We start from the raw sequence: 55,937 nt of genomic DNA on the forward strand, positions 1-55,937 counted from the left end.
CCGCTTCCGGCATGCCAGTCTATTTCTGCGATCCTCACTCGCCCTGGCAACGCGGCTCGAACGAGAACACCAACGGCTTGCTACGTCAATACTTTCCTAAAGGCACTGACCTCAGCTCACACAGCCCGCAGCACCTCGCCGCGGTGGCTGTCGAACTCAACGGCAGACCCCGCAAAACCCTTGGCTGGGACACCCCGGCTGAACGCCTCGCTACACTCCTGACCAGTAAATAAACCAAGAGTGTTGCAACCACTCCTAGAATCCGCCGTTCTTTTCGAGGTCTCAAATCGCCGCTTGGCGGGATTGGTCCGGGGTGCCCAGTCATTCGCCGGACATGGTGGAGTTTCGGCGCGACCATGCGGAGCGGCGACGGCGAGGTTTGAAACGACGTCATGCTGCGAAGTTGTGCCGGTTGCATGGCTGTTCGCGGTTGTGCGGTGAGGTGGGCTTGCACGATTCGTCCGAGCAAATACCGCCGTTGCTCTGGGACGACGAGGGCGCATGCGTGCGGCCGCCGGGCGCGGTCAGGCCCGCTGATCCCCCGGTAGCGGCACGCCGGCCGGAAGGCACGCCACAGGCTGCGTCCGTTCTTCGTGCGGAGACTCCGGCCGGACCCGCACCCCAAGTCGACGTGGCCGCGCCCACCGTAGAGACGCCCGCGCCCGCCGAGGCACCGGCCCAGGCAGACCCGACGGTCCGGGCCAACCCGACGGTCCGGCCCAACCCGACGGTCCGGCCCAACCCGACGGTCCGGGCCAACCCGGCGACCCAGGCCAGTCCAGCCGTCCACACCATGCCAGCGATCAACTCCACGTTCAACGAGCCGTACGAGGTGGCCCGGCAGTCCGCCAGCCTCGACCACCTCTCCGACGGCCGCGCCGCCTGGAACGTCGTGCCCACGTGGTTCGCCCCAGGCGGGGAGAACCTCCGCCGAGATGGCTTCCTGGCCAAACTGGAGCGGCACGGCCCAGGCCAGCCCGGCGGTCCAAGACGAGACCGCAACGCAAACCAGACCGGCCGGATAAGACCACATCGCAGTCCGAGCCAGACCGGCCGACCGACACCAGACCGCAGCCCGAGCCGGACCGGCAGATCAAAGCGAGTCCGCGGTTCGGGCCCACGTGATCATGCGGGCGAAGTCGGCGATCCGGGCCAAGGCTGCGGCGCGGGCGAAGGAAAAGGCGCGGGCCAAGGCGGTAGCGGGGGCAAGGGCGACGGCTGGGCCGGCAATTCGGGAGGAGACCTCCGCGAGCCGCGCCATTGGAGTATTCGCGGCCCGCCTTGTCGAGCGCGACCGTGGACGACGGGCACTCCATTCTGAATTGCGCACTCCGAAACCTTGCAGTTATATGACCTACTCCGGAATTGCCGAGTTGGCGACACCCCTGCGCCCTGAAACCGGTCGCAGGCGATGTTGCTGACTGCGCTATGCGAAGAATCGGGTTGGCCTGAGGGCGGCTGGGAGGTCGGCCGCCGGGGAGCTTGGTCAGGTGGGTGCGTGTCCATAAAACGCGGGGCGGGTTGTGGTGTTGCGGGGTCTGGGGGGCGTGCTACAGAGGAGGCATGGAGATTCATGTCGATCGGAAGAACCACAGTGATGTGGTTGCCCGGGACATGATGGCGGCCACGTTCGGGCTGGTGGCCGACGTGCCGGCCACCGTGACTACCGGGTGTGGGGTCGAGGTGCCTCTGGTGTCCACCTCGGCCGAGCCCTCTCACGTCACCTGTGGGCCCTGCCGGGAATTCGCTCACCGGCAGCATCTGGCTCTGGCCGAGCAGATCGAGCGGCTCGGGCGGGCGCCGGGCAGTGTCGTCGCGCCGGACAAGGTGGAGGCGGCGGCCGCCCTGCATCGGGAGCTGGCGGCTCGATACATCGATTGATTGCGATGGACTGACTTAGCCATTACGGTGTTCGCACAGGCGCGGTGCCGACGGGCACTGAGTGGGCGCGCTCTTCCGTCAGAGGTAGGTCATGAAGAGACTCGCCGCCGCGCTGGTGGCTGCCGCCGTGTCCGTGCTGTTCTTCGTCGCCCCCGCGTATGCCGCGGCCGGCCTGCACATCGTGGGCCGCAACATCGTCGAAGCCAACGGGCAGACGTTCGTCATGCGGGGCGTCAACCACGCCCACGCCTGGTATGCCAACCGGACCAACTCCATCGCCGACATCAAAGCCGCCGGCGCCAACACCGTGCGGGTGGTGCTCAGCGGCGGACGGTGGACCGCCAACACGGCCAGCGACGTCGCCAACATCATCTCCCTGTGCAAGGCGAACAAGCTGATCTGCGTGCTCGAGGACCATGACACCACCGGTTATGGGGAGGACGGCGCCGCGTACACCCTCGATCAGGCCGTCAACTACTGGATCAGCCTGAAGAGCGTCCTGCAGGGGCAGGAGGACTACGTCGTCATCAACATCGGCAACGAGCCGATCGGCAACACCAACCCGAGCCAGTGGACCGCCGCCACCGTCGCCGCCGTGCAGAAGATGCGCAGCAACGGCTTCCAGCACCTGCTCATGATCGACGCGCCCAACTGGGGCCAGGACTGGCAGTACGTCATGCGTGACAACGGGCAGACGATCCTCGACGCCGACACGCAGAAGAACACCATCCTGTCGATCCACATGTACGCCGTCTTCAACCAGCCGTCGGCCATCACCAGCTACCTCGACACGTTCGCGAGCAAGGGCTGGCCGCTTCTGATCGGCGAGTTCGGCTGGCAGTTCGCCAGCGGCGAGGTCAGCGACGAGACCGTGATGGCCGAGGCGGTCAAGCGCAACCTGGGCTACCTGGGCTGGTCGTGGTCGGGCAACACCGATCCGATCCTCGACATGACCACCAACTTCGACGCCAGCCAGCTCACCACCTGGGGCCAGCGCATCGTTAACGGCCCGAACGGCCTCAAGGCCACCGCCAAGCAGGCCAGCATCTACGGCGGAACGACACCGACGACGCCGCCCACCACTCCCCCGACGACACCGCCGACCACGCCGCCGACCACGCCCCCGGCTTCGGTGGGCTGCTCGGCCGCGTACGCCATCACCGGTCAATGGCAGAACGGCTTCCAGGGCGAGGTCAAGGTCACCGCGGGCAGCGCCGCCGTGAAGAGCTGGACCGTCACCTGGACGTACGCCAACGGCCAGGCCGTCACCCAGGCCTGGAACGCCACCGTCTCCAGCAGCGGCGCGGCCGTCACCGCGCGCAACGCCGGCTACAACGGCAGCATCGCCGCCGGCGGGAGCACGACCTTCGGCTTCCTCGGCTCCTGGTCGGGCTCCAACACCGTGCCCACGCTCGCCTGCTCAGCCACCTGATCGTGCCGGGTGCGCCGCCGATGGCGGCGCACCCTCAGGTCGCGGGTTTCGGTTCCCCCGGTTGTACGGGGTCATCGGGCAACTCAGGCTCAGGCTCGGGCTCCGTGGACGGCGCGGGCGGATGATCGCTGAGCTGCTCGCGGATGTACCCCCAGACGACCGCGATGACCGCCGCCACCGGCACCGCCAGCAGGCTGCCGACGATGCCGGCCAGGCTGCTGCCCAGCGTCACCACCAGCAGGATCACCGCCGCGTGCAGGCCCAGGCCGCGGCTCTGCACGATCGGCTGGAAGACGTTGCCCTCCAGCTGCTGCACGGCCAGGATGATCGCGAGCACGATGAGGGCGTCGGTCAGCCCGTTCGACACCAGCGCGATCAGCACCGCCACGAAGCCCGCGAAGACCGCGCCCACGATCGGCACGAAGGCCGACACGAACGTCAGCACGGCCAGCGGCAGCACGAGCGGCACGCCGACCGCCCACAGGCCGAGGCCGATGAAGACCGCGTCGAGCAGGCCCACGAACGCCTGCGACCGGACGAAGGCGCCCAGCGTGTCCCAGCCGCGCTGGGTGACCACCGGGATGTCCACGGCCAGCCGGCCCGGCAGCTGCCGGGACAGCCAGGGCAGGAACTTCGGGCCGTCCTTGAGGAAGAAGAACATCAGGAACAGCGCCAGCACCGTCGTGATCACGCCGTTGACGACGGTGGTGACCGTGCCCAGGGTGACGTTGACGATGCTGCCGGCCCGGCTCTGGATCTGGGCGATGGCCGCGTCGAAGGCCTTGGTGATGTCGTCGTCGCCGATGTTCAGCGGCGGGCCCGACGCCCAGTCGCGCAGCCGCTGGATGCCGTCGACGACCCCGTCCGCGAGCTGACCGGACTGCCCGGCCACCGGCACCGCGATCAGCACGATGATGCCGGCCGCGACGGCCAGGAACAGGATCGTGACCGTGGCCGCGGCCAGCGCCGGCGGGAACCGCAGCCGGTTGCGCAGCAGCTTCGTGACCGGCCAGGTCAGCGTGGTCAGCAGCAGCGCCACCACGACCGGCCAGATCACCGACCAGGCCTTGCCGAGCAGCCACAGGGCGACGTACGACGCCGCCAGCACGAGCAACGTCTGCGCCGACAGCAGCGCGCTCGTCCGCAGCGCGGACCGGGCTCTGTCGGCATTCAGCTTGGCAGGCATGCCGCTCACCTTAGAGATTCCCGCCCACCGCCGCCCGGGGGCCCGGAGAATCGTCGCCGACCGGCGACAATAGACGCCATGCGGTACGGGATTCTCGGCCCGGTCAGGGCCGAGCGTGACGACGGCACGCCGGTGCGTGCCGGCGGCGCCCGCCTGCGTGCCCTGCTCGCCCTGCTCCTGCTGGAGGCGGGCCGTCCGGTGCCGGTCGAGCGCCTGATCGACGCCCTGTGGGGCGGCGATCCTCCGGCGGGCGCGCTCAACGCCGTACAGTCAAATGTCTCCCGGCTCCGCCAGGACCTTCCGATCGAGTACGACGGCGCTGGTTACCGCCTGGCCATCGATCCGGACGAGGTGGACGCCCACCGCTTCGAGCGCCTGGCCACCGAGGGCCGTCAGGCGCTGACGAGCGGCGATCCCACCCGCGCGGCCGCCCTGCTCCGCGAAGCCCTGAGTCTGTGGAGAGGCGAAACCCCGATTGATGTACGGGGTTCAGCGGCCGACCGTCTGGTGGAGATGCGCCGCCGAGCCGTCGAGGACCGCGTCGACGCCGACCCGTCCCCCGCCGACGAGCACGAGCTGCGCGCCCTGATCGGGGCCGACCCGCTGCGCGAGCGCTCCTGGGCCCTGCTCATGCGGGTGCAGGCGCTGGCGGGCCGGGACGCCGAGGCCTTGTCCACGTACGAGAAGGCCCGCACCGTGCTGGCCGAGGAGCTCGGCACCGACCCGTCGGCCGAGCTGAAGGCCGCTCACCTTCGGGTGCTGCGAGGCGCCCCGCGGCGCGCCCTGCCCGCCCAGCTCACCACATTCGTCGGCCGCCAGGGGGAACTGAGCGACGTCGGCCGGGCGCTGCGCCGCGCCCGCCTGGTCACTTTGCTGGGCCCCGGCGGCGCCGGCAAGACCCGCCTGGCCGTCGAGGCCGCCACCCGCACGACCGGGGAGGTCCACTTCGTAGAACTGGCCGCCACCACGGGGCCGGACGTGCCCCGCACCGTCCTCGATGCTCTGGGCCTGCGGGACACGGGCCTGCGGGCGCGGGAAAGCGTGGCCCGTCCCGGGGCCGCCGATCGGCTCGTGGCGGCGCTGTCCACCCGCGACGTGCTGCTGGTGCTGGACAACTGTGAGCATGTCGTCGGGGCGGCGGCCGCGCTCGTGGGGCGGCTCCTCGCCGGCTGTGCCGGGGTGCGCGTGCTGGCCACGAGCCGGGAGCCGCTCGGGCTGACCGGGGAGGTGCTCTGCCCGGTCTCCGGGCTGGCGCCGGACGCGGCCGTCCGGCTGTTCGCCGATCGGGCCGGTGATGTGGTGGCCGGCTTCCGGGCCGGCCCGGCCGATCGGGACGCGGTGGAGAGGATCTGCCGTACGCTCGACGGCCTGCCGCTGGCGGTCGAGCTGGCCGCGGCCCGGCTCGCGGTGCTGCCGCTGGACGAGCTGGCCCGGCGGGTGGCCGACCGGTTCGCCGTCCTGTCGCGGGGCAGCCGCACGGCCGCCGAGCGGCACCGAACGTTACGCGCGGTCGTGGCCTGGAGCTGGGACCTGCTGACCGGGCCGGAGCGTATCCTCGCCCGCCGGCTCACGGTCTTCCGCGGCGGCTGGACCCTCGAGGCCGCCGAGCGTGTCTGCGGCGGCACCCTCGACCTGCTGCACGACCTGGTCGCCAAGTCCCTGGTGGAGCGCGACGGCGCCCGCTACCGCATGTTGGAGACCATCCGCGCCTTCTGCGCCGAGCAGGTCATCGAGACAGACCTCGGGCAGGCTCACGCCGCGTACTTCCTCGATCTGGCCCGGACCGCCGACGCCCACCTGCGCGGCGCCGACCAGCTGACCTGGCTGGCCCGCCTCGACGCCGACCGCGACAACCTGCACGCCGCCCTGCGCGACGGCGAACCCGCGACCGCGCTCCGGCTGGTGGCCGCTCTCACCTTCTACTGGTGGCTGCGCGGCTCCCGCGGCGAGGCGGCCGCCCTCTCCACCGAGCTCCTCGACAAGATCGGCCCCGAGCCGCCCGGAGGCCTGCGGGAGGAGTACGTCCTCGCCACCCTCAACGCCGAGCTGGCCGGTGCCCGCCCGCCGAGCGGCCACTCGCAGCGCTACCTGGCCGCGCTGACCGCGCCCCCACGCCAGCCGTTCCTGCTCTACCTCGCGGCCATCACCGCCGGTCCCCCGCCCGAGGCCACCGGCCGCGTCACCGAGCTACACGCCGAGCTGAGCAAACGGCTGATCGGCCACCCGTGGAGCGAGGCCTTGGCGGCGATAGGCGGCGGCTGGATGAAGATGCTGTTCGATCCGGAATCCGACCCGGCCGGCGCCGAGGCCGGCTTTCTCGGGGCGCTGGGTGGCTTTCGGGAGCTCGGTGACCGCTGGGGCATGATGTTGGCCCAGTCCGGACTGGCCGAGCTGGCCGCCTGGCGTGGCGATCACGCCGCGGCGCTGGCGCCCATGGACGCCGCGATGCGGCTCGCGGGTGAGCTGGGCTCGGTGCTCGACGAGGCCGAGGTGCTGCGCAGCCGGGCCGAGGCACACCTGCTGGCCGGCGACCTCGGCGCCGCCGCGGCGGACTTCGAGCGGTCGGCCGAGCGGGCCCGCGCCTGTGGCGCCCCCGAGCTGATCGCCGCCGCCCGGCTGGGCCTGGGCCGCATCGCCCTGCTCCACGGCGACCACGCGACCGCCCGCCGGCTCTGCGAGAGCGCCCTGCGGGACTGCCCCGCCGGCTGGTACACCGCCGACGGCGTCCGCATGACCATCCTCGTCACGCTGGGCCGCGTCGCGGCCACCGCCGGCGACAAGGCTGAGGCCGAACGATGGTTCCGCCAGGTCTCCACGATCGCCGCCGGCCCCGACGGCCTGCGCGCCATGGCCGACGCCCAGGCCGGGTTGGACGCGCTGGGCCGCTGAGCGAAGCCCGATCACGGTCGCCGGCCAAGACCGTCAACGCGGGCCGCCGAAATCCGCCGACCAGCGCCGCCGGCCCGGCCGGCGCCCAGGGCCGTCAACGCCATCGGCCCGGCCGATGAGCGAAGTCGCCGGGCCGGGCCGTGGGTGGAGACGTCAGTCCAGGTCGCGGCCGGCGCCGTTGGAGACGCTGTCGAGCTCCTGGAGCTGCTGCTGGACGTGCTGGCCCAGGGCCTGCTGGTACGTGCGGGCGAGCTGGCCCAGGCGGTCGATCTCGTCGAGCAGGGCGTCGCGCTTCTCGTCGATGCTGGCCAGGGCGTCGCTGTGGTTGCGGCGGGCGTCGGCCTGAATGTTGTCGGCGGCCAGCAGCGCGTCGCCGGTGATCTGCTCCGACTGGGTGCGGGCGTTGCCCAGCAGCGAGTCGGCCTCCTGCTGCGCGTCGCGCATGTGGTCGTCCGCCGTGCGCTGGGCCATCATCAGCACGGCCGACAGGCGGTCGTCCTTCTCGGCCGGCGGCGGCGTGGCCGGGCGCTCCGTGCGGGCGCGCTCGAGCTGCGACTGCACGCTGCGCGCGTTCTGCTCGGCGCGGGCCCGGGCCTCCTGCATGCGGCCCAGCTGCGTGGTCAGGGCCTGCAGCTCGGCCTCCATGGCGCGGTTGCCGGCCGACGGGCCGGACGGGCCGGGGCCCATGCCGCCACCGTTGCGCTGCGCCTGGTCGGCCAGGGCGCGGTTCTCCTCGATGAGGCGGATGAGCTCCTGCTCGACCTCGTCGAGGAACGCGTCGACGTCCTCCTCGTCGTACCCCCGCTTGCCGATCGCAGGCTTCTTGAACGCCATGTTGTGGATGTCGGCTGGAGTGAGTGGCATCGTTTCCCTCGGATCCCTGCGGCAAGACCGTGCGGGGACGAATCCTACGCATGAACTTTGGGAGACTGTCGGCGGTGGCACGTTGTTGTGTCATCTCGGGCAGAAAGGAATCCCTGTCGTGGCGACCGCCGACGATGTCCGCCGCCTGGCGCTGTCCCTGCCGCATGTCGTCGAGATCGACAGCGACGGCTTCGACTTCCGCGTGGCGAACAGGGGCTTCGTCTGGTCGTACCCGGAGCGGGAACCGGGAAAGTCACGCGTGATCCGCACCGATGTGGCCGTCCTGTACGTGGGCGACGAGGCCGAGAAACAGGCTCTCCTGCTGGGCGAGCCCGACCTGTTCTTCACGACCCCGGGCTACGACGGCCTTCCATTGGTGATGCTCCGGTTACCGATTGTTGATGTGGCGCGGCTCACTGAACTCGTCACCGACGCTTGGCGCATGCGCGCGCCGTCCGAGATCGAGTCGGAGCTCGGCTGAGTCGAAGTCACCCACCCCTACCGATTCGGAGATTCCTCAAGGAAGCGGCGCCGGACCCGATACCTGGAGCAACAGTCCGGCCGGCGGCGGTTCCTTCTTCCCGCCCTGCTGGCCGTGCTGGCCGTTGTCGTCGGCCCGCCCGGGTACTACGTCTACCAGGAACACGAGAAGGACGTCGATCGTCCCGCGCGTGCACAGGCGGCCGTGCTCGCGGGCTGTCACCGGACTCTCGGATATTCGCTCAAGGCTCCCGCGACGGCGCAGTACTCCGATGAGACCATCTTGTTCGGTAAGGACCGACCCGATTCGTTCATGGTGTTCGGCTCTGTCGACTCACAGAACAGCTACGGCGCGCTTGTTCGTAACGGCTACATCTGCGGCGGCATCCTCACCGCGGACCAGGAAGACGTCAAGTTCAATATTCAGGCTGAGATCAACGACATCGCCGCTGTCGAAGGGATCGCGAGAGTCTCGGACGACATGGGGCCCTACCAAGAAGGCCGTCTTCCGGTTTGCGGCTTGAACTTCCTTCAAGCGTGCTTCGACTGAACGCCGTTTTCTCCCGGTCGCGCGCGACACCGTCGGCCGACCGGCTAGGTGCGGGCGTGCAGGGCGGTGACGGCGGCGCGGGCCGAGACGAAGGCGCCGTGCTGCCAGGCGACCGTGTGACTGAGCCAGTCGCCGGCGAAATGGACGCGGCCGGCCGGCTCGCGCAGGAGGGCGAAGGCCGGGCTGCCGTACGGCGGTGTCGCCCAGGCGCCTTCCACATGCGGCACGCGGCTCCAGCTCACCGAGAAGGACGACGCCAATTCCGTACGGTAATTCGCGCCGTGGATCCGCTCGCCGAGGGAGACGGCCCGCTCTGTGCGGTCGTGAGGGGCCATTGCGGCGTACGTCTCCGCGTCCGGCCCGAAGTTGTAATAGCCGACCAGCAGACCGCGCGGGGCGTGGAAGCCGGACGACGGATACCAGACCTGCCGCAGGTCGAGGTCGGTGTCGGTGGCGCCGCCGTAGATGCCCAGGTCGATCTCCCACCAGCGGCGGCGGTACTCCAGGCCGATCTTGCCGGCGGCGAACGGGGTGAACGCGCCCAGCGCCGTCGCCACGTCGTCGCCGAGGTTGTGCGGCAGGCGGGCCATCAGGTGCGGCGGCAGCGTGGCCACGCAGTAGTCGGCCGTGACGGCCGGTCGCGGCCATCCTGCCGGTAGCGCACCTCGACGCCGTCGGGCCTGTTCAGGACGGAGGTGACCTCGGCCCCGAGCCTGATCCGGTCCGGGCCGATCGCCCGGGCCAGCGCCATCGGGATGCGGTCCATGCCGCCCACCGGCTGGAACATCGGCATGGCCTGGTCGAAACCGAGGTCGAAGCCGAGGTACGCCCCGGCGCCGCCGCGCAGCACCTCGGACAGCGAGGCCGGGCCGTCGAGCGGGACCCCGCCGTCCGCTCCGGGATAGGTGGCGAAGCCGCGGTCGGGGCCGCCCTGATATTCGCCGTCGTCGGTGAGCCGCCCGAAGTCGCGCAGGAACGCCAGCAGCTCGTCGCGGCCACCCCCGGCCAGCTCGGCGTCGAGAGCGCCGGCACGGGTCACCCGGGTGAGCAGCTGCGAGACGTACCCGTAAAGATCGGCCCGGGCCGTGCGGAACCGGACCGGAGGCCCGCCCGTACTGGTGTGGATGAAGGCGTCGGCATTGGAGTTGACGAAGACCTCGACGGGAACGCCCAGCTCACGGCAGTAGTCGAGGGTGACCATCCACGGGGCGATGCGCGCCGCGCCGGCGTTGAAATACGTGCCGTACCCGAAGGAAGCCCGTTGGGTGTGCCCGTCGAGATCGGTCTCGGTGTCGCCGTCGCGGATGGTCAGCACCCGGCCGCCCGGCTTGGACCGGGCCTCCAGGACGGTGCAGCGGTGACCGGCCTTGCCCAGCTCGTAGGCGCTGGTGAGCCCGGCGATGCCGCCGCCGAGGACGACCACCGACCGGGCGGCGCGACCGTCGCGCGACGGCGGCGTGTAGGCCGAGCCCTCGGCCGCGGCGAGCGCGGCCAGCAGGGCGCCGGTCCCGCCGGCCTGCAGGAGACGCCGCCTGGTCAGTCCGTCCACCCGGCCAGTGTGTCGGTCCGTCGCTACCGGCTCAACCGCCGGTAACTCCGTACCGCCAAAGGCCCGAAGATCGCGATCAGCGCGAGCGGCCAGAGGATGGCGAGCTCGATCGCGTGGGTCGCGGCCCAGGAGTCGCCGCCGACGCCCGGATTGCCGAAGAGCTCGCGGCAGGCGGCCACGGTCGCCGACAGCGGATTCCAGGCGCTGATGGCGCCCAGCCAGTGCGGCAGGAGCTCGGGGGCGACGTAGATGTTGGAGAGGGCGGTCAGCGGGAACGCGAACGGGAAGACGATCAGCGAGACGGTGTCCGGGTTGGGGACGACCGTGCCCAGATAGACGCCGACGCAGCTGAGCGCCAGCCGCAGCAGCAGGAGCAGCCCGACGGCGGCCAGCGCGTATCCGGCGCCACGATGCCATTGCCAGCCGACGAGCAGGCCGCAGACGACCAGCACGGTCATCTCCATCAGGGCGCGGGTCAGGTCGGCGGTGCCGCGCCCGATCATCAGCGCGGACCGGGCGGCCGGCATCGACCGGAAGCGGTCGACGACACCCTTGCCGATGTCGGTGGAGATCGCGATGGCGGTGGCGCCCAGCCCGTACAACTGGGTCATGGCGAAGACGCCGGGAAGAAGGAACTCGCGGTACGCGGTGCCGCCGACCGCCATGCCGGCCCCGAACACGTAGCCGAAAACGAGCACGAACATGATCGGCAACGTGAAGAAGATGATGATCTGCTCGGGCGCCCGGACCACGTGCCGCAGATGGCGGCCGGTCATCACCCAGCCGTCGGCGATCATCCTTTGCCGCCCGTCAGCTGGAGGAACGCCTCGTCCAGGGTGGGCCGCCGGATCCCGATGTCGTCGACGGCGATGCCCGCTTCCTCGAGCTTCCTCAGGGCTTCGGTCATCGCGGCCACCCGATCGGTGACCACCACCCGGACGCGCCGGGTGTCGACGTCCGCTGTACCCGACAGCAATGCAGCTGTTTGGGTGAGTTGTCCGGCATCGTGAACCACCACTTCGAGGCGGTCGACCCCCTTCAGCTCGTCCGGGGTGCCCTCCGCGATGACGCGCCCGGCGTCCACCACGGAGATCCGGTCGGCCAGCTGATCCGCCTCGTCCAGATATTGCGTGGTCAGCAACACTGTCGTGCCCTCGGCGACCAGCTTGCGGACGGCGCCCCACACCTGCGTACGGCTGGCCGGATCGAGCCCGGTCGTCGGCTCGTCCAGAAAGAGCACCTCCGGCCGCCGGATCAGGCTGGCCGCGAGGTCGAGCCGCCGCCGCATCCCACCCGAGTACTCGACCGCCGACCGCCCGGCCGCGTCGGCCAGCCCGAACTCCCCGAGCAGCTCGTCCGCCCGCCGCTTCGCCTCCCGCTTACCGAGGTGACTCAGCCGCCCGAACATCACCAGGTTCTGCCACCCGCTGAGCACCTCGTCGACCGCCGCGTACTGCCCGGTCAGCGAGATCCGCTCCCGCACCAGCCCCGGCTCGCGCACCACATCGGCCCCCGCCACCAGCGCCCGGCCCGCGTCGAAACGCACCAGGGTCGACAGCACCCGCACCGCCGTCGTCTTACCGGCGCCGTTGGGCCCGAGCAGCCCACACACGGTGCCCGCCGCGACTTGAAGATCAAAACCATCCAAGGCCCGGTTCTTCCGGTACGCCTTCAGCAGCCCTTCGGCCACAATCGCCCAACCCGTCATACGCCCGAGGATCGCCACCCCCGCTGACGAATCGCGCACGAGCCGCTGACGGCTCGTCAGACCCCGGTCAGCAGCCCGCGCTCGTCACCGGTACCGATGCCGGCGCGACGACCGGCGTCCTGGCCGTAATACTGGATCACCTGCCCGAGAAACCCGGCGTCGACCCCGGTGACCGGAATGCCGTGCGGGCCGAGGGGCCACCACCCGCGCCGGCGCACCAGCTCGGGACGGCCATAGGTGAGGGCAAGCCGATAGGGCCGCATGTCGGCGACGGTGGGCCGCGCCTCCCAGGGCACGAAAAGGCCCCCGAACAGCTGGCGGGCCTCGACCCCGTCCGACCTCAGCCGGACGGTGGGCGACCGCCAGGCCACCGCGGCACAGAACGCCAGAGCCCAGACCCCCAAAAAGCCCGTGAGAAGCTGAAACGACCAGTCCGAGGCACGCGCGTGAATCCCACCGGCCACCCAGGCACTGCTCAGCGCGACCAGGCCCGGCACCAAGGCCAGCACGGAGAGGTCGGCACCCGTCTCGAAAGCCGGAACCCCCGGCCGGGCGAACAGCACTTCGGGCCGCGGAGCGGCATAGGCGGCGACGCTGAGCACGATCGAGACGAGCAGAACGCCACCGACCAGGGGAACCGCCGCCACCCCCAGATCACCACCGACACTCACCAGCGCACAGGCGGGCACGACAACGGCCGCCACGAAGAGACGACGCCTCCGGTCGACCCACAGCGTCATCTTGAGCAGCACCGGGGCAGGCTACAGCCCCACCACCCTGCGGTGTTCAATGCTGTGGTGATCATCGCCGAGGCGGTCTTCGAGCCTTTGTCAGCGCCGTGTGCGTGGGTGGTCCTCAACGCCGACTGCACTGACGAGCAGATCGGGCTGTTCCACACCACGCTGGCTGCCCTCGGCGACAGCACGGAGATCACCGACGCTTACCTCGCCGAGGAGATCCTGATCATCAACGGCGGCCTGCGCCTGCGGGACACCACCAGCGGCCACGTCATCGAGCCGGTGATCGAAACCGTAGGCGACGACCTGCGCGTCTGGCCGGACACGGAGAAGCGCGACCACCACATCGACGTCCCCCGAGCCGCGCTGCCGCAGCTTCTCGCCGGGATTCAGCGTGACCTGATCGGCTTCCTGGAGGCGTTCGCCGCCTGGGCGCCCCGCCACGGTCTCGGCGACCGGGCGGAGGCGCTGGTGAGCGCGCTGGATGACGGCTTCGCCATCAGCGCGCCGCTTCAGCGCATCTGAACGGCGTAGGCCGCCTCCCGGACCTCGGGGGACGGGTGGTCGCGGAGGATGAACAGCAGCTGCCGCCACGGGCCGGTCCAGTGGACTACCCGGTCGCGGAGCATCGCCACCGCGAACAGGCCGGCGGCCAAGTCGGTTCGGGTGGCCAAAAGGGTTGCCGCCGCGCGGATCGTCTCGGGATCGCGGGCGGCAACGGCGCGGTCGTGCAGCACATCGGCGGCGGCCAGCGCGGCCATGGGCCGGGTGGCGCACAGGTCGGCCAGCTCGTCCAAGCGGGTCAGGCCGGTCAGGTTGGTCAGGTCGTTCGGGCCGGTCACGTCGTCCGGGCCGGTCACGTCGTCCGGGCCGGTCACGTCGTCCGGGCCGGTCAGGGGCACCAGGGCGGCCAGCAGGGTCAGGCCCACGGTGGCGAAGCCGGGCTGGGTGGTCAGGCGGCGGGCCGCGGCGGCCAAAGGCCCGCGGTCGGCGCCGGGCGGGGCGTTGCGGGACCAGGTGGCGGCCGCCGCGGCCAGCAGCTCGAGGCGGCGGCGGGCCGGGCGGTCGGCGCCGGCACGGCCCGGGTCGTGGTCGGCGCTGTCCTGGGCGACCAGGATCTGAACGACCGCGAGGGCCGCCTGCTCGCCGAGCAGGGGCAGCAGGCCGGCGGCCTCCGGTACGGCCACGCGCCGGCTGAGATCGGTGAGGCGGGCCACCACCAGGTCGCGTACGTCCTCGGCCCAGCTCGCCCACGACGGCAGCGCGATGAAGGCCTCCCGCTCGCCGGCGCGGCACATCGCGACGATCAGGCCGGCATAACGCCGTCGGTGCCGCTCGGCGACCGCCGCCGGGTCCGCGGCCAGCACCGCGCGGCGTTCCTCCCTGCTGCCGGCGGCGGCCGCGCTGAGGACCTCCCTGTTGCCGGCGGCGGCCGCGCTGAGGATCTCCCAACTCGGCGGCTCCTGCAGGCGCAGGCGGGCGGCGGCGACGATGGCGGCGCGGACGTCGCGGTGGGTTCCGGAGCGGCGGTACGCCTCCAGGAGCGCCGCCATCACGCTCGGCGGGCCGTAGCGGCCGAGGACGCGGGCCGCCTCCTTGCGACTGGTGACCTTGACCTCGGCCGTCAGCAGGCCGCCGAGCAGGGCCGGAAGGTGGGACGGCTCGACGTTGGCGGCCGCCCGCGCGGCGGCGTACATGGCCACCCGGGCCCGGTCACCGTCCGCGTGTTCCAGCAGCTCGGACAGCGCCTCGCCGGGGCGGTCGGTCCAGACGAGCGCGCCGAGCGCCGCCTCGGCCACGACCACCTCGGGCGCGCCGACGTGACGGCGTACGAGATCGCGGCCGGCGCCGGGCACACGGGCGGCGGACCGCACCGCGGACGCCCGGATCCGCACGCTCTCCTCCCCGTCGTCGATCACGGCTTCCAGGATCTCGGTGAAACGCGCGCGCTGGCGGGGCAGCCACCGGTCCGCATGCCGGGGCGGGCCGGGCACCCAGGCGCGACCCTCCTCGATCATGCGGCCGCGGACGGGCCCGCGCAGCGCCCGGTCGATCAGGTCGGTGCGGGAAGTGGCGATGACGTGCCACACCTCGGGGACGGCGACCATCGACGGGTCGGCGCCGAGCACCGCCTCGACCCGCTCCGCGCGGTGGCGCGGATCGTCCAGCCACCTCGAAGCCGCCTGACGCGCCGCCGGCTCTGAGGTGCCCGGGCCGAGCGCCCGGTGCAGCAGCTCCTGAAGGCCCGGAACGTTCCAGGCGCGCTTGCCGAGAGCGGAGGTGAGCCCGAACAGCGGCCCGTAGTCGCCGCGGTCCATAGCCGAGGCGACCCAGCCGCCGAGGCGTTCGAAAACCATCGCCTCCTGCCCCCGGCGCAGCGCCCGGTCGAAACGCCGCAAGGGCGGCGGAGCGAGCGAGGCCCGGCTCACCCGGTCGATCGTGTGCAGCGCCCATTCGCGCAGCTCGGTCTGGTCGACGTGGTGTTGCAGCACGTCCGCGGCGAGCGACGCCAGCGCGCTCATGGTCTCGTGGGAGGCGTCACGGGCTTCGACGGCGTCGACGGTCAGCCGGGTCAGCCCGGCCGCGGTCTCCGGGGTGAGGAGCCGGGCCACGCCGGCCAGGGCGCCCAGCGCGGCGGCCCGCACCGGGTCCTGCTCGTTGCGCAGCCGGCCCAGCCGGTGCACGAGCCCGGCCACCACCCGCGGGTCCCGGGACCGTCTCGCGGCCGCGCCGAGCAGGTGATACGCCCGCCCGCGCTCGGCGGCCAGTCCCGAGCGCAGACCGGCCTCCAGCGCGGCCGAGGCCTCCGGCCAGTCGAGATAGGCGCTCCAGGTGAGCACGTGCGCCTCGTCGTCACGAATGCCGGGCCGGCTCAGCACCCGATTCGCCTCACGGACGCGCGGGCCGGCCGGCAGAACCCGCATGATCGAGTGGGCGGGCAGCCCATCGGGACCGGCCGCGGCCCGCTCGAACAGGCCGCCGCGGCGGGCCGGCGGAAGCTCCCGGAGCAGCGTGGCGAAGGTTCGCGTGTGGTCGCGCAACGCCGCAGCCAGGGGCAGAAGGGCCTCGTCGGGCAGGACCGCGAGCGCGCGGAGCAGCCGGCGGGGCAGCTGCCGGCCGCAGCGCACCGCGAGCCGGCCGGGCACGGTGATCAGCCGGACCACACGCGCCGGATCGTGCACGGCGAGCGCTCCCGTGCGGGGCGTCCAGGAGATCGGCGCATACCGCTCGGCCAGATCGAGGAAGGCCGCCGGATCGCCGAGGCCCTCGAGCACCGCGACATGACGGTTCCACAGGTCGTCCCGCTGCTCGGGCGCCGCCGACGCCAGCCGCTCCCCCGCCCGCTGAAGGACCGGTCCGGGGTGCCACCGCGCCAGAGCCGCCGGATCGACGGCGTGTTCCAGACCAGGAAGCATTTGGCGTACGACGGGAGCACTGCACGCGGACAACAAGGCCGCCGCCTCCCGGTCGCCCCAATAGGACAGAACCTCGACGACCAGGGAATCCGCCATCGTGGTCAGGCGCCTCCGCCGCACCGTACGGTAGACGCGCCGCCGCTCAGCCGCCGGCAGATCCACCACAGTGCCGAGCCGTCCGCATCGCACCGCCGCGACGATCGCCTCCGCACGGATCGACGGCTGCGGGTCGCGCACCGCCGCCACGATGGCGTCCTCATCCCGTACGACCAAAGCCGCCACCAGCGCGAGATGCCGCTCGTAGCCGTCGCCCCGGCTCAGCTCGGCACAGACCTCGGCCCGGTCCGGAGCGCTTCGCGCCCACGCGGCGAGGCGCTTCATCCGCGTCCCGTGCGGCAGCGGCTCGAGGGAGGTCAGCAGGTCCTGCGTGGCGGTCAGCACGTGATCATTGTGTCCCGCGGGGTCATCACACGAAGTTATGTGGCAAGTGAGGGGTAACGGCGAGGGCCCCGCACACGTACGGTACTTCGACAGCCGTCTATGGAAGGAGTTCGGCGTGCGCATCCGCATCGTCGTTGCTTCGCTTGCCACCGCCCTCACCGGTGCCCTGGCCGTTCCGTCCGCCGCCTCGGCCGCGGTCGAGGATCCGTCTACGAACATCATCGGCGGTGGGACGGTCTCGTCCGCGCCGTGGGCCGCCGCCGTGCTCAGCAACGGCAGCTTCACCTGCTCGGGCACGATCATCTCGGCGAACTACGTGCTCACCGCGCGGCACTGCATCAGCGGCACGATGTCGGTGCGAGTCGGCAGCGTCAACCGGACCTCCGGCGGCACCACCCGCGCCGTGAGCAGCACGGCCACCCGCTACGACCTGGCCCTGATGCGCCTGGCCAGCCCGATCACGACGTCGTACATGCCGCTGTCCAGCGCGTACCCGCCGGTCGGCTCGACCAACAACATCTACGGCTGGGGCATGACCTGCTACAGCGGCTGCAGCGCGTCGACCACGCTCAAGACCGCGACGGTCCAGGTCACTTCGACCAACCAGACCGACGCGTACGGCGGCCGCGCCATCGGAAGCACGCGGATCAACGGCAACGCGTGGCGCGGCGACTCGGGCGGCCCGCAGGTCTACAACGGCGCCCAGGTCGGCGTGGCCTCCACCGCCGACGGCACGAGCCGCCAGTACTACGGCAGCGTCGCCTACAACCGCGCCTGGATCCAGTCGACGGCCGGCGTGTGACCGTGATGCCTTGGTGCCCAGGCCGGGCACCAAGGCATCTCCATCAGCCGCCGAGCTTTGCCCGGAGGGCGGCCGCGTCCGGGTGGTTCAGGTCGGTGAGGATGCGGCAGGCGTGCTCCCAGGCGGCGCGGGCGGCGGGGAGGTCACCGGCGGTCTGGTGGGTGTCGCCCAGCTTGGTGGTGGTGTCGGCCTCCTGGTAGCGGTCGCCGAGGTCGTGGAAGATGGCGACGGCGTTCCGGTAGCAGTCGACGGCGTCGGGGTGGCGGCCCAGGTGGTGGGCGGCGTAGCCAAGGCTGTCCCAGGTGTGCGCCTGGCCGTACCGGTCGCCCAGCTCCTCCAGCAGGGCCAGGGCGCGGCGGCAGGAGGTCAGGGAGTCCTCGTGGTCGCCGAGCAGGGCCTGGTACCAGCCGACCGAGTTGAGGGCGTTGGCCTGGCCGACGCGGTGGCCGGCGGACTCGAACAGTTCCAGCGAGCGGCGAGCGTGCGGGAGCGCGAGGTCGGCCCGGTCGCGCCGGTCGTGCAGGGAGGCCAGGCCGTTGTGGGCGAAGGCCTGGCCGATGACGTCGCCCGAGGCGGTGCTGATGTCCAAAGCCGTACGGAGCTCGGCCTCGCCCTCGGCGAAACGGTTCAGGCCGAGGTGGGCGATCGAGAGATGCCGGTGGGCGCGGGCCAGCGCGACCGCGTCGGAGCTCCGGGCGGCGGCGCCGACCGCGAGGCGGGCGGCGGCCTCCAGGTCGTGCCAGTAACCCTGCCAGTCGAGGAACGTGACCATGCTCAGGCACAGCTGCCAGGTCACCGTGTCGAAGCCGGGCACCTTGAGGGCGGCCAGCAGCGAGAGCCGCTCGGCGGCGAACCAGTCCATGGCCTCCTGATATTTGGCCGGCGGGTCCAGCGTGACCCCGGGCACCGGTCCGTCCAGGGCGATCGGGTCCTGTGCCGGGTCGAGCAGCATGTTGGCGGCGTAGGCGGTGTGCAGGTAGTGATTCAGCAGCCGGGCCGTCGCGTCGCGGTCGCCGTCCGGGGCGAGTCCGGTGGCGTAGGCGCGCAGGAGGTCGTGGAAGGTGTGCCGGCCCGGGGCCGGCTCGAGGAGCATGCTCGCCTGGACCAGCTCGGCCAGGTCACGCCGCACCTCGGGCAGCGGGCGGCCGGCGGCGGACGCCGCCGCGACGGCTGAGACATCGGGGCCGGGCAGCGGGGCCAGCAGCCGGAACAGGCGGGCGGCCGAGGGGCTCAGCGCGGCGTACGACCAGGAGAAGACCGTCTCGACGCGGGTGCTGGTGTCGCCCGCGTCCAGCGCCCCGATCCGGGCGCCGGCCAGTTCCCCGGCCAAGGCGGTCAGGGGGAGGTCGTTCTGCCGGGCGCGGGCGGCGGCGATAGCCAGCGCGAGGGGCAGCCCGGCGCAGGCGGCGATGATCGCGGCGGCGGCGTCCGGCTCGGCGGCCATCGGGCCGGGGCCGAGGCGGCGGGCGAGCAGTTCGCGGGCTTCCGCGGCCGGGAGGGCGGCGAGATCGACCGGGTGCGCGCCGTGGGTGGCCAGCAGGGGCGTCAGCTGGTTGCGGCTGGTCACCAGGGTCAGCGCCGCCGGGGAGGCGGGCAGCAGGGGCCGTACGTGGTCGGCGTCGCGGGCGTTGTCGAGCAGGACCAGCAGGCGTCTTCCCGCGAGGAGGCTGCGATAGAGGCCGGCTTGGGCCTCCGATGTGGACGGGACGCGGTCGGGCGGGACGCCGAGGGCGTAGAGGAATCCGCGGACGGCCTCGCCGGGGTCGAGCATCTGGCCGCCGGTGTCGAAGCCGCGCAGGTTCACGTAGAGGCAGCCGTCCGGGAATCGGGCCGCGGCCTTGTGCGCCCAGTGCACGGCGAGCGAGGTCTTGCCGACCCCGGCCGGGCCCGAGATCGCGGCGATCACCGCGGCGCCGCCGGCGGTAAGCGATGCGGCGAGCAGGTCGTCGAGCTCGGCCAGGGCCGCTCCCCGCCCGGCGAAACCGGCGACCGAGGCGGGGAGTTGCGCGGGCGCCGGGACGACGTCGGTGGGTGGTGACGGGGCACCCAGGAGGGTTCGGTACAGCGCCTGCAACTCGGGGCCGGGGTCGACGCCGAGTTCCTCACCCAGGCGCCGGCGGATGGCGGCATAGCGTTCCAGCGCCTCGGCCGAGCGGCCGGCCGCGTGCAGGGCGCGGATCAGCTCGGTGCTCAGCGGCTCGGCCAGGGGATAGTCACCGGTCAGTTCGGAGAGGCGGCGGATCACCTCGCCCGGGTTGCCGGCGGCGAGCTCGGCCCGGGACCAGGCCAGCATCAGGTCGAGGCGCTCCTGTCGCCAGCTCTGGCGCATCCGGTCGGCCCAGGGGCCGGCGATGCCGGTCAGGGGCTCCCCGCGCCACAAGGCGACGGCCTCGCGCAGAAGCGCGACCCTTTCGGTGGGGCTGCGGCGGCCACGGTCGAGCAGCCCGCGCATCCGGTGCAGGTCGACGAGCTCCGGTGCCGCGTCGAGGAGGTAGCCACCGGCGCGGCGCCTCAGCGCCACCTGGTCGCCGACCTCGTCGAGCACCCGGCGGACCCGGGTGACGTGGGCGTGCAGGGAGCGGCGGGCCGTGGCCGGAGGCGTGTCGCCCCACAGGCGGTCGATCAGGGTATCGGTGGTGACCACCCGGCCCGCGTCGGCGGCCAGGGCGGCCAGGACCGTGCGCTGGCGGGGCTGGCCGGCCTCCAGGCGGTGACCGTCGACCCACATCTCGACCGGGCCCAGCAGGCGGAACTCGATCACGCGGCTCCCCCGGAGACATCGAGCCACAACAATCCCACAACACGGCCCGGCGAAGCTACCCGCAGGTATCACGGGACGGGGGCTGGGATGCGCTGGTTGCACGCGACGACGGCGGTGCTGCTCGCGCTGAGCGGTGCGGTGGTGGCCGGGCCGGCCGCCGCCGCACCGACGGCGGCGGTGCGGCAGACGGACGAGTCGAGCCGGATGGAGATCGGGCTGGCGCTGACGCCCGGGCGACGGCAGGTCGAGGTCACCCTGCGCTCGCTCGTGGATCGCCCGGCGGGCCGGATCCGGCTGACTGTCCATCGGGGAGACGACGAACTGACCCACATCACTCACCCGCTGAAAAAGATGGAGGCCGAGCGGGCCGTACGCGTCGTCTTCGCCATCCCGGCCACCGGCGACGGTGACTTCGGCCTGGTGGCGCAGCCGCTGCCCGGCGCCGACACCGGGTTCCTGGCCGTCCGGCCCCACCACGGAACGCTCGTCTCGGCCGGCGCCTACGGCCTGCTCGGCGACGCCGCCCTGACCGCCGACCGCAGCGCCGGGCGCGTGACGGCCACCGAGTTCGAGACCCGGCGCGCCCGCCTGCACCAGGCCGCCGGCAGCACGGGCACCAGCGGGACGAAGCTCGCCGCCACCACCACGATCGCGGGATCGATCAGCTACCGCGACCTCGCCAACACGCAGCGGCCGATCCGCGGCGCCCGGGTGCAGCTGGTCGCCGCCACCGGTCAGGAGTACGGCACCGGCTACGCCTCCGACGGCGGTGCCTTCTCGTTCAGCTCGGCCACCCTGCCGACCGGCGACTACCGGATCCGGGTCGTCGCGGTCGGCACCTTCGGCGAGGTCGACACGACCGGCGGCGCCGACAACTACGTGGCCTACAGCGCCGTCTTCCCGGTCACCGCCGGCGCCACAGTCAGCGGCATAACCGTCAACGTGGACTACTTCTCGGTGACCGGCCGGGCCTTCGCGCTGTTCGACGCGCTGCGCACGGTCGGCGGCTTCTATCAGAGCGTGCGCAAGTCGTCCTGGCAACCGGCCTTGATCGTCTTCTACCCGTCCGGCCAGGCCGGCTCGTTCGCGCGGGGCGGGAACATCTGGATGAGCGGCGGCGACACCATGTGCGGCACCAACACGTACTGCGGCGAGGACGCCTTCGACTGGGACGTGCTGGCCCACGAGTCGGGGCACATCGTCGCCACCCAGGCCGGGCTGAACGGCCCGAACGACGGCGGCGACCACGGCATCTGCGACAACGCCTGGGGCCAGGAGGGCCGCGGCAAGGCCGCCGGCCTCGACCTGGCCTGGTCGGAGGGCTGGGCGACCTTCTACGGGCTGGCCCTGCTGGCCAGTGTCCCGCTGCCACCGGTGCCGAACGCCGGCGGGCTCACCTACGAGGACCGGCCGGGCCCGCCGCACAACGCCGGCGGCACCGTCGCCTACAACATCGAGACCAACGATCCCACCGGCGACTGCGCGCCCAAGGGCGAGGACAGCGAGCTGGCCGTGCAGCGGGCGCTGTGGGACCTCTACGACACCATCGAGGACGACGTGAGCGGCGGCAAGGACACCGTGCAGTGGGGGCTGGCCGACATCCTGAACCGGCTGGACTCGGCCAACGCCACCACGTTCGGCGCCGCCTGGCCGGCGATCACCGCGAGCCGCGGGCCGAGCGAGGTGCAGGCGGCCCGGCGGATCCTCCAGACGCACGGCATGGCGCCGCGCGGGCTGCTGCCGGCCGACAGCATCGGCAACGCCCTGGTGCCGTTCCGGTGGACCGCGGGCGGCATACCCGGTCACCTCAACAACAGCTTCACCCTGCGGGTGCGCAGCGGCTACACGGGCTCGGTGCTGTTCACCGTCACCACGACCGCCACCAGCTACACGCCGACCGCCGCGCAGTGGGGCCAGGTCGTCGCGGCCAAGTCGGTCGTCTACGACGTCGCCGGAAGCCAGACCACGGCGCCGGTCAGCGGGCCGTACCCGTCGGCCGAGGAATCCTTCATGATCGGATCCGGCTCGCGGAAGATCATGGTGGTCGGCGACTCGATCAGCCAGGGCCTCGAGGGCGACTACACCTGGCGCTACCGGCTCTGGCAGCACCTGGCCACCGGCGGCGCCGCGGCCGACTTCGTGGGACCGTACACCGGAACCACCCGGGTCCCCTCGGACCTGCCCGACGGCTTTCCCGAGGTGGCAGCCCCGCCGGTCTTCAACGGCGCCTACCGCGGCTATCTGACCTTCGACAGCGCCCATTTCGCCCAGTGGGGCCGGCAGGCGCACCAGGCCATGGGTGACATCAGGACCCAGGTCGGCGCCTACCAGCCCGACTACCTGCTGGTCGAGCTCGGCTTCAACGACCTCGGCTGGGGTGTGTCCAACCCGGACGGGCTGATCGGCGACATGAAGAACCTGATCACCCAGGCCCGGGCGGCCCGGCCGGGCATCAAGGTGGTCGTGGCCAACGTCGTGCACCGGGAGCCGCTGGATCAACTGCCCCAGCTGGACTCGATCATCAACGAGTACAACAGCAAGCTGCCCGCGGCGCTGGCCTCGGTGAGCACGGCCGCGTCGCCGGTCGCGCTGGCCGACATCGCCGGCGACTACCAGTGGCAGTTCGACGCCTACGACGGGCTGCACCCGAACGGCTCCGGCGAACACAAGATCGCCAAGGCGTTCGCCACAGTGCTCTCGGGCACCTTCGGTGTCGGCGGCACGTTCACCGCCACCTCCGGTCCCGACCTGCTCAGCCCGGCCGCGCCCACCTCGATCACGGCCACCCCGACCGGCACCGGCGTGCACGTCAGCTGGGCGCACAGCTTCGGCGCCGGCGGGTACTGGTTCGAGCAGCGGCTCAAGGACAGCGGCCAGCAGTGGCAGCGGCTGCCGCTGCCGATTCCCGGCGACGAATGGGACACCGGCTGGCTGGTGCGCGGGTCGACGTACGAGTTCCGGGTCCTGCCCAACCGCGGCATCTCCACCGGCCCGGCGTCGCCGGCCGCGAGCGTCACGGCCAACCCGCTGACCGCGGACGGGCCGCCGAACATCACGACCTCGTCCGGGCCCGGCTCGCTCACCGTGTCGTGGAGCAGGGCGACCGGCCTCTACAGCGACACGGTGAACGGTTACGTCGTCTACTACATGGACCGGGCCAACCCGAACGCCTTCGTGGCCAGCGTCCGCACCAGCGGCCTGAGCGCGACCATCACCGGGCTGACCAGCCGCCACAACTACGCCATCGCGGTGGCCTCGGTCAACGCGGCCGGCGCCGGGTCTCCGGCGGGCGGGCCGGAGATCAACGTTCCCCAGTGAGGCCGGGGCCCGGCGGCGGCCGGATCGCTCGCTCTGCGCCCTCGCCAGGCTACGAATCGTCGATATTATGAATCCGAAAGTCGCCGCGGAATCACGCGGCGTCGAGAAGTGATCTTCCGGGTTGACTAACGGTTCGCGACCATATATCTGTTCTGTCTGGCGACGAGCGCGGCCTCACGGAGGCTATGGCCAAACAGTGAGGAGTTCAGCACCTATGCCGGTACAGGCCACGTTGGGGGAACGAGGGCAGCGGCAGCCGCAGGGCGGCTCCGGCGGCGGTAAGAAAAAGAAACCGAGACGTCGCAAATTACCGCTATGGACCAAATTGATCACGGCGTTCGGTGCGGTTCTGCTGGTGGTCGGCGGCGGCGGCCTGGTCTCGGTGAAGTACTTTCTCAACCAGCTCACCAGCAACATCCAGACGACGTCGAGCGTTCTCGACTCGGCCGGCCTGAGCAACAAGGCCGTGGCCGCGGGCAAGATGCCCGAGGGCGCGATGAACATCCTGATGCTGGGCCTGGACACGCGGACCGGCTGGGAGGAGAAGGGCGAGCTGTCCCGCTCCGACACGATGATCATCCTGCACATCACGGCCAAGCACGACCAGGCGTACATGATCTCGATCCCGCGCGACACGATCGTCGACATCCCGGCCGACGAGGAGCTCGGCTTCCGGGGCGCGACCGAGAAGATCAACGGCGCCTACGCGAACGGGTCGAAGGACGGCAAGGGCTGGCAGGGCGGCGCCAAGCTCGCCACCAAGACGGTGAACAAGCTGACCGGCATCGAGTTCGACGGCATCGTGGTCATCGACTTCAGCGGCTTCAAGGGCATCCTCGAGGCCATGGGCGGCGTCTACATGTGCGTCGACAAACGCATGTGGTCCAGCCACTACCTGGTCAACAACGGCAAGATCGAGTACGCGCACGGCGCCGACCCGAAGAGCCCGCCGAAGAACGCGCTCTGGTTCGAGAAGGGCTGCCGCAACATGAAGCCGTGGGAGGCGCTGGAGTTCTCGCGCCTGCGGCACTCGGACAACGGCGACTACGACCGCCAGCGTCACCAGCAGCAGCTCCTGCGGGCCATGATGAAGAAGGCGACCAGCAGCGGCGTCATCAGCAACCCGACCAAGGTCTCCAAGATCCTGGCCGCGGCCGGCACCTCGCTGAAGATGGACACCCACGGCGTCGCCGTCACCGACTTCATCTTCGGCATGAAGGGCCTGGCCGCCGGTGACCTGATTCCGATCAAGACCAACGGCGGCACGTTCGCCTCGGTCAGCGGCGGCGAGGGCGTCAACGACGCCACCCGCGACCTGTTCAAGGCCACCGCCGAGGACAAGCTTCCGGCCTTCCTGGGCCGCCACCCGGAGATGCTGATCAGCGACCCGGCGACATCGTAGGAAGTCACGTCCAGACGGGCCTCCGGGGAGCCGGCAGGCCCGTCTCTTCTTCGCAACGGGCCAAGATCTCGTCGAGCGGCGGCCCCATGTTGAAGACCGGCCTTTCCGGCCGAGCCTCGCCGCGGATCTCGGCGGTCGCCGCCGCGTCGACCGCGCCGGCCTCGTCCACCACGACGCCGTAGCGGCGGGCGCCCTCGCGGGTGACCAGGCCGCGCCGCACCTCCTTGGCCACCAGTTCCGGGTCGCGGGCCAGCGGGTCGCCCCAGCCGCCGCCACCCCAGGTGACGAAATGCAGCACGTCGCCCGGGCGCACCGGCACGTCGTGGCACTTGCTGGGCAGCACCTCGCGCTCCCCGCCGGCCCGGTCGATCCACTTGCGGCCGCGGGCGCCCGGCTCGCCGCCGTTGACGCCCCACGGATAGGTGAGCCAGCGGTCGTCGTGGATCGCGATCGTCCCCGGCTCGAGGAAGCGATAGGCGACGTCGACGCCGTTGCCGCCGCGATGCAGCCCGGCGCCGCCGGTGTCGGCCACCGTCTCCCACTTCTCGATGCGCAGCGGATAGTACGACTCGAGGAACTCGCACGGGATGTTGACGAAGCTCGGCCACAGCGAATGCCCGTCCGGCCCGTCGCCCAGCGGCCGTCCCGGAATGCCGCCGAAACCGATCGAATAGAGCTGGAACCATTCGCCCTTGCGGTCGCCCGACGAATAATTGCCGGAATACATGAAATGCGGTGAGGACGAGAATCCGGCCGCGTTCAGCAGCGCCGGATTCGTCTGTCCCAACAGGCCACCGAACAGGTCGAAGACCCGCCCGATGCCGTGGTTCCGGGCGTTCAGAGCGGCCGGGTGCCTCGGTTTCCAGTACGACCCGTCGGGAATCGTCACGTCGACCAGCGGATAGAAGCCGTCGTTCCAGAGGATCTGCGGATCGGCCACCGTGATCATGTAGATGCCGAAGAACATCCGGGCCAGGTTCTCGTTCAGGTAATAGTTGACCGGGCCGATCGCCTGGGGCGACGAGCCGCTGAAATCGAGATGCACCCGGTCGCCCGTGCGGGTCAGGGACAGTTTCAGCTCGTACGGGCCGAAGCCCACCCCGTCGTCGCAGATGTAATCGGTGAACGAGAGGGTGCGCCCCTCCTCGAAGACCACGTGCAGCAGCGTCTTCATGGCGTCGTAGTTGCGCTGCAGCAGGGCGTCCAGGGCCGAGAGATACGTGGCCACGCCGAACCGCGCGCACATCTCCTGCACCCGCCGGGCCGCCGTGCGGCAGGCCGCGACCAGCCCGTTGAGATCGGCCCGGTTCCAGTCGGGCACCCGCACCTGGTTGAGGATGATGCGCAGCGCGTCCTCGTTGAGTCGCCCGCCGTCATACAGCTTGAAGGGCGGGATGACCACGCCCTCCTCGTAGATCGTCCGGGCGTCGGTCGGCATCGAGGACGGCGTCTTGCCGCCGACGTCGGACATGTGCCCGAACATCGACGCCCACCCGACGACCCGGCCCTCGACGTAGATCGGCAGGACGACCAGCCAGTCGTTGGCGTGGCTGATCGCCGCCCCGCACGCGTACGGGTCGGAGGTGAGCAGGACGTCGCCCTCGCGGATGTCACCGGCGAAACCGGCCAGGAAGTCGGGGATGGAGAGCCCGAACTGGCCGACCACCATGCGCCCGGCCGGGTCGGCGATCAGCGGGAACTCGTCGTGCTGCTCCCGGATGCCGGGCGAGAGCGCCGTGCGGAACAGGACCTCGTCCATCTCGTAGCGGGCGTTGCGCAGCCCGTTCTCGACCAGGTCGAGGGTGACCGGGTCGACGTCCGTCGCCGCGAGGGGCTCGGTGGACGACTCGACGATGCGTGCCATTTCAGCCCTCCAGGCTCTCGGCGGGACGGATCAGCAGGCTGCCGCTGGGGTCGGTGACCGCGGCGTGGCCGGGAAGGATCAGGGTGGTCGAGTCCATCTCGGTGACGATCGCCGGGCCGGGCACCACGTCGCCGGCCCGGAGTCGCAGCCGGTCGTAGAGGGCGGCGTCGACGAAGTCACCGTCGACGTAGACGCGGGTCTCCCCGGTCCGCGCCGACGACGGGTCGCCGTCGCCCTTCTCCAGGTGGATCGGCGTGACACGTGGGCGCTCGCCGGTCACGGTGGCCCGGGCGTTCACCAGCTCGTGGTCGACGTCGAGGGTGAAGGAGAACAGCCGCTCGTGCTCGGCGTCGAAGCGCGCGGCCAGGCCGGCCGGACCCTCCCCCAGCTCCACGGTCACCGGGAGCTCGTTGCCCTGCCCGACGAAACGTACATCCGCCGAGTAAGTCACCTGCGCGGCGGCGACCCGGCTCGACGCGGCCCCGGCCAGCTCCTCGAAGATCGCGGTGAACTCGTCCGGGGTCAGGTCGCCGAGGCGGCGCAGGACGGTCCGGGCGGCCTCGTCGCGGGCCGAGGTGGTGGCGTCGCCGAGCGCGCACAGCACGCCCGGCGAGGGCGGCACGATCACCGGCCAGGCCCCGGTCAGCCGGCCGAGCGCGTTGGCGTGCAGCGGACCGGCGCCACCGAAGGCGACCAGCGCGAAGTCGCGCGGGTCGTAGCCCTGCTGCACGCTGACCAGGCGCAGGCCGCCGAGCATGTTCTCGTTGACGATGTCGACGATGCCGGCCGCGGCCGCCTCCGCGCTGGGCAGGCCCATGGCGTCGGCGACGGTCTGCACGGCGGCGCGGGCCGCCTCCCGGTCGAGCGTGATCTCGCCGCCGGCCAGGGCCGCCGGCAGGTAGCCCAGCACCACGTTGGCGTCGGTCACGGTGGGCGCGTCGCCGCCTTTGCCGTACGCGGCGGGGCCTGGCTCCGCCCCGGCCGACTGCGGGCCCACCCGCAGCGCGCGGGTCAGCTCGGGCACGTGGGCGATCGAGCCGCCGCCGGCGCCGACGGTACGCACGTCGACGGCCGACGCTCGTACGGTCAAATCTCCGACCTTGGTCTCTCTTCCGATCCTCGCCTGCCCCTCGCGGACCAGGGCGACATCGGTGGAGGTGCCGCCCATGTCGAAGGTGAGCAGCTCGCGGTGGCCGGACTGCTCCGCCACCCAGACCGCTCCGGTGACGCCGCCGGCCGGCCCCGAGAGCAGCATCGTGACCGGCGCCGCCGCAGCCGCCGCGGCCTTCGCCAAGCCGCCGTCACTCCGCAGAATGGACAGATCAGTGTTGATCTTGTCGCTCAGGTTGGCGACATATCGCGCAACCTGCGGTTGGACATAGCCGTTCGCGACCGTGGTCAGCGCCCGTTCGTACTCCCGCATTTCGGGCAGGACGACGCTGGAGAGCGAGATCTCGACGCCAGGCATCTCCTCTTTCGCCAGCTCGGCCAGCCGCCGCTCGTGAGCGTCGTTGGCAAAGGCGTTGATCAGGGAGATGGCGAGGGACTCGACGCCCTTGAGCTTCCTCAGGGCATGCCGGGCGGCCTGCTCGTCCAGCTCGGTGACGATCGTGCCGTCGCTGGCGATGCGCCCCGGCACCTCGACCGTGTTCTCCAGCTCGGCCAGGGGCTCCGGCTTGGGCCAGATGATCCAGCCGGCCAGGCCGCCCGGCACGAACGAGCGGGCGATCTGAAGCACCTGGCGGAAGCCCTCGGTGGTGACCAATCCGACGGTGGCGCCCTTGCGTTCCAGGATCGCGTTGGTGGCCACCGTCGTGCCGTGCAGGACGTGCCGGATGACCGCGCGGTCCACGCCGGCCTCGGCGCAGACCTTGTCGATGCCGTTCAGCACGCCCACTGATTGATCGCTCGGCGTCGAGGCGGTCTTCGCCCGCCACGTCGAACCTGATTCCTCGTCGACCAGCAGCACATCGGTGAAGGTGCCGCCCACATCTACGCCGAGCCGATAGGACATGGTCCTCCTTAGATGATCTTTTGTTGGCGCAGGTTCGCGCGCTCCGTTTCGCCGAGGCCGAGAAGGCCGCCGTAGATCTCGTCGTTGTGCTCGCCGAGCGCCGGCCCGGCCGAGCGCACCTGGCCCGGCGTCGCGGACAGGCGGGGCGTCGCGTTCTGCATCGGCAGCTCGCCGAAGTCGGGGTGGGGCACGGTCACGATCGCCTCGCGGGCCGCGAAGTGCGGGTCGGCGAACATGTCCTTGGCCCGGAAGATGCGCCCGGCCGGCACGCCGGCGGCGTGCAGGGCGGTGAGCAGCTCCTCGGCCTTGCGGGTGGAGGTCCACTCGGCGATGAGCGTGTCCAGCTCGGCCATCGCGGCGCCCCGCGCGCCGTGCGTCGCGTAGCGCGGGTCGGTGGCCAGGCCGGGCTGATCCATGACGGTCACCAGACGGCCGAAGACGCTGTCCTGGTTGGCCGCGATGAGGATGAGGTCACCGTCGCCGGTCGGATAGACGTTGCTGGGCGAGACGTTGGGCAGGGTGGCGCCGGTACGCTCCCGCTGGTATCCGGCGATGGCCCACTCGGGCAGCAGCGACTCCATCATGGCCAGCACGGCCTCGTAGATGGCGGAGTCGACGATCTGCCCGCGCCCCGTCCTGGTGCGGTGATGAATCGCGGTCAAGGTCCCGAGGCAGGCGTACGTGGCGGCGAGCGAGTCGCCGAGCGAGATGCCGGCCCGCACGGGCGGCTGATCGGGCTCGCCCATGACGTAACGGATGCCGCCCATGGCCTCGCCGATCGAGCCGAAGCCGGCCCGGCTCGCGTAGGGGCCGGTCTGGCCGTAGCCGGTGACCCGGGTGATGACGAGGCCGGGATTGGTCTTCCAGAGTGTCTCGGGCGCGAGGCCCCAGCGCTCCAGGGTGCCCGGCCGGAAGTTCTCGACCACGATGTCGGCGGTGTCGATCAGCCGCCTGATCAGCGCCTGACCCTCTCTGGTGCGGAGGTCACACGTCACCGACTTCTTGTTCCGCGCCACCACCGGCCACCAGAGCGACTTGCCGTGCGGTTTCTCCCGGCCCCACTCGCGCATCGGGTCGCCCTTGGCCGGGTCCTCCACCTTGATGACCTCGGCCCCGAAGTCGCCGAGCAGCTGACCGCAGAACGGCCCGGCCAGCAGCTGCCCGAACTCGACCACGCGCAGATCGTCCAGAGGAAGCGTCATCGGGCACCCACCATGGTCGCGCGGGCGTTGTAGAGGTGCGCCCGCATCACGGCCTCGGCCCAGTCCCCGTCGCCGGCGCGGGCCGCGGCCACCATCTCCACGTGGTGGTGCAGGCTGCGTTGCAGGCCCTCCGGCGTGTAGTTGTGGAAGTTCTGGTGTACGACCGGGGCGTGGGTGACGCCGCGGAGCGCGTCGGCCAGGGGCCGCGAGCCGGCGGCCTCGATGAAGATGCTGTGGAAGCGGCGGTTCAGCTCGACCAGAGCATCCCGGTCGCCGGCCTCGATCATCTCGGTGGCGAGCGCCTCGAGGTCGTCGAGCTGCTCGGGGCTGAGTGCCGGCACGGCCTGCTGCACGGCGTACGGCTCAAGCCGCAGTCGCAGTTCGAAGATCTCGCGGAGCTCCTCGTCGGAACGGCTCACGACGCGGGCCCCGCGGTTGGGCTGGATCTCGACGAGGCCCTCGGCCGCCAGCCGGGTCAGCGCCTCACGGATCGGCGTGCGGCTCACCGACAGCCGGCCGGCGAGCTCCACCTCTCCCAGCCGCGCCCCGGACGGGATGACTCCCGCGAGGATCTCCTCCCGCAGCCTCTGTGCCGCCTGCTCCGCCGCTGCCCGCACCGAACCCCCCTCGCCGTGGATGTATGCAATCTTGGCGAGAGGGCGCGGTGTGACGCAAGAGGTAGCGGCAGTTTGTATACAACTCAGCGGAGGGCGGGCAGCACCTTGCTCCCGAAGGCATCGATGAACGGCGTCAGATCCTGCCCGACGTGATGCAGGTAGATCCGGTCGAAGCCGAGAGCGGCGTAGCGGCGCAGCAGCTCGGTGTGCTCCTCCAGGTCGGCCGAGATGTTGACGACCTTCGCGACCTGCTCCACCGTGACGTTCTCGGAGATGACGTCGAAGTGCTCGACGGTCTCGGCGTCCCAGCAGACCGGCGGCGGGAAGATGTTGCTGCGCCACTGGTCGTACGCGATCCGCTCGGCCTCCTCCCGCGTCGGCGCCCAGCTCAGGTGTACCTGAAGGCAGACCGGCCCGGTGCCGCCGGCGTTGCGGTACTCGCCGATCATCGCGCGCAGATGCTCCTCGGGCGCGTTCACGGTGACCAGCCCGTCGGCCCACTTCGCGCACCAGGCGGCCGTCTTCGTGCTGACCGCGGCCCCGATCAGCGGCGGCGCCTGCTCGGGCCGGGTCCAGAGCTTCGCCCGGTCCACGGTGATGATCCCGTCCCGGGTGACCTCCTTGCCGGCCAGCAGATCCCGGATCACGTCGACCGACGCCAGCAGGCGCGCCTCCCGCACGTCCTTGCGGGGCCACTCCCCGCCCACGACATGCTCGTTGCTGTATTCACCGCTGCCCAGCGCCGCCCAGAACCGCCCCGGATACATCGAGGCGAGGGTGCCGATGGCCTGCGCGATGATCGCCGGGTGGTAGCGGTGCCCCGGAGCGTTCACGACACCGAACGACAGGTTGGTCGCCTGGAGAGCGGCCCCGAGCCACGACCAGGCGAACCCGGACTGGCCCTGCCGCGCGCTCCACGGCGAGAAGTGGTCAGAACACATGGCTGCCTCGAACCCCGCTTGCTCCGCAGCGACCACGGCGGCCAGCAGCTCGGCGGGCGGGATCTGCTCATGAGAGGCATGGATTCCGTAGACCGTCATACCCGCTCTCCGTACCCAGAGTCACCGGATAAGAATCGGCTCTACGGTGAGGTTTGCGCTGACCACGAAGCCCTGGCCGTCAACACAAGGCCAGGGCTTCGTCGCGTCCAGGCTTATTCGCAGGCCACACCGTCGCCGTCGCGGTCGAGGTGGCGACCGTATCCGGGTTCGCCGCGATGGATGGGGGCGGCACCGGCAGCGCGTACGGCCGAGCAGTTCTTGTAGTACACCGACGTGGGCGGCTTCGTGGTCTTGCGCGGTTTCGGCTTCGTGGTGGTGGGCCGCGGCTTCGGCTTTGTCGTCGCCGGCTTGGCGCTGGTCCGCGTCGGCGCGGGTTCGGCGGCAGGGGTGCGGCTCGGCGTGGCCGCTGGCGTCGGCGTCGTGGTGACCGCGGTGGCGGTGGGCGGAACCACCGTCGGCGTGGTGGTCCCGGCAGCGGGCTCGATGGTTGCCGGCGGCGCCGCAGGTGTGCTCGCTGTGGTGGGTACGGCGGCCAGGTTCCGGGCCGTCTCGGTGGTGGCCTTGGGTTCGGGGCCGGCGGTGACGGCTTGGTTGACGAACACACCGGCGCAGGCGATCAGGGCTACGGCGATCGCGCCGAACGCGATGATCGGGATGGTGTTGCTGGTCTTCTTGCCGTTGGGCGCTGGGGCGGGCGGCGGCCAGGGCCGGGGGTCGTTCGTCACTCGATCACCTTGCTGTCCGGTACGCGCAGTGTCGATCAGTCGTTCGGGCTGACGCCGTTGATGATCAGACGCGCCGTTCTGCGCGATCCGCGCGGCGCCACCATCACCTAGTTGCGATGTTGCGAACACAGCGACATCAAAGACGCTGGTCGGGTCTCGAGCGGGACCGCGGGCGCCTGCGTTATCAGCATCTCGAGCTCACCACCACCGGGCGCGGCCTGGCTGAGAACCTGATTCGCGAGCAAACGATCACCGCGCTGCGGACCATCGTCCGCAAGCTCGACGCAGCGGTTGAGAGCAACGAATGGGTCTCGAAACCGTTCGCCTTCTCGGGCTGGCCGAGGACATTGGCGCCTGAATGAACCGCCGGTGACTGTCACAGATGAGATCGCCGCCTTGTCATACAGGGGAGCTAGTACAACGTAGAAGGTGAGACTCCCCCTCATGAGCGCAGAAAACGCGTCCACGCCGAAGGAAAGCGTGGAGATCCTCGCGTCCGTTCCCGGCACGACCATCCCGGCCGGCGCCGAGGTGAAGACCGTGCTGATCACGTTGCCGGGTGGGAACCCTGGTACTCCGCCGCACCGTCACCCCGGGCCCGCGTTCGGGTACGTCATCAAGGGTGAGGTGATATTCGAGCTGGAGGGCGAGCCGCAGCGGGTCATCAAAGCCGGTGAGACGTTCTGGGAGCCGGGTGGCGACGTCATCCACTACCAGGGCGGCAACAACCTGCCGGACAGCGAGAGCCAGTACATCGCGACGTTGCTCGCTCCTCCGGGGCAGCCGGTGCTCACCTTTGTGAGCGAGGAGGAACTCGAGGCACGCAAGGATCGCCGGGCCCCTCGCCCGTGACGACCGGACGGCAGGGCCGGCCCACGGGCCGGCCCTGCCGTATCCCTGACTGTGAAAGGCATCGTCGTGCTGCGCCGGAGCGAGACCCACGACCCTGATGATCCGCCCGGGAACGCCACCCACCGCCGCCGGTTTCCCCTCGCCGTGGTCGCCGTGGTCGCGCTGGCCGTGGCCGCCCACCTGGCCCTGGGCGGGCTTCTGCTGACGGCCGGTCCGTGGCAGCACTGGGCCGGCGGCATCGTCGTGGCGGTCATCGTCGTGCATGTCCTCGGCCGGTTCCTCCGGCGTGGCGGCAAGGTCCGCAAGACCCGCTGACCTGCGGCGGCCGCCAGGCCCTGTCCCGCAGATCATGCGTAGCCATCATGGATGACGATCGTTGAACGAGCCGTGGCCCGTGCAATGACCGGTCGCGGCTGGCGAGATCATCCCGACGGCCCAGCCTTTTCGCCCTCAGCCCGCTGCCGGAAGGAACCGACATGACGCCCACCGAACACAAGGCCAAAGCTGAGGAACTTTTAGGTCTGCTGGAAGACCGGAACTACACCCGCGGCATGGAACCTGCCTCGATCGCGGTCGTGCTGCAAGAGGCCCAGGTACACGCGACTCTCGCCGCGGCAGCAAACCCCACCGCCGCGGAGTGCGACCTCGTCGAGAAGGCCGTCGCCTGGTACCTGGCCGAGCTCAGGTCGGGACCGGCCGGCGTCCCGCACGGCACTCCGTACGGTGACATGTATTTGGCGGCGGTGAAGGTGGCTCGAGAGCGCGGACTGTCGTAAGGCACCCAGGTTGGGTCTGCTGGGACCCCCACAACCGGCATTGTGGGTGCCGAGCTAGCCCTCGACGAGGCCGAAGCGCACGTCGGCCAGCCGGTGGTCAATCCGCCTTTGCACGAGGGCCTGGGAAGCCCGCCACAATGACATGACCTTCGCTACGACTCCAATGGGCCTGTGTCCGGCTAGCGCCTCAGGCCAAGCGGACCTCCAGAGGGCTGCGCTTTGGAAGAGTGTCGACAAGCCGCAACCCTGTTTCGAGCCGGAGCCTGGCCACCGGCACCGCAGCGCTGATGACGGTGGCGCAGGTCATGGCGATGACACATACGATCCCGGCGGCCTTGGTGATCCAGTTGTCTGGTCGCCCGAGGAACAAAACTGCCGTTGCGACGATCTCGCCCCCTGCGATGAGCACTAGCACCAGGTAGGCGAAGAACAGGATTTCCTTGCGGAGGTTCCTGGTCTGGGCAACCAGGACGCGCCCTATCCAATTGTCGAACGATGGCCAGTCAGGATCTTTCTCCATGTCTCTGTACATGCGGGCGTAGAAGAGGCGGAGTCGCTGACGCCACCCGTTGAGTGGGTCCCGCAGCAGGAGCCCGCCCTCAACGGCGAAGGCGATGAGCAGCGTCGGCAAGACTTGGGCTGTGGTCGAGAAGAATGCTTCGGACGGCACCCCGGGATCATGTCATTCGAGTGCATCAACGGAGCATTGTCGTGTCCGCGCGTTGATTGAGCTCTGCCCGTGCCTCAGCGTGAGTCGCGATCCCTGCAATGCCGGCAAGCATTCTGGGGTCATTGATGATGATGTCTCTGGTCATCTGCTCCCACAGCATCTGCGGCGGGAACTCCTCCCGCGGTGGTCTGGCCAGCGAAGACAGGCACCGACGGTGCAACAGCGCCGTGATACGAATCGGTTAAGACACGGGCGTTTGGATGGTGATCGAGGTGGGAGGGCGGAAATCATCGGACCATGACGGACTTTCTGCTCTCGCGCCGCCGGTTGCTTGTCAGTGCGGGTGCGGGCGTTCTCGGCCTGACGATTGTGAACACGGTGAGCGGGTGCTCCGGCTCGGAGGCGCCGGCCGCCTCGGCGCCGTCCGGTGCCGCGAGCGCTTCGATGGGCGGCTGGGAGCGGGTCAGCCTGTCGTACGTGTCGGCTTATCTGCTGATCCGCGGCGATGAGGCGGCCGTCGTCGACCTCGGGACGCCGGGATCGGGGGACGCCATCGGGTCGGCCCTGACCGCCGCCGGGAGCGGGTGGGGCCAGGTCAAGCATGTGATCCTCACCCACCAGCATCAGGACCACGTGGGTGGGCTGCCGGACGTGGAGCCGAAGGTGAAGGCGACCTTCTACGCCGGGCAGGACGACGTCGGCTCGATCGTCAACGCGCAGCAGCCGTTGAAGCCGCTGGCCGACGGGGACGAGGTCTTCGGGCTGCAGATTGTCGGGACGCCGGGGCACACGCTCGGGCACATCTCGGTCTTCGACCCGTCGACGGGGACCCTCGTCGCGGGCGACGCCCTGCGTACGACGGAAGGGCTTGCCGGTTCTGATCCTCAATACACCGCCGACCTGGACCAGGCCGCGGCGTCGCTCAAGAAGCTGGCCGCCCTGGACGTCAGGACGATCCTGCCGGGCCACGGCCAGCCCCTCACCGAGGGGGCCGCCGACGCCCTGCGGAAACTCGCCGGCTCCTAGCACGAAAGACTCCCTGATGTTCGTCCCTTCTGGCCGGTCCCCAGCGGCTCGGAGATCGGGTACCGTTCGCCCGGCGCAAATGCGCCCCTGATCTCCCCTGGAGCGGACCCATGCGCCGGATCGTCGCCGCCGCCGTTGTCTTTCTGCTGCTGGCCACCGCGGCCTGCTCGTCGGACGACAAGGGCGACACCGGCGGCGGCACCAAGGTCACCGTCGGCGTCGTGCCCATCGTCGACGTGGCGCCGATCTATCTCGGCAAGGCCAAGGGCTTCTTCGCGAGCCGCGGCATCGACCTGACGCTGGTGCCCGAGCAGGGCGGCTCGGCGATCGTGAAGAACGTGGTCAGCGGCAAATACCCGTTCGGCTTCAGCAATGTCACGTCGCTGATGGCCGCGCAGACTTCCGGCGCTCAGCTCAAGGGTGTGGCGGCCGGCGTGTCGTCGACCGGCCGGGCCGGGCGCGACTTCTCGGCGATCGTCGTGCACGACGGCAGCCCGATCCGCTCGGCCAAGGATCTGACCGGCAAGACGATCGCGGTCAACACCTTGAAGAATCTGGGCGACACGACCGTACGGCAGTCGGTGCGCAGTGCGGGCGGCGATCCGGCGAACCTGAAGTTCGAGGCCATGCCGTTCGGCGAGATGCCGGCCGCTTTGCAGGGAGGCCGGGTCGACGCCGCCTGGGTGGTCGAGCCGCAACTGTCGCAGGTGCTCACCCAGGGCGGCCAGATCGTGGCGTCGAACTTCGTGGACACCGCGGCCAACCTGACCGTGGCGCTCTATTTCACCAGCGAGGCCGAGATCGCCAAGAGCCCCGATCTGGTCACCCAGTTCACGGCCGCGATAAAGGATTCGATGGCGTACGCCGGAAGCCACCCGGACGAGGTCCGCGACATCGTCGGCACCTACACCACGATCAACGACACGGTCCGGATCGCGATGATCCTGCCGAGCTGGCCGGGCGAGATCAACCGTCCGTCGATCGACCGGCTGGCCCAGCTGGGCCGTCGCGACGGCATACTGACCAAGGCGCCCGCCCTCGATCAGCTCCTGCCCTGACGCCGTTCACCGAGGGCGGTCATCGCCGCCAGCATCTCGTCGTGCGTCATCGGGGGCGCCGGCAGCGGATGGGCGGCTGAGGCGCGCAGCCCGTCGAGGGTGAGCGCGAGCGCCCGCCGCCACGCGTCCGGCGCGGTGTCGGCTGTGGCCCGGGCGACGGCCGCGCTCGACCAGAACAGATAGGGCATGTCCTCGGTGGTGAAGTCGGCCCGCAACGCCCCGGCCTGGTGTGCGCGGTCGAGGATCGTCTGCGCGTCCCCGATCTGCGCGTTGCAGATCTCGGTGAGCCGCTCCGCCGACGGGTAGCGCCGCCCGAGCGCGTCACCCGCGGCCAGATCCGTGGCCTGAAGCTCGCACAGCATCGTCACGTAGACGGCGAACCCGTCCCACGGGTCGGGTTCGGCCAGCGCGCGGTCGATCGCCTCCCGCACCCGGGCCTCGATCAGCGCCGGCATCACCGCGTCGATCAGCGCGTCGCGGCCGCCGAAACGGTTGTAGACGGTGCCGGGGCTGACTCCAGCCCGCTGGGCGATGTGTTCCAGCGGCACCTCGAGGCCGTGCTCGCGGAACGCCTCGGTCGCGGCCTCGACGACGCGCTCGATGTTGCGGCGGGCGTCACGGCGGAGCGGCGAGGTCACCGTACGAGCATAGATCCTCCGAACTTGATACTGCCCTCAACTTTCGTCTAAGTTGAGGGCCTCATCAACTTAAGGGAGCTGTCATGACCAGAACCATCGCCGTCTTCGGGGCCGGAACCGGCCTGGGCAGCTCGGTGGCGCGCCTCTTCGGCCGCGACGGCTACCGGGTCGCGCTCGTCGCCCGCGATCGTGCGCGCCTCGGCACGCTGGCCGCCGAGCTGGCGGCCGAGGGCATCGAGGCGACGGCGTTCGCGGCCGACCTCAGCCGGCCCGACGAGATCCCCGCGCTGGTCAAGGAGATCGGGCCGATCGACGTCGTCGAGTACGCGCCGATCGCCACCGAGGGCTTCATACCGGCCGCCGAGCTTCGCGCGGACACCGTGCGGCGGCTCCTCGACCTGCATCTGCTCAGCTTCATCGAGGTCGTGCACGCCGTGCTGCCGGGCATGGTCGAGCGCGGCGACGGCGCGATCCTTCTCGGGCAGGGTGTCTCCGCCACCCACCCGCGGCCGGGCATGAGCGGGCCCGGCCCGGCCATGGCGGCCGCGCGCAACTACGTACTGTCGCTGCACGCCGAATTGAAGGACCAGGGGGTGTACGCGGGTGTGCTGCACATCGGCGCGATGGTCACCGGCAGCGCCGGATATCGAGCGATGACCGGCGGCCAGTTCGACCTGGGCATCGACATCAGCGGCATCCCGACCGTCGACCCGGACGACCTGGCGGCCGCCTTCCGTGACCTGATGACCGGCCGCGACCGCGCTGAGCTGCAAGTACCCGAGACTCTGGCCTTCTGAGCAGGCGACTCGGCCATTTGTCGGTCACTGTCCGGTCAGGATCGGTGAACGGAGAGCTATTCAAGATCAAGTACTGGATAGTGTCGCTCGCATGATCTCGAACCTGAACGACCTCGCGGCCGACGAAGCCTCGGTCAAGGCCATCGCCACCGACCTTCAGGGCGTCGTCGAGTCGGAGCTGGCCAAGAAGTCCGGTGTCTCGGCCGCCGCGGTCAAGCTCGCCTACAAGGCCGTCTCGTCGTTCGCCCCCGGCTACTACGCGCAGACCGTCGAGCTGATCGTCCCGTCGGCGCTCGAGCAGCTCCAGCCGTTCTGGGCCGACTTCCAGGACGCCGGCGGCGGCACGTTCGGCGACTACCTGGCCAAGCGCAGCCCGGAGGTCACCGAGGCCATGCTCAAGGTCACCGACGGCATGGCCTCGGACTCGGAGAAGGCCGTGGTCGTGAAGGCGTACAGCACCGTGCGCGGCGGCGCCGGCAAGCACATCGAGGCGGCCCTCCCGGCCGTCGGCACCCTGGTCGAGAGGTACGCCGCCTGACGCGCTTCTCACGGAAGCAGTAAGTGAACGTCGCCGAACTCGTGCCACCGGTACCGTCCGCGCAGCGCTTCGTCGTAGGCCGCCCGGAGCGCTGCCGGGCCGGTCACGGCCGAGAGCATCCGCAGGTGTGAGGCGCGCGGCTCGTGCAGCCCGGTGAGCAGCCCGTCCACCGAGCGCACCGGCCGCTCCGGCCCGATCACCAGGTCGGTCCAGCCCGACGCCGGCCCGTCCCACGCCGTTTCGAGGGCCCGCACCACCGTCGTACCGACCGCGATCACCCGTCCGCCGCCGGCTCGGACATGCTCGATCAACCGCGTGGTCGGGCGAGGGACCGCATACCACTCCGGGTACGGCGGCTCGTCCACCTCGGCCGAGGCCACGCCCGTGTGCAGCGTGATCGGCGCGACCAGAATCCCCCGCCCGGCCAGTTCAGCCAGCACCGCGCCGGTCAGCGGCCGTCCCGCGCTCGGCATCTCGGCGCTGCCCGGCTCCGTCGCGTAGGCGTTCTGATACGTCGCCAGCGGCCAGTCCCGATCGGTGTAGTCGTAGCGGATCGGCCGCCCGTGCCGCGCCAGATAATCGACTCTCGTTCCAGGCACGTCGGCTTTCGCCGTCCAGAGCCTTGAGGTGTACGGATGGAGCAGAGTGACCGCCCCTTCGGGCACCGGGAGCCGCAGCCCCGCCCGCGCCGGCCCCGTGCCCGGCGCGAACGGGGCCGTGCTGCCCCCGGCGGACCGGCGCAGCTCCACCAGCCACGACCCGTCGGCGTGCTCGGTCGAGACGTGCACGACCAGCCCGTCCTCGGTGTCGATCGCGGCCGGCACGGTGGCCGAGTTGTTCACCACCAGCAGGTCGCCGGCCTCGAGGATCCGCGGCAGCTCCGGGAACCGGTGGTGACTGACCGCCGCGCCCCGGCTCACCAGCAGCCGTACGTCCTCGCGCCGCCGCCCCCGCGCCTCGGCCGGCTCCCGCGCCTCGAGGTCGGCCGGCAGCTCGAAGTCGAGGGTGGCCGTGGTCATCGTGCCCCTTCGACGGCCGGCAGATCGGACGCGGCGTACCGCCCGGAGGCGGGGCGCGCCCGCAGCAGCCCCAGCAGGTGCGGCACCACGGTCTCGGGCGGCGGCAGATGCGAGATGTCCTCGCCGGGCGCGGCCTGCTGGTAGAGGCGGGTGCGCATCTCGCCCGGGTCGACGCTCCACACCCGTACATCAGGCTCCTCGAGCGCGAGCACCGCGCCCGCATGGTCCAAGGCCGCCTTGGCGGCCCCGTAGCCACCCCAGCCCTCGTAGGCCTCGACGGCCGCGTCCGAACTGATGTTGAGGATCGCGCCGCCGGACGGCGAACGGCGCAACTGCGGCAGCAGCAGCTGGGTCAGGGCGATCGGCGCGAGGGCGTTCACCTCGAAGGTCTCCAGCAGCGCGGGCAGCGGGAAGGTGGCCAGGGCCGGCAGCGGCGAGCCACCCAGCACGGACGCGTTGTTGACGAGCAGATCGGCCCCGCCCAGCTGGCCGGCGGCGACGGCCAGGACGGCCCGGTGGTCGTCGTCGACGACGTCACCGGGGATGGCGATGACGGTCGTGCGCTGCCCGAGCTCGGCCGCGATCACGTCGAGGTCCCCGGCGGTCCGCGCGTCGAGCACGAGACGCCAGCCGGCCGCGGCCAGTCCCCGGGCCAGCGCCGCGCCCAGTCCGCGGGAGGCGCCGGTGATGACGGCGACCGGTGTCGTGTTGTCGTTGGTCATGCCGTCGACCCTGCCCCGCATCGATCGCCGCCGAATCGGGCCAGGGACGGCTTCGCCCCGGGACCTTGGTCCTAGGACCATCGGCGCAGGGCTTTTTGTCAGAGGCCGCGACTAGGGTGAGCGCGTGAACTTCTCGCGGGCCCGGGCGATGAGCGGGTGATCTGATGAGCGACGAGCTGCACGTCGCGCGGCGTCTGTCGGCCGCGGTGCTGGCGGTCAGCGACCGGCTGACCGTTCCCGAGGTGCTGCAGACGATCGTCGACACGGCCCGCGAGCTGGCCGGGGCGCGCTATGCGGCGCTGGGCGTCCCCGACGAGGCCGGCTCGTTCGCGCAGTTCGTGGTCTCCGGCGTCAGCGCCGAGGTGCAGGCCGCGATCGGCCCGCTCCCCCGCCAGCACGGCTTCCTCGCGGTCATGCTGCGTGACCCGGCCACCCAGCGGGTGGCCGACATCCGGGCCGACCCGCGCTTCCACTGGTGGCCGGCCGCCCATCCGGTGCTCGAGGCCTTCCTCGGCGTGCCCATCATCAGCGGCGACGAGATCCTCGGCGCGCTCTATCTGGCCAACAAGTCCGGCGGCTTCACCGACGCCGACGAGGAACTGGTCGGTGTGCTGGCCGCCCACGCCGCCATCGCCCTGACCCACGCCCGCCTCTACGCGCGCAACCGCGAGCTCACCATCGCCGAGGAGCGCGCCCGCATCGCCCACGACCTGCACGACGCGGTCGCCCAGCGGCTGTTCGGGCTGCGCCTGACCGCCCAGGCCGCCGACGTCCTGCTCGACCGCGACCCGGCCGCCGCCCGCCGCCACCTGACCGAGGTGACCACCTTGGCCAAGGAGGCCACCGAGGAGTTGCAGGCCGCCGTCCAGGAGCTGCGCCCGGCCGACCTGGCCACCGACGGCCTGCCCGCCGCCCTGCGCAAACAGGTCAGCATCCTCGACCGCGCCTACAACGGCGCCCCCCACCTCACCTACGGCGACGACGACCCGCCCGAGCTGCCCATGCCCGCCCGCACGGTCCTGTTCCGCGTGGCTCAGGAGGCCCTGCACAACGCCGTCCGCCACGCCAAGGCCACCACGGTCCGGGTTCGCCTTCAGACCCACGACCCCGATGTCGTACGCCTGGAGATAGCCGACGACGGCCAGGGCTTCGACGTCGCCGCCACCCTGAAGGCCGGCCGCAGCCTGGGCCTGCGCTCCATGCGCGAACGAGCCTGCGCCATCCGGGCCACCTTGACGGTCGACTCCACCCCGGGACAAGGCACCACGGTCCGCTTGGAGGCCCGCCATGCTTGACCTTCAGGTCGCCCACCGCGCCACGCCTCCGCACATCCGCGTGCTGATCGTGGACGACCATCCGGCCGTGCGGCGGGGGTTGCGCACCTTTCTGGAGCTCGCGGGGGATCTGGAGGTGGTCGGCGAGGCGGCCGACGGGCCGACCGCGCTGGAGCTGATCGCCGAGACCGGGCCCGAGGTCGTGCTGCTCGACATGGTGCTGCCGGGCATGGACGGCGTCGAGGTGCTGCGGGAGTTGCGCCGCCGGGAGCTGCCGGCCCGGGTGCTCGTGGTCACCAGCTTCACCGACCGGGCCCGCCTGATACCGGCCGTGCGGGCCGGCGCCCGCGGCTATCTGTCCAAAGACGTCGACCCCAACGCCCTGGTCGCGGCCGTCCGCTCGGTCGCCGCCGGCCACCTGCTGCTCGAACCCGACGTCGCCGCCGGGCTGCTCGGCGGGCCGGCCGAGGAGCCGGCCCTGACCGCCCGCGAGCGCGACGTCCTGGCCCTGCTGGCCGAGGGCCGCTCCAACCGCGAGATCGCCCGGGCCCTGGTCGTGGCCGAGAAGACGGTGAAGACCCACGTCTCCAGCATCCTTCTGAAGCTCGGCCTGGCCGACCGCACCCAGGCCGCCCTGCACGCCGTCCGCACCGGCCTGGCCTCCGGAGGTGATAGACGGGCGTAGTTATAGTGACCGGCGATGCCGAGTTCCTCTGTAGACATGCCTTCGCCGGTGCGGACGGCCGACGACTTCGTTGCCGAGCTGCGGCAGCTTCGGGTGCGCGCCGGCAACCCCTCGCTGCGGCAGCTGAGCCGGCTCGCCGACCAGCGGATCGCGGCCGCCCGCGGTGAGATCCGGCCCGATCCGCTGCCGCCGAGCACCACCTCGGAAGTGCTGGCGGGCAAACGGCTGCCGCGGCTTCCCCGGTACGAGTTCGTCGAGTCGTTCGTGACGGCCTGCCTGCGGGCCGGCGGCCAGGACGAGCCGGCCATCGCGGCCGAGGTCGCCCGCTGGCGCGCCGCCTGGTGCACGCTGTCCGAGCAGGAGACGGCGGCCGGGCTCGCATCGGCTGGGGCGACGCCGGCCGGGGCCGCGCCGAACCGGCCGCGCCGAGGCGTGGCGCCGCCACTGGTCGCTGTCATCTTCGTGGCCGGCATCGGCGTCGGCGTGCTCGGCGCCCGGGCCTGGCCCGGCCGGCAGGACCCGGCCGCGGCGCCGCCCGCCGGGTCGCAGGCGGCCGGAGCGCAGGGTGCCGGAGCGCAGGCCGCCGGGGCACAGGCCGCCGGGGCACAGGCCGCCGCGGCGCCGGACACCTGCCTGCCGTCCGATCACCCCGCGCCGGCCGGGCCGGACGTGCTGAGCCGGGCGGCCGCCGCCTGGTGGGCCAACGACACCGAAGCGGCCTCCGTGAGCGGTGGAGAAGGCCACCGCTTCCGGGCCGACGTGGCCACCGGCACCAAGACCCCCGGCGACGTCGTCATCGTGAAGAGCGACGTCGACCTGGTGCAGGGCCGCCCGTACACCCTGGCCTTCACCGCCAGCACCGACCGGGCCACCACGATCCGGGTCCGGGTGCAGGACAGCCCGCCCACCTATCAGGAGTCGTACACCCGCGACCTGCCGGTCGACACCACCGCCTGCCGCCACGAATACCGTTTCGTCGCCGCCCGGACCAGCGCCCACTCGGAGCTGACCTTCCAGGTCGGCGGCCACGCCGAGGACTTCCGCCTCGAGGTGGCCGACGTCGCCCTGGTCGAGGCCGCTTAGCCCTCGGCGTCGTGCTTGGCCATCGTCTCCTGGCGGTCGGGCTCCTCGCGCAGGATCGCCGCGTCGAGCCACGTGTCGGGCAGGCCGAAGCCGTCGACCAGTGTCGCCATGTGCGGGCGCAGCTCGCGCAGCAGGTCGTTGACGGCGCCGGTGACCGCCTTGGAGCGGGCCGGGGTCAGGCGCTGGTGTTCGAGGAACCAGCCGCGGTCGGCCTCGATGGTGGTCAGCGCGTACAGGTCGCAGACCTTCGACAGCAAGGCCTTCACGTCCGGGTCGCCGGTGCGCTCGATGCCGGCGACGAAAGCTTCCAGCACCACCCGGTCGATGTGCGCGGTCGCCGTCTTCAGCACGTGGTCCTGCACGTCGTTGAAGATGTCGAACTGCCGGTCCTTCTTGGTGGCCGCGCCCTTGCGCAGGCGGCGGATCACACCCTCGAGGACGTGTTTCTCGCGGTCCTCCAGCATCTTGAGCTGCCAGCCGCGGTCGGTCAGCGCCACCTCGTCGCCGCGGCCGGGCACCGCGTCGACCAGGCGCTGGATGAGCGAGCGGGCCGCCGTGCGCTCCAGCATCATCTCGCGCACCTGGTCGGCCACGAACGCCGTACGCCCCCAGCCGTCGAGCGAGCCGAAGGCGTCGCGATAGCCGGTGAGCAGGCCTTTCGCCACCAGCTGGAGCAGGACGGTGTTGTCGCCCTCGAAGGTGGTGAACACGTCGGTGTCGGCCTTGAGGCCGGGCAGGCGGTTCTCCGAGAGATAGCCGGCGCCGCCGCACGCCTCGCGGCACATCTGGATGGTGTGGGTGGCGTGCCATGTCTGCGCGGCCTTGAGGCCGGCCGCCCGTGACTCGAGCTCGCGCTGGTCGTGCTCGGCCGCGCCGGCCCCGGCCACCTGCACCGCGTGCATCTTGGTGACCAGTTCCTCCTGGCCGAAGTGCAGGGCGTACGACTTGGCCAGGGCGACCAGGAGCTTGCGCTGGTGGGCCAGGTAGTCGTTGAGGACGACCTCGCGGTCGTGGCCGGGCGCGCCGAACTGGCGGCGGACGTCGCCGTAGCGGACCGCGATGGTCAGCGCGACCTTGGTCGCGGCCGAGGAGGCACCGCCGACGCTGACCCGGCCCCGCACGAGGGTGCCGAGCATGGTGAAGAAGCGGCGGGTGTCGTTCTCGATCGGGCTGGAATACGTGCCGTCCTCGGCGACCTGGCCGTAGCGGTCGAGGAGCATGTCGCGGGGCACGCTGACGTGGTCGAAGCTGAGCCGGCCGTTGTCGACGCCGAGCAACCCGGCCTTGTGCCGGTCGTCGCCGATGGTGACGCCGGGCATCGGGTCGCCCTGCGCGTCGCGGATCGGGACCAGGAAGGCGTGCACGCCCTTGGGCGATCCCTGAGTGATCAGCTGCGCGAACACCACGGCCATCCGGCCGTCGCGGGCGGCGTTGCCGATGTAGTCCTTGCGGGCCGCCTCGTGCGGTGTGTGCAGGTCGAATGTCTGAGACGACGGGTCATAAGTGCATGTGGTGCGCAGACGGTGGACGTCGGAGCCGTGACCGGTCTCGGTCATCGCGAAGCAGCCCATGAGCTCGGCCGACATGATGTCGCGGACGTACGCCTCGTGGTGGCGATGGGTGCCCAGGGCGGAGACGGCGCCGCCGAACAGGCCCCACTGCACGCCCGCCTTCACCATCAGCGAGAGGTCGACATGCCCGAGCATCTCGGCCGCGACCACCGCCGCGCCCGGGTCGAAACTACCGCCGTACTCCGAAGGGAATGCCGCAGTGACCCCGAGATCGCCGGGCAGTTCGGCGAGCAGACCGGTGATGCGTGACCGGGCCTGCTCGATGCTCTCGCCCGGCACCGGCGTGAACCGGCTGTCGTCGAGCCTCTCGCGGGCGGCCCGGCGGATGTGCGCCCAGCGCCCGTCGAGCACGTCGCGCAGCGCAGCAGCGTCAACCATCGCAACCCCCTTGGTACAGCTTGTACCCAACCGTGGGTACAGACTGTACCAGTTAAGGTGAGCGCATGAGCTCTGCCGCCGTCAGGAAGGACACCGTCGCCGCGCGGCGAGCCGGCGGCGTCAATCACCGGGAGCGGATCGTCGCGGCGGCCGTCCAGGCGATCGAGGAGCACGGCAGCGACCCCGGCCTGGCCGTCATCGCCGACCTCGCGGGCCTGCCCCGCCCGCACGTCTACCGGCACTTCACCGGCAAGGACGAGCTCGACCAGGCGGTGGCCCGCCAGGCGGCCAAGATGCTCGGCGCCTGGATCCGCCCCTCGCTGACCGTGCGCGGCACCCCGCCCGAGGTCATCGACGGCCTGGTCGCCCGCGTGCTTCAGTGGGCCGCCTTCCACCCCAACCTCTACCGCTTCCGGGTGCGCCTGAGCCCCGGCGAGGCCGTCCCCCAGCTCACCCGCGCCCTGGCCGCCTATGTCCGCACGCCCCCGTCCGAGCACGTCGTGGCCGGCGTGATCGGCCTGGTCGACGCCAGCGTCCTGTGGTGGTTCGACCACCGCGACGAGATCGACCAGGACGCGTTGAGCGCCTCCCTCTCGGCCCAGGTCTGGCTGCTGCTGGCCGCCGCCCTGACGACTCTCGACCCCCACGCGCCGCTGACCCCGTCCTACCCGGAGGCGTGACGTGCGCGCACGTCCCTCGCTCAGCCCCGAGCTGATCATCGACGCCGCCAGCCGCCTCGCCGCCACCGCCGGGGCCGAGGCGCTGACCGTGCGCCGGCTGGGCAAGGAGCTCGGCGCCGACCCGACCGCGGTCTACCGCCATTTCCGCGACCGCGACGAGATCGTCCTCGAGGTGGCCGACCGCCTGATCGGCCAGATCATCGAAGAGCTGCCGCCCGGCCTGCCGTGGCGCGCCCGCCTGGAATGGCTGGGCCGCCGGCTGGTGCGCACCTTCGTCGAGCATCCGGCGATCGCCCCGACGGTCGCGATGCGCACGACCCGGCGTCCCGGAGAGTTCCGCACCGTCGAGGTGATCCTGGGCGCGCTGCGCGAGGCCGGGCTTTCCGGCGAGCTCGCGGCGGTGCAACACCGGGTCTTCGCCGACACCTTGTTATCGTACGCCGGCATGTGCGGCGGCTACGCCGCACTGGAGGAGTCGAGCCGCCGCGGCGACGAGTCCGCGTGGACCCACGAATATCAGGCCCTGCCCACAGCCGACTTCCCCAACATCGCCGCCATCGCCCCCCACTTCGCCGCCGTCGACGACGACGTCGTCCTCACCGGCCTGCTGACGGCCCTGCTGGACAACATCGAGCGGCTCGCCTGACCCGCAAGCACCGCGCCTTCGGCGAGGATGGCCGGATGACCACAGCACTCGCGTCGATGATCGCCGCCCAGCCGGACGTCATCTCCGCCCTCGCCGCCGAGCCCGTGACCGCGGCCGACCGCCTCGCCGACGGCCGCCGGATCTGGCTCATCGGCACCGGCACCAGCCTGCACGCCGCCGAACTGGGCGCCTCCGCGCTGGAGACCGCCGGCCTCGACGCGCGGGCGATCGCCGCCAACCGCTTCACCACGCCCCGCCCCGGTGACGCCGCCATCGTCATCACCCACACCGGCCGGACCGCCCACGCGCTGCGCGCCCGCCAACTCGTGCTGGACGCCGGCCTCCCCCTCGTCTCGATCACCGGCCCGGACGTCGACTGGCCGGACGCCGTGCGCACGCCCGTCGCCGAGAAGTCCGAGACCTACACGGTCAGCTACACCGCCGCCCTCACCGTCCTCGCCGGCATCGCCCACCGCCTCGGCGCTCCCGGCCTCGGCCCTTCGAAGATCCAGGACACGGCCGACGCCGTACGCGGGGTGCTCGCCGACCCGGGCATCGACGCCATCCCGATCCCCGCGCGCGCCATGGCCATCGTCGGCCCCGGCGACTGGTCGGTGACCGCCCGCGAGGCCGCCCTGAAGATCCGCGAGGGCGCCCGCCTCCTGTGCGAGGGCTTCGACCCCGACCGCCTGCTGCACGGCGCCGCCGTCCCCTACGGCTCCGCCGACTCCTTGCTGGCCCTGGCCCCATCCGACGAGCTGACGGCCGGCCTGGCCCACGCCGCCCGCGTCTCCGGCCTGGGCGTCTTCCTGCTGCCCGCCCCCGGCGACGGCCTGCTGGCCCAGATCCCGATGACCGTGCGCCTTCAGCTGCTGGCCTTGCGCTTCGCCCGCCAGCGCGCCCAGAACGCCGACATCGCCATCACCGGCGCCTGGGCCGACCACGCCTTGTGGGAGGCCCTCTGAGCCGCGATCACGTGTCGCGCAGTTCCTCGGCCAGCCGGCCGTCCTCGGCGAGGTCGGCCTCGGTGGCCCGGCCGGCCTGGCGGCGCTGCAGGCGGTGTGCGGCGGCCGCGACTTCCCGTCCGCGTTCCTGGACCCGGCGGCGTCCGGCCTCGGCCTGCTTCTTGGCCTCCCGCATCTCCTGGCTGTCGCGTTCCACATCGGCCAGGGTGCGCGGGGACGTGATCTCGGCGATCGTCTGCTCCTGCCACGCCAGGTCCTCGGGGCTGCCAACGCCGCGTTCGAGCCGTGACTGGCGTGCGAGTTCCTCCGCCGATCGCGTCTCGTCGCGCTCCCGGTCATGGGCGATCATCCGGTCCAGTTCCCGCTGCCGCTGGGCCGCCGACTCGTACAGCCGGTCGAGCTCCTCCCGGGCCCGCCGGGTCTGCTCCTCGACCTCGGCTCTCACCTGCTCGACCAACTCGCGGGCCGGTTCGTAGGTGGTGCTGTCGAGGATCTGACGGCCCGCGAGCTGGGTGGGCATCTCGCCGAAGTCGCGGAGCAACCGGTGCAGCCAGCCGCCGAGCGCCCGCACCGCGACGTCCCCGCGATCCGGGTGTTCGGCGGCCGCCTGGGCCAGCAACCTCGCGGTGATCAGCGCGGGTCCGGTTCCGATCGGCAACCGGTCCAGCGCGGCGGCCAGGGTCTCGGGACGGCGGGGCCGGTGCTGCCGGTCGTACACGTCACCGCGTTCGCCGGTCATCCGCTCGCTCGCTCGGAAATGCAACTCGGCGGATTGGCACCAGGCCTCGGCCGCGAGTTCGAACGCCGCGGCGGCGCCGCCGGTGTCCCCCTCGGCCAGGTGGCCCGCCCCGAACTCCTCGTGCACGTAAGCCTTCGCGGCCAGGACCGCCGCGGTCGGCGGGCCCGCGGCGATGGCGCGGTCGAGCCACCGGCCGGCCTTCACCAGATGGTCCGGCGCGGTCGGATGAGCCAGGGCGAGCAACTCGACCTCGGCGCGCCACGCGTGCGCCGGCCCGTACAGACCCCGCGACGTGTGCACGGCCCGCGCGGTGGCGGCTCGCGCTCGCGCCAGCCGCCGCCGATCGAAGCTCTTTCCGGCCGCGAGCCGGCGCACGGCCCGTTCGGACACGGCGAGCTGTCCCATGGTGGTTTCGGACAGCCGCCGGGCGAGGACGCGGCGCGCCCGGAGAACATCGACGCCACCGACCCCCAGCACCAGCACCGCGACACCGCCGAGGGCCACCAGCGCCCAGCCCTGCGGCGATCCCCAGTCCGTCGCCGACTCCACGCCGAACGCCACGGCGAGGCCGGCCGCCGCCGACGCGATCACCACGTTGAGGCCGAGCACGAGATCGGCCAGGCGGTCGTGCCGGGCGCCCTGGAAGACCGTCCTCTGCTCGTCGAACCACTCGGCGTCGAGGGGCTTCTGGTCGCGGCGGGCGGTGGCCAGCAACGCGTCCAGCGCGAGCGCGTGGTCCACGGCCCGCTCATTCTCGCGATGCACCCGGGTGGTCAGGAACGTCGTGGAGAACACTGTGGCCGCGACCAGCGTCGACAGTGTGGGCATGGCGACCGGGGACAGCGGCTCCACGAGTCCACCGTAAGCGCGGACCCGGTCGCGCCGGGTCCCCGGATCAACCATTGTTCGCCGGTCAGGCGGCTACATAGACCCACGCACTTTCGCCCGAGGCCAGCGGCGCCGCCACGCGCTGGTAGTCGTCCACCTCGTACTCGTCGGCCTGGCCGAGCTCGGCTTCGGTCACCTCCAGCACCGAGCCGTCCACGCCGTCGCCCGCATCGCCGGTGGCGACCAGGATCGGGTTATCCCCGATCCTCGATGAGACGGCCGCCGGCGAGGCGCAGGCGGCGGTTGACGCCGATCTCGCTCAGGAAGCGCTCGTCGTGGCTGACCACGACGAACGCGCCCTGATAGGCGGTGAGGGCACTCTCGAGCTGGCCGACGCTGACCAGGTCGAGGTTGTTGGTCGGCTCGTCGAGCAGCAGCAGTTGCGGCGCCGGCTCGGCGAACAGGATGCAGGCCAGCGTGGCGCGCAGCCGCTCGCCGCCGGAGAGCACGCCGACCGGCAGATGCGCGCGGGCGCCGCGGAACAGGAAGCGGGCCAGCAGGTTCATCCGCTCGGCGTCGTCGCGCGCCGGGGCGAACCGCGCGAAATTCTCCGCCACCGTACGGCTCTCGTCGAGCAGGTCGAGCCGCTGGGAGAGGTAGGCGACCGGCACGCCGGCGTTTTCCCTGATCTGCCGCATCAGCGTCGATTTGCCGGCGCCGTTGTCGCCGATCAGCGCGACGCGCTCCGGCCCCCGGATCGTCAGATCAACACCCTCGAAGATCAACTTATTGCCGTACGCGGCCCGCATGCCGTCCGCCTCGAAGACGGTCTTCCCGGCCGGGACGTTGGTGCCGGGCAGTTCCAGCGCGATCCGGTCCTCCTGGCGGGCGGCCCGGCTGGCCTGGTCGAGCCGGGCCTGCGCGTCACCGACCCGGCCGGCGTGCGTCTCGGCCTGCTTGGCCGCGGACACCTGCGCGTCCCGCTTGAGGTTGCCGGCGACGATCCGGGCCAGGCCGGCGTCGGCCAGGTTGCGGCTGGCGTTCGAGGCCCGGCGCTGGGCCCGCTCCCGGGCCTGCTGCATCTCCCGTTTCTGCCGCTTGAGGTCGGCCTCGGCGTTGCGGACCTGCCGCTCGGCGACCTCACGCTCGTTGCGCACGGCCTCCTCGTACTCGGTGAAGGTGCCGCCGTACCACCGGACCTCGCCCTGCGGCTCGAGCGCGGCGATGCGGTCCATCTCGTCGAGCAGCTCCCGGTCGTGGCTGACCACGAGCAGGCACCCCGACCAGGAGCGCAGCACCTCGATGAGACGGCCGCGGCTCGCACGGTCGAGGTTGTTGGTCGGCTCGTCGAGAAGCAGCACGTCGGGGCGTTTGAGCAGCTGGGCGGCGAGCCCGAGGGAGATGACCTGGCCGCCGCTGAGCGTGGACAGGCGCCGGTCGAGCGTCACGTCGCCCAGGCCGAGCCGGTCGAGCTCGGCGCGGGTGCGCTCCTCGACGTCCCAGTCGTTGCCGACGACGGTGAAGTTCTCCTCGTCGGCGTCGCCGCTCTCGATGGCGAGCAGCGCGGCCATGATTCGGTCGACGCCGAGCGCCTGCGCGACGGTCTGGTCCTTGAGGAAGGGCAGATCCTGGGGCAGATAGCCCAGCACGCCCTCGACGTGAACGCTGCCGCCGGTCGGTTTCAGGTCGCCGGCGATCAGCTTGAGCAGCGTCGACTTGCCGGCGCCGTTGGAGGCGACCAGACCCGTGCGCCCACCCGGCACGGAGAAGGAGAGGTCGTCGAAGACCGGGGTGTCATCCGGCCAGGAAAAGGACAGCGAGGAACAGACGATGTATCCATCGGACATTTCGGGGATCCCAAAGATCGCGGGCTCCCTCAGGGAGACCCGGCAGCGAACGAAGGCACGACAACAGGGGCCGCGGCAACGGCGCGTGGTGTCACGCGCGCCTGCGGCCCGCCGGGAAACTCACCCGGAGATGTCGTCCTCGCCAGCCATGCGCAGAAGCTTAGCGCGCCCCGCCCGCTGCGCGCCGTTACAAAGCCCACTTGAACCATCTGCGAGTATCGAGCGTCGTGGAGCTCTACGAGGCGAGGCGTCTTCTGCCTCGGGAATGCCGGGGAATGCACGGCGAGGCTCGCATCCCGGTCGCCGATCACGTCCGGGGCATTCTGTACGCCGGACCCGACCTGTCCCGGGTCGTCGACCCCCTGCCGCCCCTCGAATACCTCCGCACCGAGATCGGCGGCTGCCCTCAACGCTGACCGCGCTCCGCCTGATCGGCGTCCGCGCCGAGATCGACTGCGCGCTCCTGACCGGCCTGCGGGAGCTCGACGTGATGAACAGCCGCACGTTCGTCAACCTGGACGCGCTCCTCGGCATCCCGCGGGTGAGTTTCGTCAACTGCGGCAATCCGTTCCGGGGGCGGCCCGAGTTCGCCGCCAAGGGATTCGACGTCGCCTATGCCTGAGGGCGCCCGTACTGGTGGAAGTTCACCGGGCGCCGCACGCTGAAGCCGAGCTTCTCGTACAGGCGAATCGCATTGGTGTTGCCGATCGCGGCGTGCAGGAAAGGCGTCTCGCCGCGCTCGGCGATGCCGGCCGCGACGGCGCTGACCAGGCGGCCGGCGAAGCCGTGACCGCGGTAGGCGGGATCGGTGCAGACGGCGCTGACCTCGGTGAAGCCGGTCAGGCGCATGCGCTCGCCGGCCATCGCGACCAGCTTGCCGTCGCGGCGGATGCCGAGATAGCGGCCGAGCTCGACGGTGCGCGGGCCGAACGGCCCCGGGCGGGTCAGGGCCACCAGGTCGAGCATTTCCGGCACGTCGTCCCGGGTCAGCGGAATCGCTTCCGGGTCCGCCTCCGGACGTACGGCCGAACCGACAAGCTGGACACCCCGGTTGAGTGACGTGACCGCCCAGCCCGCCGGCGGATCGTCCGGGCCCGCCGGCAGAAGGACCGGCCCACCGTCGCCGGTCAACGCGGCCAGATCATTCCAGGCGCCCGGATCGGCGGCGTCGGCCAGCCCGTGAAAGGGCGAGACACCGGCCGTGAAACGGGCCGCCCGGCCTTTGGTCTCCGCGAATTCGGCCTGCGGGCCCGACAGCGCCGCCCACACCGGGTTATCCAAGATCGTCACGCGTTCTGGATTAGCACGAATCAGACCGCAAACGGAAAGTGAGGTCGGACACGGCCGGCCCCGGAACAGTCATACGACCGATGCCTTTCGGCGCTCACCGGACGCACGCTCGATTCGGCAACCGGCCGTGCGCACAGGTGGGGGCACCGATGTCGTACATCCCTGAGTTCGACGACGACTCCGACAAGTCCGAACTGGACGTTTTGGCGGAGGCGATTCTCGACGCTCTGCGCTCGGGAGTGCTCAGCGACCAGTCACCGGGCATCCACCGGCCCGAATCCACCGTCGCGTTCGAGCCCGGCCTGCCGCCCTCGAAGTCACTCCTCAACTAGGTCGGTGTATGAAGCTCTCCAAGAACCTGGCCGCCGGATTCGCATTCGCCTCGCTGCTGGCGTCCGGCATCGCCGTCTCCGCGTCCGCCCCGGCCCAGGCGGCACCCGTCACTTCGGTCGAGGTCGTTCAGCTGGCCGCGGCCAAGAAGACGATCGCGCTCACCTTCGACGACGGCCCGTCGAAGTACACGCCGCAGGTCCTCGACATTTTGAAGCGCAACAATGTCAAAGCGACGTTCTGCATGCTCGGCAACAATGTCGGCTCGTACGCGGCCACCGCGCGGCGCGTGGTCCGCGAAGGACACCGCCTCTGCAACCACAGCCGCAGCCACCCGAACTTCACCAAGCTGTCGAACTCGGCCGCCCGCAACCAGATCACCTGGACCCAGAACAAGATCTACAGCGTCACAAAGGTCAAGCCCAAGGTCTTCCGTTTCCCGTACGGAGCGAGCAACTCCCGCGTCCGCACGGTGGTCCGCGACCAGAACCTGCGCATCCTGGGCTGGACCGTGGACACCCGTGACTGGTCCCGGCCCGGCACGTCCACCATCACCAGCCGGGCGGTGAAGGGCGCCCGCAACGGCGGGGTGATCCTCATGCACGACGGAGGCGGCAACCGCAGCCAGACGGTGGCTTCCCTGAACGCCACCATCAAGCAGCTCAAGGCCAAGGGCTACACCTTCGTCCTGGCCTGAGTCTCCTGAAGAGGTGGCCGCCGTCCCCAGCCCGGACGGCGGCCACCGCACCTTCGACGCTTAGCTGGGAGCACGGTTGTTGGCGTCAAGCATCGCCAACAGCTTCACCGTGGTGTTCCAGCTGCGGACAGTCATCGACTTGTAGAGCGGCGACGTCAGTATCGAGCTCAGGCGGCTCTTGGTGCGCTGAGCGCTGAGCCGCTCCGAATAGATGACGCCATCCCCCGGCCAGACCCGGTCGACGCCCTCACGCGGATTGAATATCGGCATCGCCTCGGCCGGGTCGACGCCGATCAGGAAAATCGCATCGCTGTGGTATTTTTCCGGCTGATCGCCGAAGCCCGCCGGCCTGTTGTCCACGATGCCCTGGAGATCCTCACGGGTGAGGACCAGCACTTTGACGATTTCGCTGTCGAGTTGGAAGGCCTGGGGCATCGCCGCTTCGATCTGAGTAGCAATATCCTCGGCCGGCCGGTCCGACGTCAGGATGACATTGCCACTGGCGATGTAAGTGGAGACGTCGAGAAACCCCATTCCTTCGAGCCATGTCCGCAAATCCGCCATCGGAACTTTGTTCTTGCCTCCGACGTTGACGCCGCGCAGGAGAATCAGGAACGTCTTCACGTCGCGCATCGTACCGCGAGGCGGATTTGCTGGGACGAATGCAGAATCGACGATTTCCCTCGTCCTTGGCCTGCCTAGCCATCGGGCGGCTGGATGCGCCGAACCACGTCTGCTACGACGATGACCTCGGAGACGGGTTCGGGTTCATCTACCGGCAGCCCGGTAACGAACTCGAGGCTCTGGCGGTGGTGAGCGTCTTACGGGTCAACGATGGCCGTCTATTGTGCTCACATGGTGGATGCACGGGGCTGATCGAGCGCTTCAACGCCGCTTGGGAGTTGGGCGACCTGGCGACGGTGTCAGCGTTGCTCGCCGACGACGTGATGTACTGCCCGAACGCCTGGGACGGGCCGGCCAGCGCCGTTCGCGGCAGGGACGAAGTCAGCAAGGTGCTCGCTGAGCAGCTCGGTCCCGGCGAGGGTCCGGTCCTCGGGCCGGTCTGGGCGGCCGGGGATCGAGTGGTCTGTGAATGGCGATGGCCCCCGGCCGACGACGGCACAGTTCTGCGCGGGCTTGACGTCTATCGAGTGCGCGATGGCCGGATCGCCGCGAAGGATGTGTACGGCAAGATCACCGCGGGTCCGGACGAAGTCACGACAGGGCCTCTACCGCGATGACCGTCGGTGCACTGGTCTCGGCAAATGAGCGCATCTTGCTGGCACGAGCATCGCGGTACGTCCCGCCTACGGTCTTGTCAGCCGCGAGCTGAGCTAGTCGCCGAGCTCGGCCAGAAACGCCTTGGCTCTGCGGGCGAACTGGTACGCCTCCTGCTGGGCCGACCGGTCGCGGGCCGTCACCGCCGCGGCGCGCACCTGCTCGGCCGGCGCGCCGCGGGCCAGCAGGACCCGGGCCCGGAGCAGAAGGATGAGCCCCTCGGCGTAGCGGTGTCCATGGGCCTCGAGATAGTGGTCGGCCAGCTCGAGGGCGGCGCCGGCCCGCTCCGGTTCCGCGGCCGCGAGCCACATCTCGACGACCAGCCCGAAGTGGAAAGCGATGCCGTACCGCCGGCCTTCCATCATCGTGCGCATGGCAGCCTCGCCCTCGGCCGCCGCACCAGCCGGATCGTCGCCGGTCAGCGCCCGCATCCAGCACCAGGTCACCCGCAGGAAGACGTCGACGTCACCGACGAAGTGCCCGGGATCGGCGGCGAGCCAGCGTGCCGCCGCGCGCTGGGCGGCGGCCGGCTCGCCGCTCATCGCGGCCGCCATGGTCGCGAAGTGGGCCCAGAGGGTGATCTCGTAGCGATTCTGGCCCGCGGCGGCTTCGACGATGTCGAGCAGGACCTGCGTCGTTTCCGGGTCACCGTGCAGGGTGGCCACCACCGCGTGCTGCATGAGACCGAAGATGTGCAGTTCACGCCGCAGC

The 55,937-nt window shown here is 71.1% G+C and carries 55 protein-coding genes (1 of these 55 running past the window's edge); 29 read left to right on the top strand and 26 right to left on the bottom strand.

The window, feature by feature from the left end:
* The 3 genes from CRP55_RS45445 to CRP55_RS45460 all read left to right on the top strand — a co-directional run.
* Positions 1-233, top strand: a 233-nt coding sequence (locus CRP55_RS45445) for an IS30 family transposase (RefSeq protein WP_143235396.1), incomplete at its 5' end; no start/stop codon positions are given.
* A gap of 1,330 nt (positions 234-1,563) precedes the next feature.
* A complete protein-coding gene (locus CRP55_RS45455; protein ID WP_097328320.1) occupies positions 1,564-1,881 on the top strand; it encodes a hypothetical protein in 318 nt (105 codons plus the stop codon).
* 91 nt (positions 1,882-1,972) lie between these two features.
* A complete protein-coding gene (locus CRP55_RS45460; protein WP_097328321.1) occupies positions 1,973-3,313 on the top strand; it encodes a cellulase family glycosylhydrolase in 1,341 nt (446 codons plus the stop codon).
* Positions 3,314-3,347: 34 nt separating this feature from the next.
* Here CRP55_RS45460 and CRP55_RS45465 read toward each other — a convergent pair whose 3' ends face one another.
* On the bottom strand, positions 3,348-4,499 hold the full coding sequence (locus CRP55_RS45465; protein WP_097328322.1) for an AI-2E family transporter: 1,152 nt from the start codon (positions 4,497-4,499) through the stop codon (positions 3,348-3,350).
* Between the two features lie 78 nt (positions 4,500-4,577).
* On the opposite strand from CRP55_RS45465, the gene CRP55_RS45470 reads away from it, so the two are divergent.
* Positions 4,578-7,388, top strand: a complete 2,811-nt coding sequence (locus CRP55_RS45470; RefSeq protein ID WP_097328323.1) for an AfsR/SARP family transcriptional regulator — start codon at positions 4,578-4,580, stop codon at positions 7,386-7,388.
* A gap of 153 nt (positions 7,389-7,541) precedes the next feature.
* Here CRP55_RS45470 and CRP55_RS45475 read toward each other — a convergent pair whose 3' ends face one another.
* Positions 7,542-8,252, bottom strand: coding sequence for a DivIVA domain-containing protein (locus tag CRP55_RS45475; RefSeq protein WP_097328324.1), 711 nt, complete (start codon positions 8,250-8,252; stop codon positions 7,542-7,544).
* A gap of 118 nt (positions 8,253-8,370) precedes the next feature.
* Between CRP55_RS45475 and CRP55_RS45480 the strand changes: the two genes are divergently transcribed.
* The gene (locus CRP55_RS45480) at positions 8,371-8,733 is read left to right on the top strand and encodes an MmcQ/YjbR family DNA-binding protein (RefSeq protein WP_179855631.1); all 363 of its coding nucleotides are present in this window, start codon (positions 8,371-8,373) and stop codon (positions 8,731-8,733) included.
* A gap of 114 nt (positions 8,734-8,847) precedes the next feature.
* A complete protein-coding gene (locus tag CRP55_RS45485; RefSeq protein ID WP_097328325.1) occupies positions 8,848-9,282 on the top strand; it encodes a hypothetical protein in 435 nt (144 codons plus the stop codon).
* A 44-nt stretch (positions 9,283-9,326) separates the two neighbouring features.
* Here CRP55_RS45485 and CRP55_RS55910 read toward each other — a convergent pair whose 3' ends face one another.
* From CRP55_RS55910 to CRP55_RS45505, 5 genes are read right to left on the bottom strand one after another with little or no spacing between them, the layout of a single operon-like run.
* Positions 9,327-9,896, bottom strand: a complete 570-nt coding sequence (locus tag CRP55_RS55910; RefSeq protein WP_281260856.1) for a flavin monoamine oxidase family protein — start codon at positions 9,894-9,896, stop codon at positions 9,327-9,329.
* Entirely contained in the window at positions 9,872-10,831 is a 960-nt protein-coding gene (locus tag CRP55_RS55915) for a flavin monoamine oxidase family protein (RefSeq protein ID WP_281260857.1), read from the bottom strand. Before CRP55_RS55915 ends, CRP55_RS55910 begins: the two co-directional genes overlap by 25 nt.
* Positions 10,832-10,854: 23 nt before the next feature.
* The gene (locus tag CRP55_RS45495; RefSeq protein WP_245923774.1) at positions 10,855-11,628 is read right to left on the bottom strand and encodes an ABC transporter permease; all 774 of its coding nucleotides are present in this window, start codon (positions 11,626-11,628) and stop codon (positions 10,855-10,857) included.
* Positions 11,625-12,539, bottom strand: coding sequence for an ATP-binding cassette domain-containing protein (locus tag CRP55_RS45500; RefSeq protein ID WP_097328326.1), 915 nt, complete (start codon positions 12,537-12,539; stop codon positions 11,625-11,627). The genes CRP55_RS45495 and CRP55_RS45500 overlap by 4 nt, the downstream gene beginning before the upstream one ends.
* Before the next feature lie 56 nt (positions 12,540-12,595).
* Positions 12,596-13,291: a hypothetical protein gene (locus tag CRP55_RS45505; protein ID WP_097328327.1), complete on the bottom strand. Its 696-nt coding sequence runs from the start codon at positions 13,289-13,291 to the stop codon at positions 12,596-12,598.
* Between the two features lie 30 nt (positions 13,292-13,321).
* On the opposite strand from CRP55_RS45505, the gene CRP55_RS45510 reads away from it, so the two are divergent.
* On the top strand, positions 13,322-13,801 hold the full coding sequence (locus tag CRP55_RS45510; RefSeq protein ID WP_143235398.1) for a hypothetical protein: 480 nt from the start codon (positions 13,322-13,324) through the stop codon (positions 13,799-13,801).
* Here CRP55_RS45510 and CRP55_RS55375 read toward each other — a convergent pair.
* On the bottom strand, positions 13,789-17,133 hold the full coding sequence (locus CRP55_RS55375; RefSeq protein WP_097328329.1) for a hypothetical protein: 3,345 nt from the start codon (positions 17,131-17,133) through the stop codon (positions 13,789-13,791). The two genes, CRP55_RS45510 and CRP55_RS55375, sit on opposite strands and share 13 nt — an antisense overlap.
* A 115-nt stretch (positions 17,134-17,248) precedes the next feature.
* On the opposite strand from CRP55_RS55375, the gene CRP55_RS45520 reads away from it, so the two are divergent.
* Positions 17,249-17,935 carry a S1 family peptidase gene (locus CRP55_RS45520; protein WP_097328330.1) on the top strand — a complete coding sequence of 229 codons (687 nt, stop codon included), beginning with the start codon at positions 17,249-17,251 and terminating at the stop codon, positions 17,933-17,935.
* 43 nt (positions 17,936-17,978) lie between these two features.
* On the opposite strand, the gene CRP55_RS45525 is transcribed toward CRP55_RS45520, so the two are convergent.
* Positions 17,979-20,696: an AfsR/SARP family transcriptional regulator gene (locus CRP55_RS45525; protein ID WP_218855020.1), complete on the bottom strand. Its 2,718-nt coding sequence runs from the start codon at positions 20,694-20,696 to the stop codon at positions 17,979-17,981.
* An 87-nt stretch (positions 20,697-20,783) separates the two neighbouring features.
* Between CRP55_RS45525 and CRP55_RS45530 the strand changes: the two genes are divergently transcribed.
* Together CRP55_RS45530 and CRP55_RS45535 are read left to right on the top strand one after the other, a co-directional pair.
* Entirely contained in the window at positions 20,784-24,014 is a 3,231-nt protein-coding gene (locus CRP55_RS45530; protein ID WP_097328331.1) for a GDSL-type esterase/lipase family protein, read from the top strand.
* A gap of 325 nt (positions 24,015-24,339) precedes the next feature.
* Positions 24,340-25,416 (top strand): LCP family protein, encoded by a 1,077-nt coding sequence (locus tag CRP55_RS45535; protein WP_179855632.1) that lies wholly within the window; start codon positions 24,340-24,342, stop codon positions 25,414-25,416.
* Between the two features lie 4 nt (positions 25,417-25,420).
* Here the strand turns inward: CRP55_RS45535 and CRP55_RS45540 are convergent, their stop codons facing one another.
* The 6 genes from CRP55_RS45540 to CRP55_RS45565 all read right to left on the bottom strand — a co-directional run bounded on the left by CRP55_RS45540 (position 25,421) and on the right by CRP55_RS45565 (position 32,839).
* Positions 25,421-27,280 (bottom strand): hydantoinase B/oxoprolinase family protein, encoded by a 1,860-nt coding sequence (locus tag CRP55_RS45540; RefSeq protein WP_097328333.1) that lies wholly within the window; start codon positions 27,278-27,280, stop codon positions 25,421-25,423.
* Position 27,281: 1 nt separating this feature from the next.
* Positions 27,282-29,294: a hydantoinase/oxoprolinase family protein gene (locus tag CRP55_RS45545; protein ID WP_097328334.1), complete on the bottom strand. Its 2,013-nt coding sequence runs from the start codon at positions 29,292-29,294 to the stop codon at positions 27,282-27,284.
* Between the two features lie 8 nt (positions 29,295-29,302).
* Entirely contained in the window at positions 29,303-30,496 is a 1,194-nt protein-coding gene (locus CRP55_RS45550; protein ID WP_097328335.1) for a CaiB/BaiF CoA transferase family protein, read from the bottom strand.
* On the bottom strand, positions 30,493-31,113 hold the full coding sequence (locus tag CRP55_RS45555) for a GntR family transcriptional regulator (protein ID WP_097328336.1): 621 nt from the start codon (positions 31,111-31,113) through the stop codon (positions 30,493-30,495). Before CRP55_RS45555 ends, CRP55_RS45550 begins: the two co-directional genes overlap by 4 nt.
* A gap of 83 nt (positions 31,114-31,196) precedes the next feature.
* Complete coding sequence (locus CRP55_RS45560) at positions 31,197-32,153, bottom strand: TIGR03885 family FMN-dependent LLM class oxidoreductase (RefSeq protein WP_097328337.1); 957 nt, start codon at positions 32,151-32,153, stop codon at positions 31,197-31,199.
* Positions 32,154-32,266: 113 nt separating this feature from the next.
* A complete protein-coding gene (locus tag CRP55_RS45565) occupies positions 32,267-32,839 on the bottom strand; it encodes an excalibur calcium-binding domain-containing protein (RefSeq protein WP_245923775.1) in 573 nt (190 codons plus the stop codon).
* Between the two features lie 116 nt (positions 32,840-32,955).
* Here CRP55_RS45565 and CRP55_RS52550 point away from each other — a divergent pair, with 116 nt between their 5' ends.
* From CRP55_RS52550 to CRP55_RS45580, 4 genes are all read left to right on the top strand, one after another.
* Positions 32,956-33,201, top strand: coding sequence for a hypothetical protein (locus tag CRP55_RS52550; protein WP_143235400.1), 246 nt, complete (start codon positions 32,956-32,958; stop codon positions 33,199-33,201).
* Positions 33,202-33,283: 82 nt separating this feature from the next.
* Positions 33,284-33,691, top strand: coding sequence for a cupin domain-containing protein (locus CRP55_RS45570; RefSeq protein WP_097328338.1), 408 nt, complete (start codon positions 33,284-33,286; stop codon positions 33,689-33,691).
* A gap of 51 nt (positions 33,692-33,742) precedes the next feature.
* Positions 33,743-34,006 (top strand): hypothetical protein, encoded by a 264-nt coding sequence (locus CRP55_RS45575; protein WP_097328339.1) that lies wholly within the window; start codon positions 33,743-33,745, stop codon positions 34,004-34,006.
* Between the two features lie 161 nt (positions 34,007-34,167).
* Positions 34,168-34,467: a hypothetical protein gene (locus tag CRP55_RS45580; RefSeq protein WP_097328340.1), complete on the top strand. Its 300-nt coding sequence runs from the start codon at positions 34,168-34,170 to the stop codon at positions 34,465-34,467.
* Between the two features lie 187 nt (positions 34,468-34,654).
* Here CRP55_RS45580 and CRP55_RS45585 read toward each other — a convergent pair whose 3' ends face one another.
* A complete protein-coding gene (locus CRP55_RS45585; RefSeq protein WP_097328341.1) occupies positions 34,655-35,137 on the bottom strand; it encodes a hypothetical protein in 483 nt (160 codons plus the stop codon).
* Between the two features lie 297 nt (positions 35,138-35,434).
* On the opposite strand from CRP55_RS45585, the gene CRP55_RS45590 reads away from it, so the two are divergent.
* Positions 35,435-36,163: an MBL fold metallo-hydrolase gene (locus CRP55_RS45590; RefSeq protein ID WP_097328342.1), complete on the top strand. Its 729-nt coding sequence runs from the start codon at positions 35,435-35,437 to the stop codon at positions 36,161-36,163.
* 110 nt (positions 36,164-36,273) lie between these two features.
* Entirely contained in the window at positions 36,274-37,221 is a 948-nt protein-coding gene (locus CRP55_RS45595) for an ABC transporter substrate-binding protein (RefSeq protein ID WP_097328343.1), read from the top strand.
* Here CRP55_RS45595 and CRP55_RS45600 read toward each other — a convergent pair.
* Positions 37,206-37,859: a TetR/AcrR family transcriptional regulator gene (locus CRP55_RS45600; protein WP_097328344.1), complete on the bottom strand. Its 654-nt coding sequence runs from the start codon at positions 37,857-37,859 to the stop codon at positions 37,206-37,208. The genes CRP55_RS45595 and CRP55_RS45600 overlap by 16 nt on opposite strands.
* Before the next feature lie 83 nt (positions 37,860-37,942).
* Between CRP55_RS45600 and CRP55_RS45605 the strand changes: the two genes are divergently transcribed.
* Together CRP55_RS45605 and CRP55_RS45610 are read left to right on the top strand one after the other, a co-directional pair.
* Positions 37,943-38,656, top strand: coding sequence for an SDR family NAD(P)-dependent oxidoreductase (locus CRP55_RS45605; protein ID WP_097328345.1), 714 nt, complete (start codon positions 37,943-37,945; stop codon positions 38,654-38,656).
* A gap of 91 nt (positions 38,657-38,747) precedes the next feature.
* A complete protein-coding gene (locus CRP55_RS45610; protein ID WP_097328346.1) occupies positions 38,748-39,194 on the top strand; it encodes a DUF6918 family protein in 447 nt (148 codons plus the stop codon).
* 8 nt (positions 39,195-39,202) lie between these two features.
* Here CRP55_RS45610 and CRP55_RS45615 read toward each other — a convergent pair whose 3' ends face one another.
* Positions 39,203-40,213 (bottom strand): S-adenosylmethionine:tRNA ribosyltransferase-isomerase, encoded by a 1,011-nt coding sequence (locus CRP55_RS45615; RefSeq protein ID WP_097328347.1) that lies wholly within the window; start codon positions 40,211-40,213, stop codon positions 39,203-39,205.
* Positions 40,210-40,935 carry an SDR family NAD(P)-dependent oxidoreductase gene (locus CRP55_RS45620; RefSeq protein WP_097328348.1) on the bottom strand — a complete coding sequence of 242 codons (726 nt, stop codon included), beginning with the start codon at positions 40,933-40,935 and terminating at the stop codon, positions 40,210-40,212. The genes CRP55_RS45615 and CRP55_RS45620 overlap by 4 nt, the downstream gene beginning before the upstream one ends.
* A 164-nt stretch (positions 40,936-41,099) precedes the next feature.
* On the opposite strand from CRP55_RS45620, the gene CRP55_RS45625 reads away from it, so the two are divergent.
* Genes CRP55_RS45625 through CRP55_RS52555 form a run of 3 tightly spaced genes read left to right on the top strand, consistent with a single transcriptional unit; the run spans position 41,100 to position 43,977 of the window.
* Positions 41,100-42,230 carry a GAF domain-containing sensor histidine kinase gene (locus tag CRP55_RS45625; protein ID WP_097328349.1) on the top strand — a complete coding sequence of 377 codons (1,131 nt, stop codon included), beginning with the start codon at positions 41,100-41,102 and terminating at the stop codon, positions 42,228-42,230.
* Positions 42,223-42,894, top strand: a complete 672-nt coding sequence (locus CRP55_RS45630; RefSeq protein ID WP_097328350.1) for a response regulator — start codon at positions 42,223-42,225, stop codon at positions 42,892-42,894. Before CRP55_RS45625 ends, CRP55_RS45630 begins: the two co-directional genes overlap by 8 nt.
* A 36-nt stretch (positions 42,895-42,930) precedes the next feature.
* Positions 42,931-43,977: a carbohydrate binding domain-containing protein gene (locus tag CRP55_RS52555; RefSeq protein ID WP_143235402.1), complete on the top strand. Its 1,047-nt coding sequence runs from the start codon at positions 42,931-42,933 to the stop codon at positions 43,975-43,977.
* On the opposite strand, the gene CRP55_RS45640 is transcribed toward CRP55_RS52555, so the two are convergent.
* Positions 43,974-45,926 (bottom strand): acyl-CoA dehydrogenase family protein, encoded by a 1,953-nt coding sequence (locus CRP55_RS45640; protein ID WP_097328352.1) that lies wholly within the window; start codon positions 45,924-45,926, stop codon positions 43,974-43,976. The two genes, CRP55_RS52555 and CRP55_RS45640, sit on opposite strands and share 4 nt — an antisense overlap.
* A gap of 65 nt (positions 45,927-45,991) precedes the next feature.
* Here CRP55_RS45640 and CRP55_RS45645 point away from each other — a divergent pair, with 65 nt between their 5' ends.
* Genes CRP55_RS45645 through CRP55_RS45655 form a run of 3 tightly spaced genes read left to right on the top strand, consistent with a single transcriptional unit; the run spans position 45,992 to position 48,217 of the window.
* Positions 45,992-46,606 (top strand): TetR/AcrR family transcriptional regulator, encoded by a 615-nt coding sequence (locus CRP55_RS45645; protein ID WP_097328353.1) that lies wholly within the window; start codon positions 45,992-45,994, stop codon positions 46,604-46,606.
* 1 nt (position 46,607) lies between these two features.
* The gene (locus CRP55_RS45650; RefSeq protein WP_097328354.1) at positions 46,608-47,252 is read left to right on the top strand and encodes a TetR/AcrR family transcriptional regulator; all 645 of its coding nucleotides are present in this window, start codon (positions 46,608-46,610) and stop codon (positions 47,250-47,252) included.
* 35 nt (positions 47,253-47,287) lie between these two features.
* The gene (locus CRP55_RS45655; RefSeq protein ID WP_097328355.1) at positions 47,288-48,217 is read left to right on the top strand and encodes an SIS domain-containing protein; all 930 of its coding nucleotides are present in this window, start codon (positions 47,288-47,290) and stop codon (positions 48,215-48,217) included.
* A 7-nt stretch (positions 48,218-48,224) separates the two neighbouring features.
* Here the strand turns inward: CRP55_RS45655 and CRP55_RS45660 are convergent, their stop codons facing one another.
* The 3 genes from CRP55_RS45660 to CRP55_RS45670 form a co-directional block, all read right to left on the bottom strand.
* Entirely contained in the window at positions 48,225-49,808 is a 1,584-nt protein-coding gene (locus CRP55_RS45660; protein ID WP_097328356.1) for a hypothetical protein, read from the bottom strand.
* A 61-nt stretch (positions 49,809-49,869) separates the two neighbouring features.
* Positions 49,870-50,001, bottom strand: coding sequence for a hypothetical protein (locus CRP55_RS45665; RefSeq protein ID WP_342751620.1), 132 nt, complete (start codon positions 49,999-50,001; stop codon positions 49,870-49,872).
* Between the two features lie 37 nt (positions 50,002-50,038).
* Positions 50,039-51,631 carry an ABC-F family ATP-binding cassette domain-containing protein gene (locus tag CRP55_RS45670; RefSeq protein WP_097328358.1) on the bottom strand — a complete coding sequence of 531 codons (1,593 nt, stop codon included), beginning with the start codon at positions 51,629-51,631 and terminating at the stop codon, positions 50,039-50,041.
* A 275-nt stretch (positions 51,632-51,906) separates the two neighbouring features.
* Between CRP55_RS45670 and CRP55_RS53675 the strand changes: the two genes are divergently transcribed.
* Both CRP55_RS53675 and CRP55_RS55920 read left to right on the top strand, forming a co-directional pair.
* The gene (locus CRP55_RS53675) at positions 51,907-52,047 is read left to right on the top strand and encodes a hypothetical protein (RefSeq protein WP_179855633.1); all 141 of its coding nucleotides are present in this window, start codon (positions 51,907-51,909) and stop codon (positions 52,045-52,047) included.
* A 74-nt stretch (positions 52,048-52,121) separates the two neighbouring features.
* Positions 52,122-52,253 (top strand): hypothetical protein, encoded by a 132-nt coding sequence (locus CRP55_RS55920; RefSeq protein ID WP_281260858.1) that lies wholly within the window; start codon positions 52,122-52,124, stop codon positions 52,251-52,253.
* Here the strand turns inward: CRP55_RS55920 and CRP55_RS45675 are convergent.
* Complete coding sequence (locus CRP55_RS45675; protein WP_097328359.1) at positions 52,244-52,921, bottom strand: GNAT family N-acetyltransferase; 678 nt, start codon at positions 52,919-52,921, stop codon at positions 52,244-52,246. The two genes, CRP55_RS55920 and CRP55_RS45675, sit on opposite strands and share 10 nt — an antisense overlap.
* A gap of 149 nt (positions 52,922-53,070) precedes the next feature.
* Between CRP55_RS45675 and CRP55_RS45680 the strand changes: the two genes are divergently transcribed.
* Positions 53,071-53,253, top strand: a complete 183-nt coding sequence (locus tag CRP55_RS45680; RefSeq protein ID WP_097328360.1) for a hypothetical protein — start codon at positions 53,071-53,073, stop codon at positions 53,251-53,253.
* Between the two features lie 8 nt (positions 53,254-53,261).
* Positions 53,262-53,948, top strand: a complete 687-nt coding sequence (locus CRP55_RS45685) for a polysaccharide deacetylase family protein (RefSeq protein ID WP_097328361.1) — start codon at positions 53,262-53,264, stop codon at positions 53,946-53,948.
* Between the two features lie 60 nt (positions 53,949-54,008).
* Here CRP55_RS45685 and CRP55_RS45690 read toward each other — a convergent pair whose 3' ends face one another.
* Complete coding sequence (locus tag CRP55_RS45690) at positions 54,009-54,581, bottom strand: DUF1697 domain-containing protein (RefSeq protein ID WP_097328362.1); 573 nt, start codon at positions 54,579-54,581, stop codon at positions 54,009-54,011.
* Between the two features lie 29 nt (positions 54,582-54,610).
* Here CRP55_RS45690 and CRP55_RS45695 point away from each other — a divergent pair, with 29 nt between their 5' ends.
* Positions 54,611-55,189, top strand: coding sequence for a nuclear transport factor 2 family protein (locus CRP55_RS45695; protein ID WP_097328363.1), 579 nt, complete (start codon positions 54,611-54,613; stop codon positions 55,187-55,189).
* Between the two features lie 93 nt (positions 55,190-55,282).
* Here the strand turns inward: CRP55_RS45695 and CRP55_RS45700 are convergent, their stop codons facing one another.
* Positions 55,283-55,937, bottom strand: the final stretch of a protein-coding gene (locus tag CRP55_RS45700; RefSeq protein ID WP_218855022.1) for a BTAD domain-containing putative transcriptional regulator. 2,477 nt of this gene lie beyond the right edge of the window; 655 of the gene's 3,132 nt are visible here — the last part of the coding sequence; its start codon lies off the right edge, out of view — the gene reads right to left on this strand; the stop codon is at positions 55,283-55,285.

The sequence above is a fragment of the Paractinoplanes atraurantiacus genome (assembly GCF_900215205.1).
Lineage (GTDB): Bacteria > Actinomycetota > Actinomycetes > Mycobacteriales > Micromonosporaceae > Actinoplanes > Actinoplanes atraurantiacus.

What these genes read in the sequence shown, in the direction of transcription:
- CRP55_RS45530 (WP_097328331.1), top strand. Translation starts at nt 20,784, where the DNA reads ATGCGCTGGTTGCACGCGACGACGGCGGTGCTGCTCGCGCTGAGCGGT.
- CRP55_RS45620 (WP_097328348.1), bottom strand. Translation starts at nt 40,935, where the DNA reads ATGACCAACGACAACACGACACCGGTCGCCGTCATCACCGGCGCCTCC.
- CRP55_RS45580 (WP_097328340.1), top strand. Translation starts at nt 34,168, where the DNA reads ATGACGCCCACCGAACACAAGGCCAAAGCTGAGGAACTTTTAGGTCTG.
- CRP55_RS45615 (WP_097328347.1), bottom strand. Translation starts at nt 40,213, where the DNA reads ATGACCACGGCCACCCTCGACTTCGAGCTGCCGGCCGACCTCGAGGCG.
- CRP55_RS45495 (WP_245923774.1), bottom strand. Translation starts at nt 11,628, where the DNA reads ATGATCGCCGACGGCTGGGTGATGACCGGCCGCCATCTGCGGCACGTG.
- CRP55_RS45605 (WP_097328345.1), top strand. Translation starts at nt 37,943, where the DNA reads ATGACCAGAACCATCGCCGTCTTCGGGGCCGGAACCGGCCTGGGCAGC.
- CRP55_RS45610 (WP_097328346.1), top strand. Translation starts at nt 38,748, where the DNA reads ATGATCTCGAACCTGAACGACCTCGCGGCCGACGAAGCCTCGGTCAAG.
- CRP55_RS45470 (WP_097328323.1), top strand. Translation starts at nt 4,578, where the DNA reads ATGCGGTACGGGATTCTCGGCCCGGTCAGGGCCGAGCGTGACGACGGC.
- CRP55_RS45680 (WP_097328360.1), top strand. Translation starts at nt 53,071, where the DNA reads ATGTCGTACATCCCTGAGTTCGACGACGACTCCGACAAGTCCGAACTG.
- CRP55_RS45670 (WP_097328358.1), bottom strand. Translation starts at nt 51,631, where the DNA reads ATGTCCGATGGATACATCGTCTGTTCCTCGCTGTCCTTTTCCTGGCCG.
- CRP55_RS45690 (WP_097328362.1), bottom strand. Translation starts at nt 54,581, where the DNA reads ATGCGCGACGTGAAGACGTTCCTGATTCTCCTGCGCGGCGTCAACGTC.
- CRP55_RS45630 (WP_097328350.1), top strand. Translation starts at nt 42,223, where the DNA reads ATGCTTGACCTTCAGGTCGCCCACCGCGCCACGCCTCCGCACATCCGC.
- CRP55_RS45625 (WP_097328349.1), top strand. Translation starts at nt 41,100, where the DNA reads ATGAGCGACGAGCTGCACGTCGCGCGGCGTCTGTCGGCCGCGGTGCTG.
- CRP55_RS55920 (WP_281260858.1), top strand. Translation starts at nt 52,122, where the DNA reads ATGAACAGCCGCACGTTCGTCAACCTGGACGCGCTCCTCGGCATCCCG.
- CRP55_RS45655 (WP_097328355.1), top strand. Translation starts at nt 47,288, where the DNA reads ATGACCACAGCACTCGCGTCGATGATCGCCGCCCAGCCGGACGTCATC.
- CRP55_RS45595 (WP_097328343.1), top strand. Translation starts at nt 36,274, where the DNA reads ATGCGCCGGATCGTCGCCGCCGCCGTTGTCTTTCTGCTGCTGGCCACC.
- CRP55_RS45460 (WP_097328321.1), top strand. Translation starts at nt 1,973, where the DNA reads ATGAAGAGACTCGCCGCCGCGCTGGTGGCTGCCGCCGTGTCCGTGCTG.
- CRP55_RS52550 (WP_143235400.1), top strand. Translation starts at nt 32,956, where the DNA reads ATGTTGCGAACACAGCGACATCAAAGACGCTGGTCGGGTCTCGAGCGG.
- CRP55_RS45545 (WP_097328334.1), bottom strand. Translation starts at nt 29,294, where the DNA reads ATGTCCTATCGGCTCGGCGTAGATGTGGGCGGCACCTTCACCGATGTG.
- CRP55_RS52555 (WP_143235402.1), top strand. Translation starts at nt 42,931, where the DNA reads ATGCCTTCGCCGGTGCGGACGGCCGACGACTTCGTTGCCGAGCTGCGG.
- CRP55_RS45550 (WP_097328335.1), bottom strand. Translation starts at nt 30,496, where the DNA reads ATGACGCTTCCTCTGGACGATCTGCGCGTGGTCGAGTTCGGGCAGCTG.
- CRP55_RS45475 (WP_097328324.1), bottom strand. Translation starts at nt 8,252, where the DNA reads ATGCCACTCACTCCAGCCGACATCCACAACATGGCGTTCAAGAAGCCT.
- CRP55_RS45640 (WP_097328352.1), bottom strand. Translation starts at nt 45,926, where the DNA reads ATGGTTGACGCTGCTGCGCTGCGCGACGTGCTCGACGGGCGCTGGGCG.
- CRP55_RS45685 (WP_097328361.1), top strand. Translation starts at nt 53,262, where the DNA reads ATGAAGCTCTCCAAGAACCTGGCCGCCGGATTCGCATTCGCCTCGCTG.
- CRP55_RS45645 (WP_097328353.1), top strand. Translation starts at nt 45,992, where the DNA reads ATGAGCTCTGCCGCCGTCAGGAAGGACACCGTCGCCGCGCGGCGAGCC.
- CRP55_RS45570 (WP_097328338.1), top strand. Translation starts at nt 33,284, where the DNA reads ATGAGCGCAGAAAACGCGTCCACGCCGAAGGAAAGCGTGGAGATCCTC.
- CRP55_RS45455 (WP_097328320.1), top strand. Translation starts at nt 1,564, where the DNA reads ATGGAGATTCATGTCGATCGGAAGAACCACAGTGATGTGGTTGCCCGG.
- CRP55_RS53675 (WP_179855633.1), top strand. Translation starts at nt 51,907, where the DNA reads ATGCACGGCGAGGCTCGCATCCCGGTCGCCGATCACGTCCGGGGCATT.
- CRP55_RS45465 (WP_097328322.1), bottom strand. Translation starts at nt 4,499, where the DNA reads ATGCCTGCCAAGCTGAATGCCGACAGAGCCCGGTCCGCGCTGCGGACG.
- CRP55_RS45695 (WP_097328363.1), top strand. Translation starts at nt 54,611, where the DNA reads ATGCAGAATCGACGATTTCCCTCGTCCTTGGCCTGCCTAGCCATCGGG.
- CRP55_RS45540 (WP_097328333.1), bottom strand. Translation starts at nt 27,280, where the DNA reads ATGGCACGCATCGTCGAGTCGTCCACCGAGCCCCTCGCGGCGACGGAC.
- CRP55_RS45500 (WP_097328326.1), bottom strand. Translation starts at nt 12,539, where the DNA reads ATGACGGGTTGGGCGATTGTGGCCGAAGGGCTGCTGAAGGCGTACCGG.
- CRP55_RS45590 (WP_097328342.1), top strand. Translation starts at nt 35,435, where the DNA reads ATGACGGACTTTCTGCTCTCGCGCCGCCGGTTGCTTGTCAGTGCGGGT.
- CRP55_RS45560 (WP_097328337.1), bottom strand. Translation starts at nt 32,153, where the DNA reads ATGACGGTCTACGGAATCCATGCCTCTCATGAGCAGATCCCGCCCGCC.